Raw genomic sequence first — 57,671 nt, 5'->3', positions numbered from 1 at the left:
GAGATCCTGATACGTAAATGGCGGCGCGTCGAATCCGAATGATTGCTTATATGCGGTGACCGCCGAAGCCATACACTGTCGTGTATTTCCATCTCCATGAAGCATGCCCATGCCGAATTTAGCAAGCGCTCCTAAAAATGCCATTTCTTCAGTAACCATTTGGCCGGTACTCAAAAAGGCAACTGAATCTGTCCCATATTGCTGTTGGATGCCTTTGAATTTTCGCGTGAAGAGATTCAGGGCTGTGTCCCAATCGACCGGTTCCCAGTGATTGTGAGATTTTTTAATGAGAGGGCTAATGGCTCGGTCGGGAGATTTCAGCACAGACAATGCTTCCCAGCCTTTGGGACACGCCATCCCTAAATTGACGGGATATTCTGTGGTCGGAGTCACACAAACCCCTTCGCCGTCCTTCAGATGAATATTTAAATTACAACCTGTACCGCAAAACCCACAGACCATCTGAGTCATTGCATCAGGAGTGTTTTTTTCAGGAACTTTTCCTAGTCCAAATCCACCGGGAGAGAGCAATAACTCTCGCGTGAGGGGCCCTTCTTTTTGATGGATCAGATCACTGAGCCTTGATTGATTGATGATGGACATAAAATGAATTCCAGTAGGATTGTAAATGAACGCTTATCGTAATACTCCGGGCATTCGAGGAGCTGCCACCGCGGAGAAAAAAAGATATCTTTCCAATAATTCACCGAACAAACATGCAATAAATAATATGCTGACGGCTATGTAGAGATTTAAACTATGTTGCGGTTGTGTTTGCTGATTCAGTAAAAAGCAAGGCATCAAGATCCCTCCCAATAAACCACATGCAAAACGAGCGAGTGTCACATTTGACAATTGCCCACTCATCAATAATGCCGAACGCTTGAGTGGTGAGTTTTGCCGACGAATCAGATAACGAAATATCGAAGCTTCAAAACCAAGCTTGATGATTGATGTCAGAATCAATGCCTTGGAGAGAAGCGGCCCTGCTTGAGCGATCAATAGATTAGATTCTGGAGAGTCATCAGTCCAATTCACAATGAAAATCGTCAACCATGTCGAAGCAATTCCCAATAGAATCGTAGTGAGAGAAAACTTGATCGTGGTCGATTCAAAGCTCCAGAATTCACGTTTCGTAAATACATAGATCATAACCGAACAAAGGATTCCGACGATTCCAAATACACCAACTGATAGCCCTGTAAGCTGCTCCCAAGACTTTAGTTCTGGATAAGTTGAAGCTGAAATCCAAGTCAGAATCGCGTACAACATAGCCAGACCCGCGAAAACGCCAAAGGCAAGGATTTCTCGGCTTAACCAAGAGTGCTTTAATCCCAAAATACCTCTAAAAGCATAAAGTGGTCGTCCCAGGTGAAGTGTACTCGCTCCCAAAGCCAATAAACCAAACAACAACGCTTTTGTCGCATACAAGCGAGTCATAATATCAGTCTTTTCTCCACTGAAAAAATATTCCAGAGCAGATCCTGCAAGAAACGTGCCGACAGAAAGTTGAGTCAGTACCAGCATAATTACCAACGGTAGATGAGCATGCTGTGGGCTGATTGAATAATAATCTGCCGGTAATGTATTACGGGGAAACGGTTTTTTCGACTTGTAGGTTGTTGTGGGAATCGTAATCTGTGGATCAGGCGCCGCTGGTAGAAATTGGTTGACTTCCGAATCAGCGATGACTTGTTCCTGATTGACTACATTAATTGAAATCGCCTGATGAGGACACGCTTGCACGCAAGCGGGTGCTTCACCATCAGATAACCGCTGACTGCACATATCGCATTTCCGAACAATTCCTTTGTGGCTTTGGTATTTAGGAACATCGTAAGGACACGCTAATGTACAATACTGACAACCAAAACACTGGTCGTCCAGATGTTTCACAATTCCCGTCAGTGGATCTTTCTCATAAGCGTTTACCGGACAGGCATGCATACATGCCGGCTCCAGACAATGGTGACAAGCAGTGGTGACATGTTGATAAATCGGATCCTGATTCGACCCACCAATCAGTAAACCAACATCACGCCAGGTTTCGTTTTCATCAAGTCCATTGAGTGAATGGCAGGCTGTCACACACGCTTTACAGCCGGAACAGCGATCCAAATCCACCTCAAAAGCATATTGTTCCCCGGATTGTGGTAACGCTGAAGGAATCAGATCAGAATAGTATCTTGACTGAGCTGGTATTGCCTGAGCGTCATACTGTTTTGAGAATTGATCGATGGCAGTTAAAGATTGCTGTTCTTTCAAGAGAATCGTAATTAGATCTAATTCAGTACTACAGGCGGCATTACTTTGTAAATTCGACGAAGGATCATCAAAAGCGATTATTGGATTCTGGTTATCTCTACCGACGTCAAATGTCATATCTTTTATTGAGGCCTTCGTGTTTTATGAAATTGCTCGCTGTGAATTAATGTCTGTGGTACTCCAGCTTCCAAAAGTTGTTCTTCAAAATCCTGATTAAATCGGTTGGGACCACATAAAAAGAAACGAGACGCCAAAAGTTGAGAAACCTTTGATTGCATAAACTCAAAATTGAGATATCCACAATATCCCAACCAATGAGGAGCTGGTTGGGAAAGAGTCAAACAGTAATGGAAACCAGGCATTTGAGTGATTAGCTGTCGAGTTTCCTCATCAAAGATAATATCCTTATGGGTTCTGGCACCATAAAACAAGTAACAGAGTCTGTTTTGGTTTAGATCTTTTAAGTAACGCACAATACTCATCATCGGAGTGATTCCAATACCGGCACACAACAGCACAAGCGGTTCTCTATATTGCTCCTGGTCATAATAAAATCGTCCCAAAGGACCTTTTAACAATAGGCGGCATCCTGGACGAATCTGTTCAAAAAAATAATTTCCAACCTGTCCATGAGAATTGCGTTTAATTGTTAAGTCAATTTTTTCCGGCTGCAATGGTGATGAGCTTATTGAAAAGCTTCGCCAAACTTCGTTTCCATCAATGTTAAGGCAGACCTTGGCAAACATGCCTGGCTTATGAATCGGAAAAATCCCTTTGGAATTATCCAATCGAAAGGTCCGAACTTCATCTGCTTCCTGTACAACTTCAATTACTGACAGTGCTAAAAGTTGTTCGTCTTGTTTTTTTGAATTTTGTTGTTGAGATAATACCATTTGGTAACCTGTGCTTAGTGAGTGCCAGCACATTCTATTTGATTTAGTAATTCATCTAGTACTTTTTTCTCAGGGAGTTCCAAGTACACATTCTGCAACTCATCAACTCTTACTTTAAACACATTGACTGAATAATTCTGCTCACCACTCAAACAAGTCCCATTTTTCAGAGAAAATGTTTTTTTGTGTAAGGGACATGCCACTTTGGGAATGCCCTGAGTATCACCAATAATTCCGCGTGATAATACCATTGCCTGCTTATGTGGACACATTTGCTGGCAAGCATACCATTCACCACGACTGGTAAAATTAAACACTGCGATTTGTGAATTCCCATATCTTACAGTAGCACCACTATTCTCTGGGAAATCGCTTACAGTTCCTACATGGACCCACTCGCGTGGTTGTTCATCTAGTTGGGAATTATTATCTTCGACAGTTTTTTTCAACGGTTTGAGATCATCCATCGGAATAAAATCGGGAGCCCAGTCGACGGGGCGTTGCTGCCCACGTTGTGGAATCAATTCGATTGAGGGTTGGTGATCTTCGGTATTCACAAACTGGTTAAATAGTCTTCTTTTCTCAGGGTTATTAACGACTTCTTTCCATTCACAACGATAACTATCAACCAATGATTGCATCATGGCTTCGAGCTCTTCACAAATCCCCAATTTATCTTCGATGACAACTTCTTTTAAATAGTCAATTCCCCCTTCCAGTTTCTCCAGCCAGGCAGCAGTACGAGTTAGCTTATCCGCAGTCTGAATATAAAACATCAAAAATCGATCCAGATACTTAATACAAGTTTCTTCATCAAGATCTGATGCAAAAAGATCGGCATGTCGTGGTTTGGCACCGCCGTTCCCACAGATATAGAGATTATAACCATTTTCTGTCGCGATGAGCCCAAAATCTTTACTCTGTGCTTCCGCACATTCGCGAACACACCCCGAAACACCTCCTTTGATTTTGTGTGGAGCACGGACTCCGCGGTAGCGTTCTTCCAGTCGTATTGCGAATCCAACAGAGTCGCCCACTCCATAACGACACCAAGTTGTGCCAACACAGCTTTTGACAGTACGCAGCGCCTTACCATATGCGTGGCCGCTTTCAAATCCAGCGTCGATCAATTTTTCCCAGATCGCAGGCAGATCATGAACTTCCGCCCCGAATAAGTCAACGCGTTGTCCGCCGGTGATTTTCGTATAAAGGCCATATTCCTGAGCGACATTTCCCAGAACGATCAATTTGTCTGGAGTAATTTCGCCCCCGGGGACGCGAGGCACTACTGAATAGAGTCCACCGCGTTGCACATTCGCCAAAAAGCGGTCGTTCGTATCCTGTAAAAATGCATGGTCAACAACGTGCTCGTTCCATAAACTGGCAAGAATCGAGGCCACCGTCGGCTTACAGACTTCGCATCCCGCACCTGAACCACAGTCATCGAGAACTGCCTGAAATGTTTTGAGTTTTTTAATTTTAATAATATTGAGTAGTTCTGTTCGTGAAAATTCAAAATGCTCACACAGGTCATTGTTGACCGTAAGACCAGACGCTTCCATCTCTGCTTGAAATAGATCTGTCACCAGGGGCAAACATCCCCCACATCCACTCCCAGCTTTGGTACATGTTTTTACCTGATCTACTGAAGTCAGTTTTTCATCTTGAATTGCCGCGCAGATTTGCCCCTTTGTGACATTATTACAAGAACAGACCTGCCCTTCGTCTGGCATCTCTGCAATGCTACCTCCCGGAATGCCACTATTGGAGCCAACGACGAGTTCATGTGGGTTGCAAGGTAATACACCATCGGTCTTGGTCAGCATCGACAAATTGCCATAATCGGAAGCATCACCGATTAAGATGCCCCCCAAAAGTTTCGTCCCATCAGGATTAAAAACTAATTTTTTATAGACGCCTGCAAAAGGATCTTCAAATGTGAGGCTTTTCGTATATTTGGGATCGGCTTCATAATCACCAAAGCTGGCAACATCCACGCCCATCAACTTTAACTTAGTGGAAAGGTCGCTTCCCTCGAATTTTAGATCGATACTAGATAAGTGAGCTGCCGCCACCTCTGCCATTTGGTATCCAGGTGAAACGAGACCATACACCATTCCTGAATGTAAAGCGACTTCTCCTACAGCATATATGTCAGGATCTGAGGTCTGAAGAAAATCATTGACCAGGATTCCCCCTCGTTCTCCCACTTCGAGCCCACAGTCGCGCGCTAATTCATCGCGCGGACGAATGCCGGCTGAGACGATAATCATGTCAACATCCAACACTTCGCCATCCTGAAATCGAATCCCCGTCACTTTGGAATTTCCCAACACTTCATCAGTGGCTTTATTCAGATGGACCTGAACGCCCAACTCTTCAATTTTTTGGACTAGAATTTTTGAACCGGCGTCATCAATTTGTCGCGGCATTAAACGTGGAGCAAACTCCAATACATGTGTTTCCAGGCCCAAATCCAATGCTGCTTTTGCTGCTTCCAAGCCCAGGAGTCCACCTCCAATCACTGCTGCTCGCTTCGAATGTTTCGCGTAGTCTATGATCGCTTCCAAGTCGTTAATTGTACGATAAACAAAGACTCCTCGGTTTTTGATTCCAGGAACTTCTGGTACGAATGGATAGGACCCTGTTGCGATGATGACTTTATCATAAGGTATCTCAACACCCTTTTGGGAACGGACAATTTTAGTTTGTCGATCAATACTGACTGCCCGGTCTGCTAAATGGAGATCGATGTCATTTTCCGAATACCATTCTTGACGAGCCAGCATCAATTTTTCTGCATCATTATGAGCGAAAAATTGTGTTAATCCCACACGGTCATATGCAGCACGCGGTTCTTCACAGAATGTTACAATCTTAAATTGCTGTTGCTGGTCTTTCTCAACCAGTTGTTCACACAGCCGTAACCCCACCATACCGTTGCCAATGACAACCACATTCTTTTTTGGTTCAGAATTTCGTTGAATCACAGCGAATCCACCTTTTACTCAGAGCACTTCATTTGTTATTCGCAGAATCACATAAGCTTTTAATTACCTATGACTGTAGCAAGCTCTTTCTCTCCACTTCTGGCAGTCACTGCTAATTCATGAGCAAGTCGTACTTCTTCTTCGGTTTCTTCACTAAACCGCACAATGAAGGTTAAGAAGGAACAGCACGTCACAATCGCTCCAATAATAAACAAGGCAGTTGGCCAGGTAATTGCATGTGTTTTGAACAGAAAACCTGCTGCAACGGCCCCTGCATTTCCACCAGCTCCCACAATACCGGAAACGGCCCCCAACGCTTTGGGATTAATAAACGGAACCACAGAATAAGTGGCACCTTCGGACATTTGGACGAATAGGCTGAAGATAATGAGAGCGGGTAACGCCATCACAAGAATACTCATCTGTGAAAAGAGCATCAGGGCGATACCTTCGCAGAAAATCACAACAAATAACCACTTGACTCGTCCACTAAGCCCCCATTTTTCTCCAAACCGGTCACCAAATAGTCCCCCCAGAGTGCGGGCAAATATATTCATCAAACCAAACATACCAGCAAAAAGACCGGCCATTTTGATTGCATGTGCTGTTTCCATATCCTGGAAGTAATCAAAGTGGTCCAGAAAATAGAGTGCAGCGATATTGTTAATCGTAAGTTCAATTCCAAAGCAGGCACCGTAGATGACAAACAGAGCCCAAACTCGATGATCTTTACAGGCAGTCCAAAACTTTCCTTTGTTATTCGCTTTTTGAGGCAACTTCCCAGCAGCACGCAATTCTTTAAAATTTCCATCTGGTGCGTCTTGTGTCAAGAAGTAATAAGCAATACCCGTTAAAGCACAAATCAGACCAGCTACAAACATGGAAGCACGCCAACCTAAGGAATCACTGAATCCCAATACTCCGATAAACAGAGTGAATATGAGTGGCATCACAAGCTGTGTGACTCCCCCTCCCAGGTTTCCCCAGCCAGCAGAAGTTGCATTGGCAGTTCCGACACAATTCGGGGCAAACATAATTGAGGTGTGGTACTGAGTAATCACAAACGAAGCCCCAATCGCACCAATGGCAATTCGGAACATCAGAAAAGTGGTATAGTCGTGGGCAAATCCAATTCCCATCACAGGCAGAGAACCCAAAATCAAAAGCCATGTATAAGACAAACGCGGTCCAATTTGATCACAGAGCCAGCCGATAAAAAGCCGAGCGATGACAGTGATTGCAACAGATCCGATAATACACCAACCAACTTGCTCTTTTGTAAGCAGCATCTCTTCCCGAACCACCTTCATCAAGGGAGCAATACCAAACCAGGCGAAGAAGCAAAGAAAGAATGCAAACCAGGACATATGAAATGCGCGCATTTGCGGAGTCGAAAAATTGAACAGATTAATCCTGGTTGCTTTATTTTGAATTTCCATTTCCGTTGTGCTTTCCTTTTGCAGCTACTTTTGGAATTTTCAATCGTTTAACCATTGAGAAATATTGAACGAATCGATCAGAGATGAACGGCGCGCAAGGGTATCTCAATTCAAAGCAATAAAAGAATGAAAAGGCCTGCTATTGTTTGGCAAGTTTAAGGAGAGCGCCACACGAAGAACTTGCGATGATAGTTGATTCAGTCTGAGTTACTTTTGTAGATGTTCACTTTTATTTAATTTTTGTGACGGATTCTCTGTGAGCGCGGTAGAGATCATCCTGTTTCCACCTCAATAGATGCTAGACCCTATGAGATTTGATTTTATGAATGTTAAGGAAAGGCAAAGAATGTGCCAAAAAATAAGTCAACTAACCTAATAAAAGAAGTCTCACCCAAGCTGAAATGGAATAACGTCAAATTATAATAGAAAAACGTCTTTTTCTATTGGGCAAAAATATTAATCCTGCAGATGACATGAAGAATTTTATGCAAGAAATGAGCGAGTTGCCTAGAAAAGTAGCACATTTAGAAGGCAAATACCGCAGTCTGACTTATTGAAGCAAGCTGCGTTGCAAGACTTCTTTAGCCTGATCAAAATAAGGCTGCCATTCGATCTCTGGCTTGCCGTATTTCAAGCAGTCCCGGACTTTCTGTAATGTATTGAGAGCCATGTGTGGACAGCGATTGCAGGCGCAAGTTTCACCTGACGAAGAAATAATTCCTGGAACCGGAATATAAGTATGATGTGGTGCCGATTTTTCCAGTGGGTGAATCATGTTCGCTTCGGTGGCAATTAAAAAAGTGCCCGGTTCTTTAATAGACATCACGTATTGCCGCAGTTTTTCTGTCCCCCCAATGAAATCAGAGACTTCCAGAATCTTATGTGGACATTCCGGATGCGCCAGCACAAGGGAACCAGGATTGTTCTTTTTGGCACGCAATAGATCTTGCACGCTGAAGATTTCATGCACCATACAGGAACCTGGCCAGAGAATCATTTCCCGTCCCGTAACTTCCATTAAGTAACGTCCAAGATGTTGATCTGGTACGAATAAGATTTCTTTCCCTCGGGGTACACGGTCAATGATTTCACGTGCATTACCACTGGTGACAATCCAGTCACAGAGACTTTTTACTTTGGCGCTTGTGTTAATATAGGCAACTGTTTCGAAATCGCGGCCTTCTGCCCTCAGTTTTTTTTGAAATGCATCCAAGTCACCAAACTGACAGCTTTCGGCCAGAGAACAACCCGCATTAAGATCCGGCAAAAGTACTTTCTTTTCTGGGCTCAGAATTTTGGTCGATTCCGCCATGAAATGGACACCTGAGAAAACAATGGTCGAAGTTTTGACCGTCACAGCATCACGAGCCAGTTTCAGGCTATCGCCTGTAAAGTCAGCGATTTCCTGTATTTCACCGTCTATGTAAAAGTGTGCTAATAGTGTGGCATCTTTTTCTTTTTTGAGCTCTTCGATTTCATCCATCAGATCAAGGGGATCTTCATAGACTTCTTCACTCTTATCCATCATGGGCAATGACATCTGCTCATACCTTCAGTTAAGCAACCATTCAATTTTCTGTATCTGATTGACACGCTCGACAGGTCGTGTGTTCAATACCATTATTGAACTCATACTAGTGAATTTAAAGTACTTTATGTACAACTAATATGATTTGATTACATGACCACGATCCTGGATCATGTTTGTAATTCTATCTAACAATATGAAGGTTTAGAACTCTATGGCAGATCAATCGTTACGAATCCTGGTTTTTGGTGCTCATCCAGATGATTGCGATATCAAAGCGGGGGGAACTGCGTCTTTATATCAACAGGCAGGTCATACTGTGAAGTTTGTGAGTGTGACGAACGGAGAATCTGGGCATCAAAGACTTTCAGGGACCGAACTAGCCGAGATTCGTCGGGCTGAGGCTACAGCGGCCGGACAAGCGCTCGGACTAGAATATCAAGTCCTGGGAAATCGAGATGGCTATTTACAACCGACCATTGAAGCGCGTTTTGAAATCATTCGTCTGATTCGCCAATTTGATCCCGATCTAATTTTGACACATCGCCCGAATGATTATCATCCTGACCACCGTTATACATCACAGTTGGTTTGTGATGCTGCTTATATGGTAACAGTTCCGCCGATTGTTCCCGATGTCCCTGCGTTACGAAAAAACCCGGTGATTGCATATCTCTCAGATCATTTTACACGTCCCTACCCTTTCACTCCTACAGTTGTGGTCGATGTAGAGCCTGTGTGGGACAAGTTGATTGACGCGCTCGATTGCCATCGTTCCCAGTTTTATGACTGGTTGCCATATAATCATTTTCACGAACATGAAGTGCCCGCCGATCCATCAGAACGAAAAGCCTGGTTAAGTGGCAAAATACGAGAGCGAATCGAACCGTTGGCCGATCAGCATCGTGATTTAATCATCGAAACTTATGGCAAAAAACGTGGTCAGGAGATCCAACTCATCGAAGCATTCGAGCCGTGTGAATATGGATCTCCTTTAACACAGAAAAACGTCAAAACGTTGTTTCCATTTTTGCCTTAGGGATTAATTCATAGAATCGTGATTATGTGAAGCTATTCAAATAAACTGAATTCTCATTATTTTTTTTGATGAAGATCAAATGTAAATTCATTTTCGCCTTCAGTAACCACTGCTTCTAATCCCGATGTCAGCGGATTACTATACTTTTCCGGAATCAGAGATTTCCTTTGTGCACCAGCGGCATACTCTTCGACAGATGGATCGTTTTCAAAAGCTGTGATGACGACCGTATAGTTCCCAGGTAATACACCATCTCCCTCTTCAAAGGTTGATAACTGGACACGACCATTCTCATCAATCTGACCAATGGCAGGGCGATTCAAAGTTCCTTCACCTCTTGATTTTGACTGAAAAGTAACCGTCCCTTTTGACAACGGTTTTCCGTCAAGCGTGACGAGCCCCGAGACCAGAACTGTTTCAGGCTTTTCGTTTCCACCGCATCCCACCAACAGGACAGAAAGAAATGGCACTATGAAAAAAGAACACTTCAGTATTTGTAAGCGAGATCCTTGATGCTTCATGAAATGATATCTCTCCGCAAAATTCATAATAAATTTCCAGACATCTCACATACCCAGGTGTTTTGGTCAAAACTCACCTAGTGGTTGCTTATCATTTTTATCTCCCAGGTAGTTCCACGTTGCGTAATCAATGTTCTCACTAACAAACCGCACACTACCATCTGCCAGACACATATGAACTCCACCGACATGGTTGCTCATATAGCCCCCCATATGGGCATAGCAGGTATCGACTCGTGCATCTCTGGACTTGGGACAGGCTGTATAGGTTTTGAAATAGTTAGGAGGAGGATTCGTCGTGCCGATATGCATATGCGATGCAAAATACATATTGAATGAGCTATAGATTGGTAACACTTCTCCGATCAAAAATGTATTCGTCGTGCCATCAGTACAATCTTTGAATTTGTAAGAAATACGACCACCGTTAAACATTCCGGGAGCTTCAACACTTGCACGTGCTCCTCCGGTACTCTTGCAGTTGATATTAGGCGTTAGTGCTGGAATGGGGCAAATATTCATATGTAACGGCCCTGCACAGAGTTTATAATTGGCCCCAAGTGAGTTGCCCGCACCTGGTGTATAACCTGCCTCGCGTGAGTTTGGGTAAAGTCCACTCTCAGGATCGGAGGGGCACATCAAAACCCCTGTTTTCCAGTCGTTAAGTGCTGCCGGATTTGGCCCTTGGTGATTCGGCACTGAAAAGTCAATCTGATTATAAAGTGTCGAATGTTCGATAAACGGTAACAACGATTCGAGCCAGGTATGACAATGGGCAATTCCAGAAGATCCACTGCAATACGCAGCAGCCGGGAGAACACTGTGTGTCTCGTGATAATTGTGAAGCGCAATCCCCAGTTGTTTTAAATTGTTTTTACATTGAGATCTTCGAGCTGCTTCGCGTGCCTGTTGGACAGCTGGCAATAGCAGTGCGATTAAAATGGCTATGATGGCAATGACCACGAGTAATTCAATCAGCGTGAAACCACGTAAGTGCTTTCTCATCAATATATCTCCCAGGGAAAAGTAAATATAATTCCTAGGTAAAAACCAATAGACCCCTCAAAAAAAGAGAAATATCACCTAGATAAAAACAGGGATTAAATCGAAGGAAATTCCACTATTTGAGAATATACTCCCGCTTAGATTCTCCTTTGAGATGAAGAAATCCCCTCAAAATCTGGAATAATTATTAACTTTTGGTGAAATTCATCCATAAACCAGCTACTCAATAATGAGACTGAATATTTAAGGTTCTGCTCGCCTTTTTGCTCACTGGTACTAAAATAAGAAACCGACCGAAATGCTAAACGAGGATCGCTTTACTCTCTCCGGAACTCGCTTAGCTTTGTTTAAAAGTGGCAACTACCGTATGATTGAATGTGTCATTTCAATTTAGCTAATTTGAATTTCTAAAGAGAAAACCAATGCGACTTCTATGCATTTTCATTTGCATTTTTCAGACATTATTGAGTTGCTCACTTCCAATATCTGCGGAAGAATCTTCAGTCGATCGGGGATACCGGTTCTTAACGTCAAAAGCGTACTTACCACCTGATTTTGATCAAGCAGTCTTTGACGATCTCTGGAAAGTCTGGCCAGAGGAATTAAAAGAGAAAGCAGAAAAGGCATCACCCGCAGCACGCCGCAAGATGATCTATTCCTATTATGGAATCATGGAACGCCCTGATTCGAAGTCCGCTCCATTAGGCTATGTCGTGACTCCTCAACAAAAATGGGTGATGAACTGTTTTACTTGTCATGGAGGAAAAGTTGCTGGCTCTGTAATTCCCGGTGCGCCCAATAGCCACGTCGCATTACACACACTCACGGAAGATGTCAGCAAAGTGAAACTTCAGCAACTCAAGAAATTGAGCCATCTGGACATGGCTGCGCTGGGCATGCCATTGGGAACGACACATGGAACCACTAACTCGGTGATCTTTGGAGTCATTCTTGATTCACTCCGTGACCCTGAGATGAATTTTGACAAAAGCCGTTCGATTCCTCAATTATTACACCATGATATGGATCCCCCTGCCTGGTGGAATGTGAAACGAAAACAGAAAATTTACACCGATGCCTTCGTCACAAAAAATCATAGGGTATTGATGCAGTTCATTCTGGTGCCACAAAATAATGCAAGTGAAATTAAAAACTGGGAATCCGATTTTGCTGACATTCTAGCTTACATTGAGTCATTAGAGGCCCCCCACTATCGCTGGGACATCGACAAGCAACTTGCCCAACAAGGAAAGAAAATCTTTAATCATCACTGTGCGCGCTGCCATGGAACTTATGGCGACAACTCTACCTATCCAGAGAAAACGATACCAATTGCTGATTTGCAAACTGATTCGGCGCGATTGAATTCATTACCGGTTGCGTATCGTGCCGCTTTAAATCAGAGCTGGCTTTCCCGCTTCGGAAAAGATCCAGTTGTTGAAGCACCAGGAGGATATGTTGCGCCTCCACTGAATGGTGTTTGGGCTTCTGCCCCTTATTTTCACAATGGTTCGGTGCCAACTTTGTGGCATGTATTGCATCCTGAAGAACGTCCTCAAGTTTGGAAACGTACGGAAAATGGATATGACATCAACAAAGTTGGTTTAGAAATCAAATCGTTTCCAATGCTTCCAGAAAAGTTATCCAAAATGGAAAAACGGACCTATTTTGATACAACACAATTTGGGAAATCGGCGAGTGGACATTATTATCCGAACGATTTAGATCAGGCTGAAAAACAAGCAGTTTTGGAATATTTAAAAACGCTCTAAAATCTTTAAACTGCTTATCTGGATTAGAGATTATTCGATTCCAAAGATTTGTACCATGCCAAGAAACACCAGAAAGAGCGCAGCCATATAATAATAGATTCCGTAAGTGATTTTATCTCGTTGCAGCGTGATGCTTGTATCTGGCGGTGGGCTTTCGTTTGAAACGTATCCCGGGGTCCACACCTCACCATTTTCTTTACGATATTGCGAACGTGTTTTCCATAAATAAAAGCAAACAACGGCGATAAACAGGCTGGCAGATAAAGTTATCATGGGATGGACGGCCTGTGTTTCGTCACCTAATTTTGCCGCTTCTTCTGGTAGAGAGGTCGCAAGCTTCGCCATGGATACCGCAAACGCATTATTCAAAAAATGCACCAGAATGGGAGCCCAAAAGCTGCGCGTGACGTAGTAAACATAATGCATAAACATACCCAACGGTATGACAGCGACAATATGTGCCGGATGCGCATGAACCATTCCAAACATTATGGAAGTAATCAGAATTCCAGGGATTAATCCCCAACGTGCCAGAAGTCCATGGCCAATCGCACCCCGAAAAACCAACTCCTCGCCAATCGCAGGAAAAACAGCAATTACAATGACTAGTGCCCACAGTGGACTGTTTTCGGCCATCTGCTTTACCGCTTCCATCGTATTCATTTCATCGAACTGTTTTAACACTGGCCACTGATCAGCAAAGAGACTCCAAACATCAAAAGTGACCCGATAAAGTTCTCCTGAAATCAAAGAGAGTGGAAGAACTGTAATGAAAAACAATAAGCCAGTAGAAAAGGCAAATGGTTGCAAGTTTAATTTTGCAAAAGTACCTCTCCCCAAACGTAATCCGACTGCCGCCATGACAATCAAAACAAAGACACCTTGTTCGACTCCCGCTAACTCGAGAACATGATCTTCAAGAAACTGCTTAAATTGATTACTTATTTCCTGGGGCTTCGGTCCTACTTTTGATGTAGTAATCAGATAAACAAACACACCAACGATAAATACCAGACCACCTGCGAAATGCGCGCCAATGACACCGAACATCCAGCCAATTGATTCCAATAACCCGGGACCCGGCGGGTGTACTTTCACTGGCGTTTCCAGGTCAGGTGCAGCTTGGTCATCGGCCAGCCAGACGATTTGCTCTTCCTCATCATTGACAACCTGTTCAACGACTTCAGAAAAGTCTTGAGACTCTGGACTTTGATTATTGCTCTCAGGTACATTGTTCTGAGCCAAATTGGTTTTTTTCGATTCGGACTCATCGGCAGGTGTATTTTCAGAATCAGTCATAACGATATTCTGTTTCTGGCTAATAATGTCCTTACTGACGTGAAAGAACAACAAGACGTTTTGATGTAACTTATTTTTTTCAAATATTTTATGTCACGAAAACCATTTCGGATGGAACTTCAATGGCTTTGCTGCAGTCTATGTTTATATAGTCTCGGTTAAGAAGTGCGAACTCATGTTTTTTTCAGGAAATTCGGGATTCATTCCAAATAATCTGAACTTCCAAGCGAATCATAAAGAACAACACCCCCATCTCAAGGAAACCAGTTATCGCTTTTACCTCAAATTCAGGTATGATATTTAGCAGGGCCACATCAATGAACGACTCATTAATCACAGATGTTAACTGTTCCGAAGAGCAAATTATAGAAATGTCATCAGAACAAGACCTTGAAGAGGATACAAAAGAAAACCATTGCCAACTTCAATACTGCGCCAACTGTAACTCGAGTTTCTTCCAGGAGGGAGGGGAAAAATCTTGTCCTGTTTGTGGCGCACAGGTAGATGATATCTCTGCATCTGCCTTAGAAGAAACAATCGTTTTTGATAATTTGGATGCACGAGTTCCTGTCGTCCCCCCCTTTTCTTCTGAGGAAGCAGATCCTATTATTGGCACGGATTTACATGTCTATCAATGTCAATCGTTGATTGGGCGCGGTGGAATGGGGATGGTTTACCTGGCAACTCACCGTGATCTGGGAAGACAATGTGCATTGAAAATTTTGTTGCCACGCTTGGCTGAACGTGATCCAGATTATGTGGAGCGTTTCTTTCATGAAGGCCGCGCTGTTGCCACATTAAACCACCCGAACATTGTAACGGCACATGCGATTGGTGAAGCGCGCGGTTACCGGTTTCTCGAAATGGAATTGGTCGCTGGTAGAGCACTCAGTCATATCATCCGAGAAGATGGCCCACTTAATCCCTTACATGCAACTTCGTTAATCGCGCAGATTGCCTCTGGCCTGGGAACTGCGCATATGAAAGGGATTATTCATCAGGATCTGAAGTTAGAGAATATTCTCTTAACCAGTTCGGGAGTACCTAAAATTGCGGACTTCGGCCTGGCAAAACGAATTAATGCTGACGATCAATTATATTCACACGAATCCTTAGCAGGTACACCGAACTTCATGGCCCCCGAGTTATTTCAGGGATCTCCTGCCACGGCCACATCAGATATTTATTCGTTGGGAGTTTGTTTCTTTGTATTGTTAACAGGACAACTTCCTCATCGTGGGCAGGATTTCAATTCTCTCATTCAGGAAGTGACGTCCAAACCCACACCAAGTGTGCGCGAGTTGTGTCCTCACATTTCACTGGAGATTGCGGAATGTGTCTCTTTGATGCTGGATAAGAGTCCTGCCAACCGATTCCAAAATGGGTTCATGGCAGCACAGTTTCTGAATGCCGTTTTGGGGCAAGTGAAGAATATTGAAGCGATGCTTTTCGAAGCGTTTGGCAGAAATAAGAATGTCTCCTGGAAACGCAAAGGACTGCAATATATTCTGGAAGTCAAACAATCTGGTAAGCGGAAACAAACTGTGTTTATCGAACGTAGCGATCATCAGATGCATGAACGATTATTATTGATTTACAGCACTTGCTGCGATGCACAGCCTGAATATTATGAAGAAGCACTTCGACTGAATTCAGAGATTTCACATGGCGGAATCTCCATCCGCGAAGTAGATGGCAAGACAAAATTTGTGATGATCGATACATTCCCGCGTTCGACTGTTGATGCCGAGGACATTCGCAAAAGTGTCATGGCTGTCGCACAACATGCCGATGAAATCGAACAACAACTGACTGGACATGACTTGCATTAAAGCATAGTCCCTGAATCAAAACATACTCTACAATAGTTGTCGTTTGTAGCGTTTATGCTGATTAATCGACTGTGTGGTTCAGGTAAGGCTCAGATCATCACTTAAATTCGTGAGCCAATATGGATATGCCCTGAATTTGCCAGCGAAATCACTGAGATCTCAAATCAAGAGCTTGACCATCCATTCTCAGCACGGGTATAGTCAGATTATGTGGATGTCGCTAAAAGCTGTTGCACTATCTTGCAATTTCGGAAATATTCATTTGTACCGTTCATAATTTTCGACAAAGTCTCTGTTGGAGTTTCAGTGAATACGTCGATAAACTGGTACTCTCAAAAACAGCTCTCAATGTTGATTCGCCAGAAGCTCTGAGGTTCTTTATGCGTTATTCTCGTAACCAATCTGCTTTGATCTTTTTGATTTGTGGATGTTTGCATCTTTCATGGACTGATAATCAAGCCGTTGCTCAAAATTTGACTCGTGGCTTTACGATTAAAGCTGACATAGCAGCCACAGGTGAGGAACGGGCAGCTCAGAAATCGTTATGGGTACTTGATGCGACTTTCAAGCCGATGCGGATGGTTCGCATGGACTTGACGAACCCCAAAACCGGCAAGAAAGAGAAAACCTTAGTTTGGTACATTGTATACAAATGCGTCCTTCGTCCTATCGAACGACGTGACGATATAGACGAATTCACTCCTGAAAATGAAAAAGTTCCGCCTCCAGGGCCAGCTTTATTTGTTCCTGAAGTGACACTGATTACCAACGATAATGGCCAACAGAAAATCTACCCCAATCAGATTCTTCCTGAGGCAGAGAAAATCATTAATCAACGAGAACGACGCCAGTTTAAGAATGCTGTCGATATTATTGGCGAACTACCAGCTGAAACTCCCAAAAATGCAAAAGATGAAAATGCGATTTATGGTGTTTGTGTGTGGACCGGAATCGACCCAAATACAGATTACTTTACTTTGCTCTTTTCGGGACTCTCAAATGGCTATAAAAATGTAGAAGGACCTGACGGAAAAACGATTGCCCTACGAAAAGTCCTGGTACAGCAATATTGGCGACCTGGCGATGAATTTGGGCAACAGGAACAGGAATTTCGTCCGAAAGGGAATCCTTACTGGGTTTATCTGCCCGATGACCCTAAAACGGCAGCTACGATGAAAAAAGTGCTGAATCTGGAAGATCCTGATGCCCCCAAGCCTTAATTTTTACCAATCCATGTAAAAAAGCGAGATCTGAGCGTCAAATACGATTATCACTTGCAAGTTCTGGCCTAATTCGCCAATATACGGCCTTAAATAACACGTTTTTTACTGATACCCCCTAAATGCGGGTGAGTTTTGCGATCTGAGGATTAAAGAAATGGCTCATAAGAAAGGACAAGGTTCCAGCCGTAACGGGCGTGATTCAGAGGCACAACGCCGTGGAATCAAGAAGTTTGGCGGTGAGAGCGTCCTGGCAGGAAATATTATTGCCCGTCAATGTGGAACAAAATGGCATCCTGGTAAAAATGTCGGTATGGGGAGAGACTATACCATTTTTTCGCTGGTTGAGGGAAAAGTCTACTTCGACAAGGAAGGTCGACGAATTAACGTTGAACCTGCACTGAACTAAGCTTATTCACAATTTACATCAAGGCTCCCTGAATCATGCATTCAGGGAGCTTTTTTTTGTTACCGACTCGGGTGACTGGCCGTCAAAGTCACTGAGACTTTGGTAGGAGTTTGCTCTTTGCCTCTTAGAACAGTCACAGTCACCGTGTCTCCTGGCTTTTTACTTTCGATATAGTCAAGAAAATCAGACGCGGATTTGACCTGTTTTTGATCAACGGCAACAATTAAATCTGCGGCTCCGCGATCAACACGCTCAATCACAATCAAACCTCTTCTCTGTCGCAATATTTTGGGGCCACGTATCCCTGCTTTCTCAGCTGGGCCTCCGGGAGTTAACTTAGCTACGAGTAATCCCTGTTCTGTTTCGTAGACACGCTGGATTCCGATTTCTGGATGGATCATGTGGCCGTGTGTCAGTAACTGTGGAACCACACGCGCCACCAAATTCGAAGGAATTGCAAAACCGACACCTGAACTTTGGCCGGTCTTGCTGGCAATAGCAGTATTGATACCAATTAACTGGCCATGTGAATTGAGTAAGGGGCCTCCTGAATTACCGGGATTTACAGCAGCGTCAATCTGAATGATCGATTTAATTGTACGATTACCACGTAGTTTTAATGATCTGTTCAAACTTGAAATGATGCCACACGTCATCGTTCGTTCGAGACCAAAAGGATTGCCAATCGCAAAAACTCTTTGACCGACTTTTAATTGACTGGAATCTGTCATAACTACTGGACTCAAGACACTCGGATCTTCCTCAATTTTAATCACAGCAATATCATTAATCGCGTCAGCACCAACAAAAGTTGCCGGGTAAGACTTTCCATTAAACAACGTTACATTAACTTCTTGAGCGTCTTCGATGACATGATAATTCGTTAGAATATGCCCTGCATTATCAATGATCGCTCCAGAACCAGCACCTTCCGTATCATATTCAAGCAAGAAAAAACCATCTGTTTTTGTACTTTTCGTTGTGATGTGTGCCACACTTTTATTTAATTTTTCGTACACACTCACATTGACTTCTTCTTCGGGCGTCAACCCACGTGCATTAAAGACTTTCTGCTGGTCAGGTAATTTTGAATCTTTCACCACTGGTGGATTCGAACCTGACGGGCCTAATGGCGTAGGAGGTAAAATCCTCGGTCCCGTCAACTTAGGTGGTGGACCTTGTGCTTGTGAAAGTGAAATCCAACTACGAGATGGGGAATTCATTGATGTAACAATCAGACCACCCAGGATTGCAGAGAGAAAACAACCAAATATATATTTCATGTCAAACCTCTTATGAAGCGAAACTCTAAGTATATAGGTAAAACAAAGAGTTAAGGAATCTAACTGATGACATTCATTAGATAATGTGCATCAAAAGTTCTCAAAAATACCTGAAATCCGATTTGAACAAGATCATTATCCGATGCGAGAATACCTGATACTGTTGAGTCTATGCTATAGTGCTGAAATATCAGGAGATACATATCGTATTATCGCAAATCTTCAAAAAGGGTAAATAGCGAATCACATTTTTCAAATCTTAACTAAAGTCTACCCTTCAGGTTATCGGATACTGAAACCAAAGGTAATTTCAAAATCTAACTCGAACTTCAGAGGGAATTGATCAGTATGCGTCGGATTGCACTCTTAACGGCAGGTGGAGATACACCGGCTTTGAATGCGACAATTTTTGGAGCCGTCGAACGAGCAAATGAGCTACGCATTGAAGTAGTAGGAATTATCAAAGGATTTGGTGGGCTGCTAGATCCCAACGTACCTCACCTGCGACTTAATCCCTTGTACTCCACAATTCCAGAGCTTGATCCACGTTGTGGAGGTACAATATTAGGCTCCTCTCGTACTTACATTGATGAATCGCATTCAGACGAGTTGAAGCTCGTCAAAAAACGTTTAGATCAACTCGGCATCGAGGGTTTAATCTGTATTGGCGGTGATGGGACAATTAATGGGATGCAACCTGTTTCCCAATTTATGCCATGCGTGTTGGCTCCCAAGACCATCGACAATGATCTGGGTTTGAATTATCTGGACGAAACTAATGAGTGGGTTCGAGAAGTGAACCCGGAAACAAAAAAAGAGCACTTCCGAAAACTGCCTAGCAAACAAGACATTGAATTAGACGACATTGTGAATTTTGCCACTCCCGGTTATGCCACAGCAGTTTATGTCTGTGCTCAGGGGGTCCAACGCATCCGAACAACTGCCGAAAGTCATCGCCGCATCGCCATAGTCGAAGTAATGGGGCGAGAATCTGGTTATCTGGCACTGGGATCCGCCTATGGTCAACCCGATATCATTCTGATCCCGGAAGTCCCTCTGAATTACGAACGATTTGAACAACGGGTACGCGATTTGTACGATGTTCAAAAAAACGTGGTGATTGTCATCGGAGAAGGTTTACGAGATGAAAATGGAAAACGACTCGGTGATATTTCTCAAAGTGTAGACCCTGCGGGGAACGTGATTTTCAGTGGTGCTGCCGAAGTGTTGCAAAATATGCTGATCGATTCACTCGGCGATCACTACTTTGTCTCCAGAAGACGACATGAACTCGCAAAATCTGCTACCTTTACTCGAAAAATTGGGCACACCCAACGTGGTGGACGTCCCATCCTGTTTGATCGTTTTTATGCAACGCAATTGGGGGGTAAAGCGGTCGACCTGATCGTACAACGCCAAAATAATTATGTTGCAATCTTGCAGTGGAGTGAACAGAAAGGTTTTTATGTCAGTTCCATCAATGGAAATGCGTTGAGAGATTCTTGGCGGGGTATCCACCCCAGATTATTGCACTTAGGATTTTATGATGAGCATCGATTTCAGCCATCCAAGCTCGGAGTCGATTATCTTTCCAAAATCTTTACCGATGCCATTGGTTCAGATGATCTTGAGCAAATACGGGAGGACCTGTTTGATACTGGTCACTTAAAAACCAGATATCAAAGCAGCAATGTCAGAATTCACAAACACATTCGCTATTTGAATTCAAATTCAATCAACGAAGAACGGCCTGACGATCAATTTTAAGGCTCCTGTTGAGGCGATTCGAATGCGGCAGGCTCAATAACCGGTGGCTTCGTGTCTGAATCTTCTTTATTCGTGATTGTATATGCTGCCTGGACATTATGTTGTCGTAGCTTGCCTGGAACTGCCGCCATAGCTAATCGCAGTTCTTTCTTCATCGAAACCGACTGAGAGGCAAACTTATCAGTCATAATCGTAATATCATCAATCACAAGTCTGCCATACTGTTTTTTCATCATGACGATGGCTCCCTTGAAATTGTCGCCTAGCTGAATACGACAGTATTCCTCATTTTCATTACGATCGAGACTGGATAGTTCAGTCATAAGAAACTCTGGAATCTGGTAAGCAGTTTCAGGAACCTGGTCAACTTGTCTCCAAACCATTTCGTTAAAATCACGTGAGGAATTTCTTTGCAGTCTTCGAATATCCTGTTCATGTAAATAATACGCATAATTTTGCACTTGTATCATTACTTCCAGAGTCTCTTTCACAGAAGATGGTCTCCCCTTTAGGTCGAGTTGAATGTCATCGACTAAAAGATGCCCTAAATGCTCTCGTAAAATATAAGTCAGGGGGAGATTTCCTTGTCGCACGGCAACCGTCGTTACGGCACCATTGAATTTTGTATCCAGTATTTTGATATCGTCGCCAGTGATCTCTTTAATCGGCAGTTGCTGGACTAAATTCGGTTTTACCCTTTTCCAAACTCGTGCAGAAAAATCTGGTGTCGAACTAAATTCAAGAATTTTCATATCACGTTTATTAAGAGCATCACCAAACAACTTTGTGATAGCACGGGCTGAAAATAAAGATGTCAGATTGATCTGCTGATTATCCTGCTCATGAAACAGTGTGACTTCCTCTACCAGATACTTTTCAGGAATGTCGATTTCATCAGACTCAATTTTAATCAGGGACAAGCTGATCATTCTACCTGCAGCATGAGTCACAAAACTTGCCAGATTACTTTCAATTTTGAGTTCATAATCTGCAGCAGCATCAGCTGCCAGAGGTAACGGAGCTAATGTCAGGTCTCCAAAAGCCAGGCTGCCTCGATAAAATTGATCTGTCGCATATTTTTTCAAATCATCTTTATTGCCTTGCTGATAGGCATCCAGAAAATGACTTACAGCCAATAACATTTTCGCCTGTTTTTTGGCAGATTTCACATGCTTGCCGTCGATCTTTGATTCTACGGCAACATCTGTTGCCTTCCATTTGCCTTTCTCAAGTTGCATTGAGATCACCATCTGTCCCGATTTACGTGGTAACCTGACGATGGCGATATTTTTGTCTAACTGTGCATCAGGTTTCTTCTTCTTTTTCGACTTCTGAGGTTCGCCTGCAATGTTTTTAGAAAGCCTTGCCAGATATGCAGGATGTAGTTCTTCCAGAACCTCTTTAAATTTTGTATCCGTTGTACCGAGAATGTCGTCACGGTTTCCAGTTTCCCAGGCAGATACAAATTCGCGAACAGTGAGTAATAAATCCATCTGCTCAGACACTGATTTCATCACAGACAGATTTTTTTGTTTTTGCTTGACATAGATATCATCTACGACCCATTTGCCTGTTTTGGTGACTTGTTTTAGATCGTAGAGCAGTTTCTTTTTGTTTTCCCCAACTTCGACGACCACTTTTTTATGATTTTTCGAAACATCTTTGATATTAACGACCGTGGTTTCTCCTGTTGGAATTCGGAGTATTTTCAGATCATCAATCGAAGATTCATTTCGGAGGGCAACCTTAGAAAACTTCATTGTACTATGATGTTTCAGTTTTTTAAGATCATCATTTTCAATGGCGTTTGCAAATTGTTCAATAGCCTGCATTTCCACCATCGAAGCACAGCCTGTGAACAGTGCAAGAACCAACGCGCCGCATCCTAGCGAAAAACCGTTTTTTAACATCATGATCAGTCCAGGTAGGGATTCAGTTAGAGAGAGTGATGTGAGATTTGTCGTCTCAACATTTGCATTCCTATAATGGTCTTATTGACCAGAATTTAGTCTGCCACATTGAAACATTCATAAACACTTTGTTGAGAGTCAAAGCAATTTATGAGAGAGAGGATGTGTCTTTTGACATTTTTTTGGTTTTACGTCAAGAGTGTTCTTTGAAAATCTACTCTATTTCACAGTATCTCACTAAAAAAATTGCTCTTGGCTCATTTGCTGAAATAACTATAATCACATTCACTCGCCTAAGATATCATTTCACGATAGCCAACTTTCGGGCATTTCATCTCACACAATTCAAGATTCGTCAAATCTTCAGTACCAAATTTCTCTGGTATGAAATAGTGGGTATTCAGTGAAACATTACCTGTTTCTGACATTGGTCGTTTTTTTAACCCTATTACACAGCCCCATTTCTGTGCCTGCAGAACAGGATGGTCTGGTCAGTGTGAAACTCCGGGTCGAATGGGGGGAACAAACTCCTCGAAACTGGAATGCTCGATTTGATATCATCAATGGCCAAATCGATACCGCAAATTCACTCGGGGTCAGTGCAGATGAATCATCAGTCGTTTCACAAACCAAGCAGAAAGTATTGTATCAACCGAAAACCAACCGCGTTTTTAATAGTATTGAATTTCAAGTTCGCGGAGATAGATCAACACAACTGCAGGTTTTCATACAAGATCAAAACGATCCGCAAATTGTAATGAAACATCAGTTTGCCTTGAAAGAGATTCTGAAGCAGAAACAAATATTACCTATCAGCCAAACTAACGCTCAACTAATTATTCAACAGTCCCCCGGAGATGCTTTCGCTTTAAAAGTTAGTCATCCACACCTGGTATTTGAACCAAATGAAGTGATTGAGATTCAGGCATTTCCCAAGTTTCTCCAGACAACTGATGCAACAATGGGTTCCGAAATGCACTGGTCACTGTTTCGAGCTCGTACCAAGGAACTGATTGCATCCGGTTCCATTGCGATCATGCAGCAAAACCTGAACGCCTTATTAAGTGAGGGTTTCGCTTTTACAGTTACCGCGCCTACCGAAGGAGCCTATGATCTGGTAGTCGAAATGGATACGGGACACCAGGCATTCGCCCAGTTTGTGGTCATCTCCCCAAAAAAGAATAGTTCGTCAATTCAACCTCATGCTAATGAAACGTTACCATTAGTCGATGAACTTAATTTGAAAGGGATCCAAAATCATCATGATTTGATTGTGCGTCGTCCGCATAAGCGATTTGGAAAATCTCTCAAGTCACTGCTCAAGTCGATTCCAGGCTCAACTCCAACGACAGACTCGTCTCTCCCCTGGTCTGCTTACCATCTCAAAATCAGAAAAACTAACCAGCCACATAAACTTGTCTTAACTTATCCGATTAAACAGCAATCAAAACTAGGCTTTAGTATTCTTGAGCCTGATGCAGCCGGCCAGTTGGTTCCAGTAGGCGTTGATTCAGGAGTTTATCAATCGAATTCCACTTTGCATAATTCATTGCAGGGAAAATCAAACAATGCTCAATCAGAAGTTATATTTTGGCCTCGAGTCAATAATCCTATCATTCTATTGCACAGCCTGGGATCTGACGTACCTGCTGAGATTGCTCAAATAAAAGTTTATGAGCTACCACTTTCAGAAGGGGAAGTTTCCCCTGTTATTGATACTCAGGTAGAGAAGAAACGACTTGTTGGACCTTATCTACAAAAGCCTTTATTACCCGAAATCTTTGGGGCGACACAAGCCCTGGATGCAATGAGTAATCGAAGTTTGGATGACTGGCAGACATTTTATGAAGCGGGAAATCGACTCGCCGCTTATCTGACTCATCATCAGTTTAACAGTCTTCTCATGGCTGTTTCGGCAGATGGAAGTACAATCTATCCATCAAAATATTTAGATCCCACTCCCCGCTATGATTCCGGCGTGTATCACTCTACGGGACAAGATATCTACCGAAAAGACGTTTTAGAACTGCTATTTCGAATTTTTGACCGGGAACATCTCGCATTAATACCAGAATTACAGTTCTCTTCTATCATTCCGTCCCTGGAGAATCTAATCGCAAAAGAATCCGATAAAGCTGTGGGAATTGAACTGGTAAATCGATATGGCCAAACCTGGCGAAATTCCAAAGGTACGAACAGAGGACAGGCTCCCTATTACAATCCGTTAAATCCACAGGTACAAAATGAAATTGCCAAAATTTTTCGCGAGTTAGTCACTCGTTATAAAAATCATACATCCTTTCAAGGCGTAGCTGTTCAGCTGACTTTAAATGGCTACCTTCAGTTGCCAGGTTTAAAGTGGGGCTACGATGATAAAACAGTTTCGCAATTTGAAAAAGAGACCGGAGTTAAGATTCCTGAAACTCGGGATTCCCACAAATTTGAAAAACGCTATCAGTTTTTAACCACTTCTGCGCTTCCACAATGGACAAAATGGCGCTGCCAGAAAATAAAAGAGCTGCATCAACGTTTGGCTGGAATTCTTATAAAAGAACGACCAGATACTCGCATGATCTTTTCTACAAGAAAATTATTACCATCGCATAGTATAAATGGCGATGTTGTTTCCTTGTTAAATTCAGGAGCACAGTTTCACCCTGTTCTAATGGCAATGGGATTAGATTTTTCAGATTACCACCAGATCAGTAACTGTGTCGTTTTAAGGCCCAGTATCTTCTATACCAGCCAGCAAAAGTCATCGATAGCACACGTTATTAATAATCATCCAACTGTTGATGATTCCTTTAAAACTCAGATTAACGGTACTTTATTTTATCACTCTCCTGTTGAAGTACGGATTCCTGAATTTGATCAGATTTCTCCCTGGCAACCAGCGTTTACCTGGCTCGTCTCCCAAGTTTCATCATCAGACGCTACGAACCGCATTCGTTATGTGCACTCAATTGCCACATTGGATCCGTATGTTACTTTTGATGGAGGCTGGACAATTCCTTTCGGCCAAGAGCAATCGACTCGCTCCATTCGTACGCAGCTTCAAAAGTTACCGGCGAGGCCATTTCAAACAGTAGAATCAGTAGAACAACCAGTTGTGGCTCGTTTGTCACGTGGAAAAGATAAAACCTATTACTATCTTGTAAACGATTTCCCATATGCTTGTCAGGCAACGGTCGAACTCGCTGTACCATCCAGGGCAGCTATCATTCATCTAGAGAATGGTGAAATCGTAAACACAATCGAATCATTGCAGGGAACACAGAAATATTCGGTCTCTTTAGATGCATTTGACTTTCAAGCCTTTGAAATTCAAGATCCTCAGGTACAAATTGTATCTGTAGAATGCAAAGTTGATCAAAATGCATTAACTGATTTATATACGAAAATTGATAAAAAGAAAGATCATCTACGAAAGTTGCATCAGTCGATTGAAAAAACAACTGCAGTCGTCTTACATGCAGACTTTGAAGAAGGCGCTGCCCGCGACTACATTTTGGCAGGTTGGGAAGCAAAGAATCAAAAACGAAAATCCTGGACTTTAGATCGGAATGAGGCACATTCCGGTAAGGTATCATTGGTTCTGGATCAAATGCCGGGGAATAGCTCCCTGAAAACGAATGAAATTCCGTTAAATCAAAGCCGCTATCTAAACATGAGCGTCTGGTTAAAAACCGATGCGAAAGCAATGCAAGTCAGAATTGCTTTAGAAGCAGAACAGAATGAAAAGTTGAAAGTGCAATCGGCCATCGTCAGTGTTGATCACCAATGGCGAAAATATTTATTTCGAGTAAAAGACATTCCTACCAATCAAATCAAGAATGCGCATATCTTAATCGAAAAACTGGGGTCCGACAAATTATGGATCGATGATGTCAATTTACAGATTCATCAAATTTCCCCGGAAGACGATAGACAAATGACGAAACTTGTTTCCACCCTCTCTTTTGCTTGGAATTCTCAACGCTATCTAGACTGTTACCGTCTCTTAGAAAGCTATTGGGGACAATTTGGAAGTGAAATCGATTCCGCTCCAACTCCCTCTCGATCACTAAATACTCCGCCAGTAAAACATGCTGAACGCCAAAGAATTCGCAAGTTGATCCGTCGTTAAGTAATTGAAAATGACTACCTTTCTACTAAGAGTCTCGAAACAAAAAACACCGTATCTTATTTTCCTGATGAGACTTACGAAATTCGCCCTGATTTCGTAACCGCAGAGTGATATAATGTATCTTGATATCATTCTGGTCTTCCACACTGGCGTTATTCCACTCTCTTGCAGGAAGGTTCTCAAATGGCAGCTCGAAAATCAATCTCCAAATCAAAATCGGACAGCAATCAATCCCGTTCTTTAAATAAGCTACCCACTAAACGCGCTTCTGGAAAAAATAATGGAAAAGTACACACGATTGGCAGTTATCTGATTCAGCGTTTAGAGGACTATGGCCTGAGCGACCTCTTCGGAATTCCTGGTGACTTCGTGTTACAATTTTATGGAATGCTTGAAGAGAGTCCCATTCGAGTCATCGGAACGACACGGGAAGACAATGCCGGTTATGCAGCCGATGGCTACGCGCGAGTCAATGGTCTCGGCGCTGTTTGTGTAACATATTGCGTTGGTGGATTGAGTTTGTGTAACTCCATCGCAGGAGCGTATGCAGAGAAATCTCCAGTAATTGTTATCAGTGGTGCGCCAGGTATGTCAGAACGAGAAACAGACCCTCTGCTACATCACCGGGTTAAAGATTTCCATACACAACGGGATGTCTTTGAAAAAATTACTGTCGCAACGGCATTACTTGATGACCCGATCACTGCCTTCCAGGAAATCGATCGCTGCCTCGAAGCCTGTGTGAAATATAAAAGACCCGTTTATCTGGAGTTACCACGAGATTGTGTTCACAAGGAAGCCGTGATTCCACATATTCCAAACGATAAACAACCAACAAGTAACAAACACGCTTTACGTGAATCGCTTGTCGAAGCAGCGGAATTGATTCAGGCGGCAAAAAAACCGGTCATCATTGCGGGAGTAGAGGTCCATCGCTTTGGATTACGTGAAGAAGTCCTGAAATTTGCGGAAAAGCACAAAATACCGATGTGTGCCACCATTTTGGGTAAGTCGGTTGTCAGTGAATCTCACCCACTTTATTTAGGCGTGTATGAAGGCGCAATGGGTCGAAATGAAGTACAACGCTATGTTGAAGACAGCGACTGTGTCATACTTCTTGGTACATTTATGACAGACATTAACCTGGGTATTTATACTGCGCATCTGGATCCAGGAAAGTGTATTTATGCAACGAGTGAAAAGCTCCGTATCAGCTACCATCATTTTCATGATGTAATCTTTTCTGACTTTGTTCATGAACTGGGAAAACAGAAAATGAAGGTCGTTGTCCGGAAAATTCCAGAGAAGGTTCGTCCGCATGCGGTAGACTATGTTGTTAAGCCTACAAAGCTCGTAACTACAAAACATCTGTTTGAAAGTATCAATCAGATTTTAAGCGATGAAACTGTCGTTGTGACCGATGTGGGAGATTGCCTGTTTGGGGCCGTTGATTTAATGATCAGCACACATACGAAATTCCTTAGCCCTGCGTATTATACTTCGATGGGCTTTGCGATCCCGGCTTCCCTTGGAGCTCAAGTGGCTAACCAGGATCTGCGGCCGATCGTTCTAGTGGGTGATGGTGCGTTTCAGATGACATGTCTTGAACTGTCGACAGCACTCAAGCTGGGATTCAATCCAATTGTGATTGTCTTAAATAATAAAGGCTATACAACAGAACGCTTCTTGCAAGAAGGCCCCTTTAATGATATTCCGGACTGGAAATACCATAATATTACTGATCTTATTGGCGGAGGCTGGGGTTTTGAAGTCAGCACAGAAGGCGATCTAGAAAAAGCAATCAAAGCTGCGCTAGCAAATAAAGACAGTCTGAGTGTGATCAATGTGCATCTTGAGCCAACCGATGTCAGTCCCGCGTTGACTCGTTTGGCAGATAAAATGTCAAAAAGCCTTTAATGCTATCGTTGCCTGCGATTGGTACACAAAAATAGCCGGGCGAGAGTCCCGTGCTCAACGTCCGGCTAATTTCCTTTCGCTTGCCGTTCTTATAATCCAGCACATAAGAACGGCAATAAATAATGCGAAAGGGTCCCCCCTGTTTTGATCGAGGATAATCAAATCTTTCGAGCAGAAAATCACAGCCCAAATCCAGGCTGCGTACTATCTAATCAATTCTGCTTGAGGTGATTACTGATCTTCCTGCATCTTCTTCTCTAGTTTGTATTGCTCAAGAACTTCACGCTGGTTGTAAAGCTGCTCTTCAGGGCCAGCAGGATAGAACTGCACATCATCACGTAAGTAGTAAGCAGAAGGCAAGGTCTGACCACCGATGCTGGACTGGCAGCCAGTGCTAGTGATTCCGATTAATGCTAAACCTAGAATTCCTGCACTTGACCAATTTTTAATCTGGCGAATCACCATGATTTTCCTCGGATTGAAAAAGTTGTCGAATGGCACCTGTTGGGAAGACGTGTAAACAGGGTAAGACAGGAGCCGGGAATACCTTGGGATCAGTTTGATTATTAACTAAGTCCAGCCACTTCAGGGAGAAGCAACATTCAAGGTCACACATAAGTACAAAGCATGTACTAACTTTATCGACACATAAAATCGGAATCTTCGATATATTTTGCCTAATCCGACAATATTTTGTGTAAAGGAAGTCACAAGAGCATAGATATGGCGGTTTAAGACGATTTGAATGCTCGCTGCAGCTCATCCAGGGAGATTTTTCCTTCAGCGACTAAGCGAATCCCTTCTTTTTGGAAGGTCGGCATTTCTTGTTTTTTAGCCAACGCTTTGATCTTAGCCGGTTCTGCCCCACTGATGATTAGCTGTTTCATTTCGTCGTTCATGACGATCATTTCCAGCATTAGAGTGCGTCCAAAGTAACCAACACCGTCACACTTTTCGCATGGTTCGATTTCGTTACCGTCTTCATCAACGGTTTGACGGGGTGGTCGATAGAGCATTTTTGTCGATTTCGGGAGCCCCATTTTTGCAATCAATTTTGGGTTTGGTCGGAATGCTTCCTTGCATTGATCGCAGAGCGTGCGGATCAGTTTATGTCCTACCACACAACGTAGCGCATTGACTCCCTTCTCTACACCTCCAGCCAGTTTACAAAACTTTACCAAACCCGAAATTGCATCCTTCGCCGAAATTTCCGCAATCATCGCGATTTCGTTTACCACATTGAGCATACTGCTCACATATGCTTCATCCGTAACCGGTTTCAAATAGATCACATCCGCTTCCATACGGATGATTCTTCTTAGCTCATCATCGAAAGTGTCATCGTCTTTTTTATCCGGAACCGTAATATGACTTAATTCGCGGTGCTCAGGGTCCGCTAAAGCGAAAATTGTATATTGATACGCATCCACAGATCGTACAACACCAAACGTGGTTGTTGTTGTACCTGAATTAGGTGGGCCACTGACAAGAATGACTCCACTGCGGCCCTTCGCCAACTCCCGAATACGTTCCTTATTTTCTTCAGAAATACCGATATCATCAGGACGATCTAAAGGCTCATTCACTTTGATCGCTTTAATCGAAAGTCGCTCGCCCCCCGATTGACCAGGAGCAGTCGATACTCGCAGTTGATAAGGGACTTCTTCCAGCTCTGCTAATACACCACCCGATTGCGGTCGCTTCCGTTCCTGGATATTCAAACCTGAAAGCAGCTTGATAATCTGAATGACAGCCAGACCTTGTTGTTTTGAGAGTTTTGGTCCCGGACTCGCGACCCCGTCTATATAAAACAAAACCTGATATCGCTCACCTTTTGGTTCAAAACGAATGAATTCTGCACGGAGAGCAAGAGCATCAGTAACGATATTTTTTGCAGGCATGAGACCGGCTTTCACCAGTCTCGCATTTTCTTTCAGGTTCGCTGGTTGACCATTTAATGCGCCTTGAAAGGAAACCGGCTCAATTTCTTCTTCGAATTCTTCCTCGTCATCCCGGGATTTTCCAAAACCAAATATCACTAGCGATACCTCTTACCAAACAGGTTATGTGTGAAACTTGAACTCTATTTCTGTGAACATACTCGACCAGCAACCACTTGTTATGTACTCACTCTTCTCAACGATACCTTGCTGATAGGATCCCAGGCACGCATTAAAGCAGCCCATAATCTCCCAATGTCTTTTCCAAGACTTTAATCGATGCCTTATCGAGTTGAGTCATCGGAAGACGAACCTCTCCATTGTCCCTACCCAGCAATTGCATAGCAGCTTTGATGGGAATCGGATTTGTAGCCAGCCCCAGCAAATTTCTGCAGAGTGTAAAAAGCTTGAAGTGCCATTCTCTGGCTAGTTGTAAATCCCCGGCGTTAAATGCATTTAACATATTTTTCACATCACCGGGAACAATATTTCCGACAACCGACACAACTCCTTTTCCACCTAAAGCCATCAGTGGTAATGTCAGACTATCATCACCGGACAGGACCGATAAGTCACAAGCGGAAAGAATGTGAGACGCCTGATCCATTGAGCCAGTCGATTCTTTGACTGCAACAATATTGGGTATTTCTGCCAAACGAATAATGGTTTCAGGCTCAATATTCTTGGCAGTTCTTCCTGGAATATTGTAAATCACAATTGGAATTTCAACCGACTCAGCAATTGTCTGATAATGCTGGAAGAATCCTTCCTGAGTCGGTTTATTGTAATAGGGAGCCACGTGTAACCCCCCATCGGCACCAGCTTGTTCGGCATACTTCGTCAGTTCGACTGCTTCCTTCGTACTATTCGAACCCGTCCCTGCCATAACTTTGATGCGGCCAGCAGCATGTTGGCAAACAATGGAAATGACTTGTTTGTGCTCTTCATGTGAAAGAGTTGGTGATTCACCAGTAGTTCCAACGGGACACAAGGTATCGGTCCCTTGCTCAATGTGGTAATCAACCAGAGTCCGCAGTGCAGCTTCGTCGATTTCTCCATTTTTGAAGGGAGTAATCATTGCCACTGAAAGACCTGCGAACAGGTCACTTTGATTTGCCATGCTTTTAATACCTTAAAACAAATTCTACCAACCAGCTATATTCAACAAAAATCTTTGTGTTCTATGTGCTGCATTTATAACCGACACTTGAAACTAAGTTCGATGCTCCCAGTCGACATTCGACAACGATGCTAATGCTAACTGCAGGGCATGAGTTCCGTCACGGCCATGTCCTTGTGCCTGAACTGCCAGATAAAGTTGATGCCCTAAGGCTAAGCCGGGAAGACTTAAATTCATCGCCTTTGCTTCCGCCAGAGCAATTCCCATATCTTTGATGAAATGTTCGACGAAAAAACCGGGATCAAAATTGTTATCCATGATACGAGGGCCCAGATTTGAGAGTGACCAACTGCCTGCAGCACCGCTACCGACTGATTCCAAAACAGTAGGCAAGTCAAGTCCCGCTTTATACCCATAAAGCAGTGCTTCGCAGACGCCAATCATATTAGTGGCAATCAGAATCTGATTGACCATTTTTGTATGTTGCCCCGATCCCGGGCCTCCCTGATAAACAATAGTCTTGCCCATCGCATTCCAGCAAGGTTGTAGTGCATCCACAACTTGTTGGTCGCCACCAATCATGATTGATAACGTGCCATTTTTCGCTCCAATATCTCCACCAGAAACAGGAGCGTCTACACTATAAACACCTTTTGATTGTGCAGCTTCTGCAATTTCCATTGCAAGCGAAGGATCGCTTGTTGTCATATCAACTAAAATTTTATCAGCTGTTGCTCCTGCCAAAGCCCCCTGCTCTCCTAACAGTACTTCTCTAACGTCTGCAGGAAACCCAACAATTGAGAAAATCACATCCGACGCCTCAGCAACAGCCTTCGGCGAGTCTGCCCAACTCGCTCCTTTTTTTAGTAATGACTCCGCCTTTACTTTACTGCGGTTATAGACAGTAGCTGAAAAGCCGGCATCCATGAGATGTCCAACCATACTGGCCCCCATCACCCCGGTTCCAATCCAGCCGATTTTTGTTTTACCTGGTTGAATTGCTGGTATCGTCATATCACTCAATCCCTCTAGTTATCAATTCAATAATGCCAATATGCAAGCAGTCAATACATGAGTCTCTTAATGGAAATCGTAAAGAAATGATTGCCATATCACAAGTTAGCACAATCATTCTCTTTGGAAGTATATCGAGCAATGACTCAGAAGTCATACGACTGGTTCATTTTTTGGTCACAATCATCACAGGTTCGTGCTTTTGTTGATTGAAATAAGGACTAGCACCAAAAGGCACTTGCGAATCCGAACCGAACTGGAGAAAATCGGAAATCACTCTGAGGACCGCCCCTTTAAATAAATAGAAATCAGTTGACTAATTTTCAGATGAAGAAGCGAGTCCAAATGAATTTAAAATCGATAATCGTAATGGCCTTATTCGTTTTAACCAGTGGCATATATGACACGAATTCTGTTTACGCACAAGGAGTTGCTTATCCTTGCGGTCCTGATGGTGCTCCACTTTTACGATTCTTAACACCACAAGGATTTATGGGAGCAGATTTTCGGGGAAGCTGCGCTCAGCATGATGCGTGTTATCAAATTCCAGGTATCAGTCGGCGTTACTGTGATTTACAACTTCGTCAGCAATTATACCATCGCTGCAATTATTCCCGGTTCCCACTGGGTTGTCGTATGGTAGCAAATACGATGTATCTACAGGTCCGACTTTTTGGGAGAAGGACGTTCTTAAACTCACAGTACCAATCCCCTTATCCTGTTTACTATGGCTATTGATTCTTTTTAAATTTCCTCACTGCACTTATTTCTGTTTTCTGGGACGAGTTCGTCCTTCTTACGTTGTGATTGGTTTTTAGATGACTGAACCCCAGGCGTATCTTAATGGCGCCTTCATACCGTTTTCAGAAGCAAAGTTGGCTGTGACCGATCTGGGCATTGTTTACGGTGCCGCAGTAACAGAGATGATACGTACATTCGCGCATCAGTTATTTATGCTCGACGAACACCTGGATCGATTGTATTCCGCGCTTGAATATGCCTGCATCGAACCTGTCCCACAAAAATCAGAACTCAGGCAGGTCTGTGAAACAGTGATTGAGCATAATGCAAGACTGCTCCCTCCAGAACATGATCTGGGTTTGACGGTCTTTATCACCGCTGGCCATAACCTGCCTTATCTCGGGTTATCTGAATTAGAAATGTGTCGCACTCCAACAGTTTGTGTTCACTCATTTCCTTTGGCTTTTGAGCTTTGGAACCAAAAATACAATACGGGCCAATATTTGCTAAAAGCGGAAGGACAACAGCTCAATAACAGTATCTTTGACCCTCGTATTAAATCTCGGAGCCGCATTCATCTTTATCGAGCCGACAAACTCGTCCGCAAAGAAAATCCGCAAGCGAGCGCCTTACTCTTTGATCAATCTGGATTTGCGGCCGAAACAACAATCGGTAATTTTTATCTTGTCAAAGACAACATCATTAAAACTCCCCGTCCGGAACATGTACTGGGGGGAATCAGCCAGACTATGGTAGCCCAATTGGCAAAACAGCTTGGACTTTGCTATGAAGAGACAGATATTTCCTCAAATGCGATTATCGATGCGGATGAAGCATTGACGTCTTCAACCGCTTATTGTCTGATGCCAGTAACCCATTTTAACTCTCAGCCGATTTCTGATGGCAGGCCCGGACCCGTTTTTCAAAAGTTGTTGTCTGCCTGGAGTCAGATTGTGGGAGTAGATATTGTAGAGCAGGCAACACAAGTCGGTGAAGCGCGACGAAAGTCGATTTCAGAACAACATTAAACCGGAGTGAATTCTACTCGCTCTGACAGTTTTGACAGTAAATCAGGAACCTTCAACGTGTCACATTATCGGGAATTTTTTAAACAGTTTCGAACTACTTTTGAAACGACCGGTGCCATAGCTCCCAGTAGCCGTTTTTTAGGTTCGAATATGTCTGGACCGATGAAGCAGCATCAGGGGCCCAAGAAAGTTTTGGAAATTGGACCAGGTACCGGTGCGGTCACCAGACAAATCGTCAAGCAGATTCAACCAGGAGATCAACTTGATCTTGTGGAATTGAATGACAAGTTTGTGGAAATTTTAAATCAGCGTTTTGATTCGGAAGTGGCCTTCCAGGAGATCAAACATCTCACATCCATCCATAACTGTCCTCTGCAGGAATATGGAGCAGGAGAAGAATACGATTTTATCATCTCTGGATTACCACTCAATAATTTCCCAACAACTCTCGTCGATGAAATCTTCGAGGCTTATTTTCGCTTGCTTAAGCCAGGGGGAGTACTTTCCTACTTCGAATACATGTATGTTCGCCCTGTACGAAAAGTCGTTTCTCGGGGTGAAGAAAATCAGCGAATTCGAAACATAGATGAAATCATGAGCAACTACACACGCCAGTTCCGAATTCGAACGAACTGGGTTTGGTTTAATCTGCCCCCTGCCTGGGTTCAGCATCTACAAAAAGAAAAAGGCAGTGCTGCATTAGTAGAGCAAACTGCCTCACAAGGTTTAGAGCCTTAAAATTTCAAGAGTCTTTGTTCTTGTTTTTACTCTGAGGGCGATCTTGTGCCGGACGACGAGGACGGTCCATACGATTACCTCCCATCATTTCTCTTAGATCCAAACTTCCATCTTTATTGTGGTCCAGTTTCTCAAAGAGCATTTTCATTTGACTGAGTTCATCTTTGCTCAATTTACCATCCCGATTTGTATCTAAAATTTTGACAAATGCCGGACCAGGACGTTGTCCTGCAGAATCAGTGCGACGACGATTTGTCTCCTGATCTCGCTTTCCTGGACGTTTCATTTCCTGTTTGTCTTTATTATTAGAACGCCCCTGAGGTCGGCGATCTGGTCGGAATTTTGCCAGTGCTTCTGAAAATTCTTTTCTAGAAAATGATCCATCGGCATCTTTACCCGATTGCTCAAGCATATGCCGCAGGAAGCGTTTACCACGTTCAGAGGCTTCGTCGACCGTTAATTTACCGTCTTTGTTCGAGTCCATTCTTTGAAAGATCCGCTCTGACATTTCTGAAGAAATTTTCCGCTGATTACCCTCTTTTTTGTCACCTTCTCCCCGACCTCTGAACTTGGCGCCAAGATTTTTGAGTTCGTCTAATGAAATCTCCTCTTTATTCAGACGTTGAAACAGTGGTTCCAGACGTTTTTTTAAAGGTTCAGGTATTTCGTCTTTCGTAATTTTCTTATCCCCATTGCGATCTAATCGGCTCATAAAAGCTTGAAAATCACGTGGTCCCCGATTCCGATTTGAACCAGTTTCCGTGGGAAATTTCTGTTTTTCTTTATTGAGACCAGACTCAAATTCTGCTTTTGTCAATTTGCCATCTTGATTCTGATCGCCAAGTCGAATGAGATGATCAAAGAATCGTTCCTTTTCCTTAGGTACTTCATCAGCATTTACAATTCCATCAGAATTTTTATCGAGTTGCTGAAAGACATTCTTGCCAGTCGATTCGTCCTGCTCTGGCGCTGCGAATAAACCATTACCTGCGATGCAGAAAATTGCCAACAAAGTCAATGATTTGTAAAAATGTTGCATAACAGCCCCTTTCATGGAAGTGCTGTAATTAAGGAAAGATTTGGAATCAGAACCACTTACTGGCCTATTTAACACGGCAGATCCCAAAAAGTATTGGTTTATTCGATAAAATATGAATATGTACAAAAAAACCCGGTGAGGTCTCTCACCGGGTTAAAAAATTCAAAGACGATCTTGATGACTCTATCGGGATGATTTTTTCACAGTAAATGTGGACGTCAAAAACCCCTGATCATCGGGAACGGTATACCCCCCCGAAATGGGTAAATACTTCTGAATCACTTCAAATGAAGGCATCTTTTCTAAATCAACACCTTCGATATCCACTGCACTCCGATTCTTTAACAACATCTCATAAAGAGCATGAATTTGAGCATCTGAGTTTTGGTAGGTGATGATCGAGGTTTTTTCAGGAAAGGTTTCTGAAATTCGTTTGTAGTCAGCACTATTAAGGAGAGAGCCAACTCCGCGGTCTTTTCGCAAAACTCTTTCAATCTGCTTGACATCATTGGCGACGAAAAGCTGGTTTTCTGCAATACAGAAAGCGGCGTCCGTGGGAGTGTTCAAGACTGCCCCAGGGATTTCATATAAAGTAGTCCCTTGAAATTCTCTGGCCTGACCTGGGAAATCGTCACGAGCAGTCAGAGAAGAAATGATCTTCTGGAACGCATCAGAATTCTTCAATCCAAGTGCAACAGTGAACTGTCCGGACAGTTTGGTCAGATCAATTTGCTCTCCATCAATAATCTCTGTCGCTACCTGAACTCGACCACTCAAGTTATCGACAATATCTTTTTTGATGTGGATTTTGGGACCATCAGGTTTGTCTGCCAATTGATCAACGATCGCCGCCAAAGCACCAGGGCGTCCCTGAAACCCGTCAAACAACGTCTCAATCGAATCGTAGGCACTTTCGATCCCCCAATTGATTGAATAATACGATGAGACCTTATCGGAAACCCATTCGGGTGGTTGCTGAGCGACAGCCGGACATTTAAACATCGAAATAATTCCCGATGTCGGTAATTCAACAAATGTAAATGTTCTGCTAATCGAATCAAAATCTTCCGTGGCAAGATAACTCGTTCCGCCAACTGCTTTAAGGTTGGTGATTCCCAAGGCAGGTAGAAAGCCCTGCACCATGGCAACCTGTGGATTTGCTCGGCTGGCAATTCCTAAAACGGTTTGCAGTGTGCCGATTGGATTCATGTACCACTGCATGACGGCGGGAGCGCCAGGCTCAGAGCATTTTTGTTGAATGTATTGATACTCTTTTTTGTTGGCAAGCGAATCCTGATTTTGACCATCCCACATTGACAAAACTGATTCCAGAATTTTGTCATCATTGGAGACAACAAGAGTTTTCTCTTTGAGAAAGTATGCAAACTTCTTTGCTAAGGGAACTTTAACAGGGCCTGCATCCGCACCATCATCTCCGAATGAATAGACGGTAATTTTCGTCCCTTCAGCACTATTGATTGAACGTTGAGCGCCTTGTTTATCCAGCGCATCTGCTGTCTTAGTCAAAATCTTTTCGAGTATTTCACCACTTTCTCCATAGTCCATGAAAGCAACGCCACCTAATTTGCCATCACTGGTTTTGACGAAAGCAAGTGAAATTTCCCGACTGGGAATCCCCATGACTTGATCGAGACTCAAATCTGTTTCTTCTTCAAATTTTTGTGAGTACTTTTCAATCAGTTTCACCAGATCTTTTTTCATATCGGCGAACGCTTCATCGTGAGTAATTTGCCCCATAGAGCTTTTACTCCATTGCTCCCCAAATTGTTCAACGTCGGGAACCGAAAAATACAGAAGTGTATCGGCGGGAATTCGCTGAGCAGCCGAGATTCTGTCTTGTGCAATACCGACTTGACCAGTCAGCAGTAAAATTGCCTGTATCAGCATTAAAGTGCATAACAAAAATGGCTTTCTCATTGTAGCCTTCATTCTTTCTCTATCAGGGGACAGGGGATTTTAAAAGTACCTCACGCTCGGTTTGTAGATTCAAACACAGATTGAACTCTAGCAAACAGAATCGCGCAACGATCATTTGAACTGTCTATTTGTAGCATTTCTGCCTTTCGTAGCAACCCCAACCGACTGATCATTGTGTGAGTAATAATAAATTGATCCGATGAGGTACTGGTACACTACTGGGTACCAGAAAAATGGTGAAATGGTTACAACTTTTTCGAATTACTTTTGAAAATTCATATTTTTTCTACGAGGCGCATTGAAGTAGTGGTGCCCTGTATTGGGACTGGATTTATCGAACGCAAATGCGTCTCGGTTATCGAGAAAGTGCTTTACATAAGTAATGGGAATAGCAAAACCCAGCCCTTCTCCCAAAATTAATTTCATATTCGTGACTCCGATCACTTCACCTCGGGAGTTGAATAATGGTCCACCGCTGTTACCGGGATTGATCTGTGTCGTAGTTTGTATATAAACAATGCCTTCCATGTTTCGATTTCTGGTACTGACAATTCCTCGCGAAACAGAACGCTCGAGTCCTAAAGGATTACCGATGGCAAAGACTTCATCGCCTTCACGTTGTTGATCATTTTCTGCTAAATAAACAGTCCGAAATGACATATCTTTTTGTAGAGGAATCCGCAACAAAGCCAAGTCAAAAAAGGGATTCAACGCCAGGATCTCAACATCTTTAATCTGTCGACGCTGAAATTCGCCACTTTTGGTACGATGAAAAATGGTAGCTGCAATACGCGTTTCCTTTTCAACAACGTGATAATTCGTAACACAGTAACCACGGTCATTGATGATAAACCCTGAACCAAGCCCACTGGGAGTTTGAATGAGCGTGACTGCCTCCCCGTAGAGACGGGCGAGTTCTTTGATGCTTTTGACGGGAAGTTCGGCAACAGAATAGATTTTATTTTTATTTTTTTTTACGGGGGTTTTGCCTTTGGTAGCGACTTCTTCTTTTGTCCGAGAGCGAATCTGATTGACGGGAATTCGCAGAACTTCAATTCCAATATCAACAAGTAAATGATTGTTGCTCTGCTTGAGAACGTCCCCTTGAATTTTATGCCCGCTTACCAGTTCGATCCAATCGGCGCGCGTACTGCTGGATAGACACAGAAAACACAGTAGCAGACTAGCTCTGACACCTAAATCGCACCAATAACGTCTCATGCCCTTAAATCCCTCCCCTGGCAACTTCTCATAGTTAATGCTTTTGAGACTGAAATTCTATTCTTTGTATTCACTATGGCATTGTGTACAAGCTTTATAAACTTGAGTTAAACCTTGATCAAACTCTTCATAATTGTCGCTTTTTGCAGCTGCTACCATTTTCAAACAAGCATCCGACATCGGATTCGCATAGCCTAAAAAGCCTTCATCATCGACATATCCATATCCCTCAGTTGTTATCACTTTCGCTATCGCAGCCAGCAAATGTGCTTCGTTGATTACTTTTTCTTTTTCCGCTTTCAGAGCATCGGCGCTGCCTACATTGGATTTTAACCATTTGGAAGCAATATCAGCACGTTTCATTAAGTCGCCCATGGAAGCAACATCGGAGAGCGGTATTTTGTCTTCGGATTTGGGAACGTCTGCTGGTAAACTCCCATTTAGAATGACAATCATCTGTTCATAAGGAATTTGAACCTTACGAAACGATTTCGCTCCTCGCATCAATGGTTCGGCTGTGAAAGCGGCGGATAAATCGCGAAGATATTTTGCATTTTTTTTCCAACCAATGTCTTCAGGATGTTCTGTAACAATCCCCGCCAGAGCAGCTAAAGTAGCTGTAAATGTAGGAAGTTCCAGATAGCTGGTATTATAGGTTCCCACAGATTGCATGTTTCTGGTTAAACGATTCCGTATCTCTTTGACCTGTGCTTCAACCACAGGCATTGGAATGATTGTTTTCCAATCGACCCCGCCAGTGGGAGACGGTTCTTGAGTCTCAGTTGTTTTCGTTGCATTCGGTGATGTACTCGCAGCAGTAGAATTAGCAACACTGGTCCCTGGTAAGGCAACCGGTGTGACTGATTTACTATTTGCGGCAACCGCGAGGGGATTATCAAACCAGACATCGTAAGGGATGCCATCAATCATCTTACGGTCATCTTTTACTTTTTTCTCAGATGTTTTTGCCGGCTGCTTTTTTGCATTTTGCGCGACTTGTGTATTTGGTGTTGCGTTAGATGACTGTGATGAGGGTTGGGGAGCAGGCGCTGTTGGAGTCCCCCCCCCACATCCCGTTAATACGACAGCAAACAGACAGGTACAAACCGATTTGATTGGCTGTAAGATAGATTTCCTATCTAACCGGTTTTCCAGCATTTTCATGGAAGTCTCCCTCAAGTCCTTGAAATTAAACCAATTAGATTATGTGTGATCCAAGCCTCGGTTGCAACTGCAGCTTGCCCTGATTGTTCAATTCCTTCTCTTGAACTGTTTCCCCAAATCGGTTACGGATGTGCCAGTAATTCACGAAACCCATGTGTCGAAACGAATCAATACGTTTGAACATTTTAATACAATTTACTTTGGTTGCATATACTGTGTAAAAATATTCCGATCGGGCAATACAGGCCTATTTGGATGTTTGCATAAAAAAAGAGGCAACTAGCCTTGTCAACTCAAAGTTCACTTATTATTTGTGACCATTATCAGCCATGTAACTGATACCGGTTTTTCATCTGCTCTGCTGAAAATTCTGTCACTGATATTTTCTGTAGGGTATAATTTGGTGGTGGACAACCGAGAGACCTCCTTGACTGTTCGACTGCTTAACTGATCGCTTCTGGAGAATGCCAACAAGCAAGTGGTTAAGGAAACACTAAAAATTGATTTTTATCAATCAGCTGCCTTAATGGAGTTCACCATGGTAGCAAAAGGAGTACACAGAGATGACTAAGATCGTTTGTTTCACGTTAGGCATTATTGCTGTCTCAGTGACAGCTGCTCAGGCCGAAGGTCCTGCATTTAAATTAGGGCAAGGAATTTTTCTGAGCCAAACCACTGCAGCCCCTCCTGCTTCGACAGTTGCACCTGAACCGATGCCAGAGTTAATGCCACAACCGTATGAACAACATGTTGCTTCAGAAGAGATTCGGCTGTTTGAAAATGTTCGTTACCGTCGACCTCGCAACATTGCCCCTTGTTCAAACCCTAAATTAGTAACCATTGTCGATCCTTGTGCCCCCAGACGCAGTTGTTGTGAGCCAGGATGTGTTGCTGTAGAAATCTGTGCCCCGGGATGTGCTTGCGAGTGTGTCCGTTGCAGCAAAGATGGACGCCGCAAAGTTTTTGACTATGGTAAATACAGTGTGGTTGTTGAATCACACCGAGGAAAAGTTGTCGTCACCTATCGTAGCTAATTACAACTTTGATAGCTTCATCACAATTGAAAAAGCCAGAAACAGTTTTTGTTTCTGGCTTTTTTTGTATATACGAGGGCAACAAGACCCGAAAAGAGACAGCGACTTGAATTCTGCCTTTGAGATTTTGCAGATCCAAATTCTCACGCGTATTCTGCAAGAAGTTTCGTCAAATAAATAATGGCAAACACAGCACACCAGGCTAAGACAAAGCCACCCAGATCCTGAAAGGTCGGTCTGGGAATTTCGATGTCTTTTGAATTGGGGAATAGTTTTTTCCCCATTGGTTCAGGTTCTTCTGGAAGTGTGCACGGTGATGGCACGACCTCACCCAGCTTCACGGGAGTATGCATCAACTGATAGAAATGGTCGAGTTTTTCCTGAGATTGCCGTTTCGTCAGTAAACTGACAATAATACCGCTGAGAATGGCAACCCCCATAAATGATACCATTTGCCATACATCACGCATCACAATTTGCTCTTTCACAGTTTTAAACATACTTTCAGGAAACAGACCTGTTTGATGAATTAAGTCAGCCCTAAAGGCGACGGCGATCCAAACGAGAATCCCAGTTAATGTGGAAACCCAGACAGAAATGACATTCCAACGTCTCCAGACAATGCCAAACCAGAGGCTGATGCCGATACAGGCGGGCGTTTTTACAATCACTTTCAAGGCTGCGATGATGTCGGTAAACGTGGTTTGCAAAATAAGTGCTAAGATCACAATGATTAATCCAGACAAACGTCCTACCCAGAGGTAATGACGCTGGGAACGGTTTTTCACAATGCATTTGCGATAGATATTTTCCGTAAATAAACCACTAGAAATAATCATTTGTGCGTCACTGGTGCTCATGACTGCCGCTAACAGAGAAGCAAGCAAGAGCCCAATCAAGCCTGGTGCAATGCGGGGCAGAATATCATGCGCAGCCATTCCAAAGAGTTTGTCAGCAAAGTTGCGGTCATGCTTGTCGATTCTTGCTTTTTCCTCATCGGGAAGCTGATTGTATTCCGGGCTGGCCCGCATCACCAACGATTGATAAATCGCTTGATCGGCAGGATCATCAGACGTTTTCAGCGGACTGTTATCACCCATGTACCAGACAATGCAGGCAAGGCCGGTAAACGTCCAGGCAACGGTGCAAAATCGCTTGAGAAAGTTTCCAACAGTAAATCCGAAACGGCCTTCATATTCCGTTTTTCCTGCACCACAGACTCCCATAATGTGAGGTTGAATTACGATACCTGCGAGCGCTGTCACGGACAACATGAATACATAAAAGGGAGTAATGGGCTCACTCCCCAACGTGGCAGCAACTTGAGGGCTGGCGACCAAATCGAGCATCCCCTGCTTGAGATCGGCCTGTTTATGTAATTCGCCAAAACCGCCAATTTGATAAAAGACGAACGGTAAAAGCAAAAATGAGAACACAATCGTCAGAATACCCTGAATGAAGTCGGTGATAATGGCGGCACCTAATCCCCCTGCCATTCCATAAATCACAAACATGACTGTTACTGCCAGGATCGCATATTCATAACCCTGCAGTCTCCGCTCTGTAATCTTGAATATTTTTTCCTTTGCATCCCATTCGGCTGCAGGAACCATGATGTCGGCTTTGACAGCGATACGGTCTAATTCGTTTCCAGTCAAAGCATCGACCATTTTACCTGTGCCAAATAAACCACCGGCAATAAACGTAATTGAAATCGCAATGCCATAGAAAGAATACATCACAGCGGTGGGACCATTAAAGCGGGTCTCGAAGAAATCAGCGGTAGTCAGCGCCCGCATCCGCCGCATGATAGGAGCGACAATCCAATAAAAGGGAGTTGCCCATAACCAGAGAAACTGCCACCAGATACCAGCCAGTCCTGCGCGCCATGTTCCCGCTACGACACTGATGGCCTGTTCGCTGCTTGTACCGGAACCAAAGGCAAAAAACATCATGAACACTTTGCCAAACCGACGGCCTCCCATGAAGAAGTCCGCCATATCTTTCACTTTTTTGACCGACCAGATACCAATGGCAAGAATGACGACGAAATAAAGCGCCAGTACAATCCAGTCAGCTGGATGGAGTCCTAACCAGATATTTTTCTGAGCAGCGAGTATCATGTGCTGATCCTCTCATTGACCAATGTTGAATGATTATGAATTCAAAATTAGACTACCGAGGATTTTCTAAATATGCAAACCTACTGATGCAAGAGTCCCTTACCTGATCATTTCAATCTCTTTGGAGTTTTCTTAATCTAACTTGTGTGCAAAAATTTGTTGTTGCACTCAAAGCGAGAAAATAGCTTATGCCAATCAAACCTTTCCTGATTCATGACTTTGATTTGAAAGGGAAACGTGCAACCGTGCTTGGTTTAGGGCGGTTTGGAGGGGGAATTGCAGCCGTTGAGTACCTTTCCCGATTGGGTGTTTGTATCAGTGTCATTGATAGCCAAAATGAAGAGACTCTCTCTGAATCACTAAAACAACTCAGCTTGTATCCCGACATCACATATGAATTGGGAAGTTCATCAACCGAATTACCTGCGACAGATTTATTGGTCCTGAATCCTGCGATCCCCCCTGCTCACCCACTCGTCAAATATGCGCAAGAACAATGTATCCCAGTAACCAGTGAAATCGAACTTTTTTGGCAATTGAACCGTGGTAGAGTCATTGGAGTTACTGGCAGTAATGGAAAATCGACTACAGCAGCAATGATCTATTCGATTCTGGAGGCGAACGGAACTCGCTGCTGGTTAGGCGGAAATATTGGCGTGAGCCTGTTACCTGTTGTTGATCAGATCCAACCGGAAGACTGGGTTGTATTAGAGCTCAGTAGTTTTCAACTGGATGCACTGAATCGTATTCAAGCCAGTCCGCATGTGGGAGTTGTGACCAATTTTAGTCCGAATCATCTGGACTGGCATCAAACCCTGGAACACTATCGACAATCGAAACAAACCATCTTGTGTTGGCAAACAGAACATGATTTTGCTGTCCTTAATGCCGATGATTCAGATTTACAGAGTTGGAAAAGACATGGGAACATTTCCACATTTGGAGCCATACCACATCTGCAGCCGGATGTGTTGATGGATAATGATTCCTTTATGATTTCCGATCCCAAAAGGGAATTTCAGGTAGAACTCAAAGTGCCAGGCAGGCATAATCGCATGAACGCGGCTGCAGCAATTTCCGCTTGCTGTTGCGTACAGATTAATGAAGCAGCGATACAAACAGGCTTAGAAGCATTTCAAGGTTTACCTCATCGATTGCAATTCGTCGGTGAATTCCAGAACCGGCGTTTTTATAACGATTCACTGGCTACGACACCCGAATCTGCTATTTGTGCAATCAATGCGTTTTCTCAAGTCCCTGTTATTTTATTGGCGGGTGGGTCTGACAAAAAAGTGGATCTGACAGAGTTTGCAAAAACAATTCTCAAGACAAAAGCGACAGCCCTGATGGGAGAAACAGGATCGACATTAGATCTTCTCCTAGAAAATCTCAAGCCCGCTGAGAGTCAAGTTGCTTCGGCATTGATTTCTCACCCTCACAAATCATTTCAAGAGGCATTTGATTGGGCTTTTCAACACTCTGAACCAGGTGATGTGATTTTACTTTCACCGGGCTGTGCAAGTTATGACTGGTTTTCCAGCTTTGTAGAGCGAGGTGAGCGATTTTCCGAGTTGGTTCAATTCCTCTCCGACCGAAAATAAATATCAGCCCAGTAAAGAGATTTTATGGGATTCGCCTTCGATTTCCCTGACGTATTGTGGCACTGCATAGCCGGGAAGTCGCCTTCGTAATTCACAAATCAGTTCACGGCCCTGCTCCTCCGCAACTTCAAAGTGTGCTACTCCGCTGACACGGTCTAATTGATGCAAATAATAAGGCATGACTCCCAGATTAATCAGGCTTTCAGAAAGCTTTAAAAGTGTATCAACCGAGTCATTAACGCCTTTCAACAAGACAGACTGGTTCAAAACCGGGATCCCTGTCTGTAATAGCTGACGGATCGCAATTTCGACATCCTCTGCAAGTTCATTTGGATGGTTAGCGTGTATGACCATCCAGACAGTCGTTCCGTTTTCCGTAAGACGTTGAAACAAGTCCAATAAACCGGAATGAATTCGATCTGGAAGCACAACTGGCAAGCGGCTATGAATTCGTAGTCGCTTAACGTGAGGAATCTCAGTGATTCGCTCGCATAGTTCCTGTAAACGGACATCAGTCAGTAATAACGGATCGCCTCCGCTCAGAATCACTTCTTGAATTGATGAATCAGATAATAGTGATTTCCAGGCGGGCTCCCAATCAGCTAAGGTGCGAGGTTCCTCTCCATAGGGATAGTGCCTGCGAAAACAATAGCGGCAATGAATGGCACAGGCACCGCTTACCATCAGGAGTGCTCTCCCCTGATATTTATGTAACATTCCAGGAGTACTACGGACATTCAAATCGCCAACTGGATCGGTAGTGAAACCGGGAACTGTTTGGGTCTCAATTTCCAAAGGCAGAACTTGTTTCAGTAACGGGTCTGCTGGATTTCCATGCTCAATCCGGTTCAAATAACTAATGGGAACCATCAATGGAAACAATTGAACAGATCGTAACGCGGGTTGCAGTAGACTGCTCGGTAAATTTAACCGAGCTATCAGTTCCTCGGGATCGCGGATTGCCTGAGCGAGCGATTTTTGCCAGGTCGTTTCTGCAATGCTGGGTGACATAAATTGATCCATTCCCAATAGATATAGCTGATTGATTTCAGTCGTCTGACTGTCTGAGACCCTGACTGAATCACAAAAATTCTTTTTCTACTCGTAAAATCAAGAGAATCTGCGGCAGGAATTGAGTAACAATTCGACCTCTCTCCGTTTTCAATAGTTGAAAGATATGTTATTCTTTCGCCCTTGGATACATTACACAAACGTATTTTTGTACAACACATTCAATGTCAGAGAAATTCAGCAATGCCACAAATCAGTACAGGCGATTTTCGTAAAGGTATTAAGGTAATCGTCGACGGTGATCCTTATGAAATGATTGAGGTCAACTTTGTCAAGCCGGGCAAAGGTCAGGCCTTATACCGTACGAAACTGAGAAATTTGCTCAAAGGTACCATACTTGATCGCACTTATAAAAGTGGGGGCGAAAGCCTGGAACAGGCTGATATCCGCAAGGGAGATGGTCAATACCTTTATAAAGATGCAACCGGTCTGCACTTTATGGACAATGAATCATTTGAACAATATTCGATTGATGAATCAGTATGCGGAAATGCTGCAGAATACCTGCTGGATGGAGCAATTTGCGGCCTCTTATTCTGGAATGATCAGTTGATCGGTATGGATCCACCACAACAGGTGATTGTTGAAGTCACCTACACTGAGCCAGCCGCCAAAGGAAACACAGCTACAAACGTCACAAAACCAGCCACCATCGAAACCGGCGCTACAGTGAACGTGCCTGCGTTTATTAATGTTGGTGAAAAAATTAAGGTAGAAACCGCCACAGGCTCCTACGTGGAACGTGTTCGCGAATAGTCATTTGCAAATCGCTTGGCTTTGAAATGAATTAATGCAAAAATGCCAGTTCATTTGCTTCTTTTTCGAATGAATCAGCAGAAAATACGTGTTTTTTATGATTCTTTTGAGTAGGTTTCATGAATCTGGCTCAAATGATATTGAATTATCTTCAAGTGTTGCAAAAATACAAAATGAACCTCGTTTCAGCTTGTATTCGATAAGTTCAAGGGAGTTTTCAACAGTAAGTTATTACTGAAATCACGATAATTGTGCCACCATGGATCTCAGGGAGGATTGACATGGATGTCTGGAATCTGGTCTTGTATGTCGTTGCTTCACTTTTAGCTCTGAAGTCTCTGGCATCATTAATGACGCATCACAAGAAAGTGGTCGCCCACCAATTGGCTCTTGAGTATACACAAGAATTATCCCAAAATGGGAAAAAAGTATCTCAAAGTGATTCGCCAGATCAAGAAGTAAAACCGAATCCTTCAGATCAAAAAGCACCAGCAGCTTAGTCACTTATGATTTCAGGATAATCTGATGCGGGCTGATTGTTTTACATTCTGCTCGCAGTTTTTTTGTTTATAGAGAGTAATTGAATCCATTAATGTCTCACGTTGATCAAACCAATGACCATGCAGCAGAGCCCCTCCCTGTTAGCGATACTGCAGTTGATTCAGAAATCCTGACTGGCCATAACCACAAACTTTACATAGAAACTGTGGGCTGTCAGATGAATATGCTCGACAGTGAGCTGGTTGTGGCAGACCTTCGAAAACGTGGATATGAACTGACAAAAGACGTTAAGGAAGCAGAAACCATCCTCTTTAACACATGTAGTGTCAGAGAGCATGCTGAGCATAAGATTTATAGCTCATTAGGTAGACTTCGATATGGAGCTCGAAAAAATCCGAAAAAAGTAATCGGAGTGATGGGCTGTATGGCGCAGAAAGATCAGAAACTGATTTTTCAAAAAGCGCCCCAGGTTGATTTCGTTGTTGGAACCGGTCAGCTTGCTCAAGTATCAAGTTTAATTGATAAAGCACGAATTCATCATAGTCAGAATCAACGCAGCCGCGAACTCGCTGTAGGCCTAGGACGCAAAGACGGAAAACATTCGGAAATCACAAACAGCTTCCAAAGCTATGATCCATTGCGTGATCCCGAAATGCGACCTTCACCATTCCAGGCATTTGTGCGGATCATGATTGGCTGCGACAAGTTTTGTTCGTATTGTGTCGTTCCTTCGACAAGAGGTCCCGAACAAAGTCGCTCGCCAAGAGAGATTGCTTCTGAAGTCAGAGTGCTGGCTGATCAGGGGGTCAAAGAAGTCACTCTTTTGGGGCAAACTGTCAACAGCTACAAACACACTCAGGATGGCAAACTCTTTCGCTTGTCTGATTTGCTATCTCTTATTCATGATATTGAAGGAATCGATCGTATCAAGTTCGTTACCAGCTATCCTAAAGATATGACGAACGATCTGCTGGAAGCGATTCGAGATCTCCCCAAGGCGACTCGTTATTTGCACGTTCCTTTGCAACATGGTTGCAATGACGTTTTGAAATATATGAAGCGCGGCTATACCGTTGAAGATTATCGCGATATGATGCAACGGATTAATGAGATTCTGCCTGGCTGCTCTGTCTCGAGTGATTTTATTGTGGGACATCCCGGCGAAACAGAAGAATCACATCAGAAAAGCCTGGAATCAATTCGTGAATTTCGGTTTAAAAACAGTTTCATCTTCAAATATAGCGAACGCCCCGGCACAAAAGCAGCCGAACGATTTTCAGATGATATTCCAGATGAAGTCAAGAAGCGTCGTAACAATGAAATGCTGAAATTACAAAATGAAATCAGCGAAGAAGACAATGCGGAATTCATCGGCAGGCAAGTGGAAGTCCTCGTTGAAGGACCAAGTAAGTCCGCACAAAAAGTGACTGAAAATTCAAATGAATCGCTGGCTGAACAGTTAATGGGACGTTCCAACTGTGATCGAATTGTTGTCTTTGATGGGAATCCGCGTCTGGCAGGATCTTTAGCCCAGGTTGAAGTCTTTGATGTCACACCCACCACGCTTATTGGTTCGATTGTCACCAAAGAATATCAGCACAATCCAAGCTCATCACTTCCGATTCTCCAATAGTGTAGTTTATCAGAATCCGTTGTGAGATTAGAGAATGCCGCGTAACGCACTTTCTAACTTGGCATATTGAAACTGATACCCGGCATCCCGCAACCGTTGTGGCGTCACTCGAGCACTACTTAGTATTAATTCCTGTCCCATTTCGCCTAACAGGGCTTTAATTCCCCAGGCAGGGACTGGCAAGGCAGTCGGTCGCGACAGAACAGTCCCCAGTGTTTTAGTGAATTCCAGATTAGTGACTTCATCGGGAGCCACAAAATTGACAGGACCTTCTATTTCCTTATTTTGCAAACAGAACTGAATTGCTTTAATCACATCTGGCAAAGCGATCCAACTCCAATATTGTGATCCGGCCCCCACCTTTCCTCCTGCTCCCAATTTGAATGGCGTTAGCATTTTTGCTAACGCACCTTCCCGTTTATCTAGAATCATCCCCAATCGCATATTGATGACACGAATTCCCGCACTTGCAGCAGGTTGCGTGGCATGTTCCCAGGCATCACAGACATCTGCTAAAAATCCCTGACCTCTTTCGCTGGATTCATCGAGCCGTTCATCACTGCGATTTCCGTAAAATCCAATTGCAGAGGCGCATAAAAACGTGGAAGGAGGAGTCTCGAGAGAGGCCATCGTATTTGCCAGTAGCTTAGTTGATTGCACACGGCTATTAAAGATCGCTTGTTTTACATCGGCTGTCCAACGCTTATCAGCAATATTGACTCCCCCAAGGTGGATGACAGCATCAACTCCCGAAAAAACTTCCGGCGACAGGACATCCTGATTGGGTTGCCAGATGGCTGTTTTGCCTGATGTATCAGAAGACTTTTCACGAATCAACCGTACAACTTCATTGGCTGAATCCGCTTCCAGCTCCCGACATAATTCTGTTCCAACGAGTCCTGAACTGCCTGCGATCAATAGTTTCATCTGTGTATCTTTTCCATAAAGAGAATGTACGCTACTATGAATTGAAACATGTCATGGAATTCTTAACAACTCCTAGCACCATATTTCTCTAGATAGTATCAATGGCAAACTAATGGATCGTTCACAAATCCGCAATATGCTGTTACAGACATTCGACGATTATAAGATGACTCGTAGCGAACGCACTGCGTTAAATCAAATTTTTTCTCATGTTAAACTGACGGACCAGAGCTTATCCCTGATCCGCGTCGAAGCATTTCAGATCTTTAGAGAGTATAGACCAGCAAGTTCTTCTGACAATGACTGTTTAAATTGGTTAGAAGAAGTTATGAAAATTTTGTCGAATGCTGGTAAAAAAGAATCCTCTCTGAGTTCAGAGGCATTATTCAGCCCTGGAGATGATTGTTCCCATCGAATTTGCAGATTGATTTCTTCTGCCCGTAAGCAGATTGATATCTGTGTTTTCACAATTACTGACGACCGCGTAACAACCGCAATCAAAGATGCGCATCAACGTGGAGTCCAAATTCGTGTTATTTCTGATAATGATAAATCGTTCGACCTCGGTTCTGACATAGAACATCTTTCTGAGTCAGGTATCCCCGTCAGGATTGATAAAACGAAATTTCATATGCATCATAAATTTGCCTTATTTGATTCCCAATTGATACTGACCGGTAGTTATAATTGGACTCGAAGTGCTTCAATAAATAATTCTGAAAATTTGATTATTACGAATGACCCTGATTTGCTGATTCGGTTTGAATCAGAATTTGAAAAGTTATGGACTGATTTCGCAACATAAGAAGCAGCTAACTACGTTCTATGAAACAGAAAGAATCTCATCTGATGCGAGTGCCCCATTCTTTGCAAGCGTTTTTTTTCCTACTACTCATTCTATTCTGGAGTGCGAGCGCAGCAGACGCGAACACAAAACCAGCATCGCCCAATGTACTTGTCATTCTAGTCGATGACCTGGGATATGGGGACCTGAGCAGTTATGGAGCCTCAGACTTAAAGTCGCCTCATATCGACAAACTCATTGCGCGTGGTATGAAATTTACAAACTTTTACGCGAATTGCCCGGTTTGCTCCCCCACAAGAGCTGCTTTATTAACGGGTCACTATCAGGATCTGGTTGGAGTTCCTGGCGTCATTCGCACTCATCCGGAAAATAGCTGGGGATATTTTCTTCCATCAGCTTCAACTTTGGCAAATGTCTTCCAACAAGCCGGGTATCACACGGGAATCATTGGGAAATGGCATCTGGGATTAGAATCACCGAATACGCCAAATGAACGTGGATTTGATACGTTTCGCGGTTTCCTGGGAGACATGATGGACGACTATTATCTCCATCGCAGACACAATGTAAATTACATGCGTTTCAATCAGCAAACAATCACTCCCAAAGGGCATGCAACCGATTTATTTACTGATTGGACTTGTGAGTTTTTGGAACAACAGGCAAAGACAACAGAACCGTTTTTTCTCTACCTGGCCTATAATGCCCCCCATACTCCCATTCAACCTCCCGATGAATGGATTGAAAAGGTGACACGGCGTGAAGCAGGCATTACCGCTAAACGAGCAAAGCTCGTCGCTTTGATTGAGCATTTGGACGCTGGTATTGGCAAAGTAATTCAAACCTTGGATCAAACGGGACTCAGCGAAAATACAATCATTGTTTTCACTTCTGATAATGGAGGCCAGGTAAACGTCGGTGCCAATAATGGTAATTTACGGGACGGGAAGCAAAGTGTTTACGAAGGAGGGCTCAAAGTTCCTGCCGGAATCGTCTGGAAAAATCGAATTGCACCACACTCGCAAAATGATTTTATGGCAATGAGTATGGACTTATTTCCCACACTCTGTGAAGCGGCTGGGATCACAGTTCCCGCCAATTTGGATGCCGTCAGCTTTTTACCCACTCTGGAAGGGAAGTCGCAACCCCCTTTACGAAAGCACTGGTTTTTCCGTAGACGCGAAGGGGGTAATCGATATGGTGGAAAAACAATCGAAGCAATTCGTAGCGGTGATTGGAAATTGCTGCAAAATAGCCCCTTTGCTCCTCTGGAACTTTACAACTTGAAAACGGATCCTCTTGAGACAAAAGACCTCGCACATAAAAATCGTAAAAAGTTTAACGAGCTGTCGGCTTTATTAAGGGCCGAAATTCAACGTTATGGAAGCGTTCCCTGGCAGAAGCCTTTAAATTCTGCTGCAAAATAAGTTAGTAGACAATTTACAGCGGTGGTATTCCCACTTACTTATAAACCACGCTCCCACGCAGATTTGATTTGAGATCTTCAATTGTCTGTGGCTTTACAGCTGTTCCATAGAGAAAGATTTTTTTTAGCTTGGGAAAACGTGTCAACTTACTCACTTCTTCATCGCTAACCCGAGTATAAGCAAGTTCCAGTGATTTTAGATTTGGTAAATTTGTAATCAAGGTCAAGCCTTTATCATTCAATCGCGTTCCATGCAAATTAAGTGACTCCAAATTTGGCAAATCAGATAGTTTTTTCATATCAATGTTTTTAATTTTTGCATTGGTAAGATCAATTTCTCGTATCGAAAAATCTTCTTCTGGAATCTTAGCAGTAGAATCGATGGGCAGATCACTGGAAACTCGAATTACTTTACCTCCCGATTGCAGTACATATTCTGTCACAGGCCGGCTATTTGGATCCTGTGCTTTTCCACACCCTGTAACTGTTAAGTAGACAAGAGCTAAGCAAACTAGCATTGGGAGTCTTAACTTAACCCCATTAATGACAAATTTCAGCATAAGATCCAGGTTCTTGAAGTGATATTAATTCTGACAGGAAATTACTGGCAGTCGATATTTGAAACGACCTATAATAATAGATAACTCATATATCATAATCGGTTGAATCAGCTCTGTGAAGTACTCTTAAAAATCTCTCCTCTTCTTTTACAAAGTCTACTCATTTATGATGACATCATCTGACGCTGTAAACTCTCTCTCTGAAAAAATACACCCCGCCTGTCTTGATCATGAGCTGTTGTTGAAAGACTGCCAAATTCAAAATGTCAGAAGATCTGGACCGGGAGGGCAGCATCGTAACAAAGTCGAAACGGGAGTGGTCATTAAACATCACCCAACAAAGATACTGGGTGAAGCCTCTGAAAAACGCCAACAAGGTCGGAACCGTTCGGTTGCGTTATTTCGATTGCGTATCAATTTGGCTCTTCAACACCGTATACATGAGATTCCAAAATCAGCAAGCAATCTCTGGCAACGGAGAATTTATAACGGGACAATCAAAGCCAATTCTGAACATGATGACTTCCCCGCGTTGCTAGCTGAGGCAATGGATACGCTTGCCTATTATCAGTTTGACCTCAAACAAGCCAGCGAATATTTAAAATGTTCAGCATCACAACTAATTAAATTTCTCAAAAAAGAACCACGCGCGTTTGCCCTCCTCAATCAAAAACGAAACGATTTAGGACTACACGCTTTGAAGTAAATTGGAATTGGCGAACGCAATTAAGATTGTATCTTCAAGCAAAGGATTTTTCCTTCCATTTTTATCCATAGATCTTTCTGTATTTCCTGATAAAATAAAAGCGTCATGGAACGACGACTCCCTCCTGAATCATTCACGACTTTAAGTGTTGCTGGCTGCCAGTAATCAATTCAAAAATATGAAACGTATCTTAATTAAATTTTGGAGTAATCGCGTTGAGTGCCGCCAAGGACTCATTTTGATGCTCATTGGCATATTTATTTTTATATATACATTTCAAGCCCCGCGCACACTGGGACGATTCCACCATAATCTCCCGTTAATCCTGCGTCTTGCCAGTGGAGGCCTCTTTCTCTGGGGACTTCACCATGTACTGCTGATTGTTTTCCCGACGTTAAAACGATTCCAGGTCAAACGCATTGGACGCAACCGCGTTTCACTTCCGCGAGATGGTATGGTTTACCTTATGATGATGATGGTCCTCTTTGTCGGCTCGGTGCTGTCTCGAGAAAATATGTTGATGCTTGTGTTTGCGATGATGACCGGCCCGTTCGTTTTAAATGGCTGGATCACATTCAGTATGTTAAAAAAAATTCAACTCAAGCGGATCATTCCCAAACGGGTGATGGTGGGTGAGTCTTTTACAGCAGAAATTACTCTGAAAAACAGTAAACGCCTCATTGCAGCTTACCTGATGGAAGTAAACGATTACTTTACAAACCAAGATGATCAACTGGAAGCTTCTGTTGTCTTTCGTAGAGTGGGCCCAAGACAGCAGTTATCAGCTCACTATTATGCCAAGTTGATGCGTCGAGGAGTATACGAATTTGGTCCATTACAAGTTTCCACACGGTATCCTCTGGGGTTGGTTAAACGTGGTGCTGTATTTTCAGAATATAGCGAAATCATCGTTCATCCCCAAATCGGAAGATTAAGTTCGCATTGGACTGATGACTTTTTCTCTATTGCAGAAATGGCTCAACAAAACCGAAATCGACGTGGTGTGTTCGATGATGAATTTAACCATATTCGTGAGTATCGGACTGGCGACAGCCAGCGCGCCATTCACTGGCGAAGTTCTGCTCGTCAGGGAGAATTGATGGTTCAGGAATATCAGCAGAATCGAAACTATGATTTGATCATAGGGCTGGACTTGTATTTACCTTCCTCTGCAGATCAGAATCAGCAAGAACGGGTAGAATGGGCAGTCAGCTTTGTCGGAACACTTTGCCGAGAGCATTTAAAGAACAGCCGCGACACCAAGCTGACTCTGATTTCACAGGGAAAGTCACTGGATGTTTTGGAAGTCGGCATCGGTTCGATGGGACTAGAATACTTGCTGGACTTTCTGGCAACATTACAACCAGGAAGTTCAAAGCCTGAAATGAAATTTGGAGCGTCAATCGCACAAGCGCATTCTCAGCGTTCGAGAACAGTTTTAGTGACAACAAGAGAAGAAAACGGTTTGAATAAAGAGGACCATTTACAATCCATTTTTGAAGAGCAAGGGATTGAGATCAACGGACAGCCTATAACGATTGAAGCGGCACCTGAAATCCTCTCGCGCTGGTTGGTTCTGGAAGCAAAATAAATTGACGTTAAAATTAATTCTGGTGGATAGTAAACCGTGAACTTAACACTCACATTTCAACTCAGCATTTATCTGCTCATTTCCTTATCCAGCATCATGTTTATGTTGGCAGAAGGTGGCGCTTTTCCCCAGCTGGTAACAATCCCCCTGGGTTTACTCACGCTGTTCTTCACAGATCGCTGGTCTAAGTTTAGCTTGAGTCCTCTGTGGGCAAATGTTCTGGGGCTCTTTGCTTTTCTGTTTGTGTGTGCCGAGTTTTTTTCAGATATTGAAGGCCGCTTGCTTTCCGGTGCTCACTTTTTAGTCTATCTGACCTGGATCATCCTACTGCAAAAAAAAGGAGACACTCAATACTGGTGGCTCTGCGCGTTAGGATTTCTGCAAATTGCGGTCGGTTCGGTTCTGACGGAATCGGGATATTATGGAATCCTGCTGGTTATTTATTTGTTTTTATCAATCTGGACACTCTCCATTTTTTCGCTTTACCGTACCCGAAACACATTTCTGCAACAGAATTCTCCCGAGGTGATACCCAGATTAGCAGTTGAGAGCAACACAGCTTCCCCTTTCCAACAGACAAGTCAGGTCCGCAGTGGAGTACAGTTTGATCAAAGTCGTCAATGGCTCACTGGCAAATTTTTCTGGGCCACAGCAGGTTGCTCAATCAGCGCATTATTGATCTCAATGTGTTTCTTTTTGTTGATTCCAAGATTATGGGTGAATCGTTCATTCTTTAATAACGAAACGATCGAAGCAGATACCCAACCTTTAGTTGGATTTACTGAAAAAGTACAGTTGGGTGAAATGGGTGAAATTCTAGAAAGTTCAGAACGGGTTTTAGAGCTTTCGATTTATGACAATGAATCTGACGAACCGGTCACAATTTCAGAGTTTGTCGAGAAATTTGGATTGGATGAACCTCTTTTTCGAGGTGCAGTTCTTTCTAACTATAAAAATGGTGGTTGGAGTAAAGTCAGAAGACGATCAAACTGGAGACTCTTAAATTCCTCAGAACTTGACGATCAATCCCTCTACCGTCAAGAAATCACCCTGGAACCGATCGGGACGAACGTTTTATTTATTATGTACCCATGCTTGGGCATGGACATGCTGAGCAATACGGAAAATCTCTTGGATATAGAAACGATGGAAGTTCGCCAATCAGAACCACCGAATCGTAATGAAAATACCAAATACAATGTACTGACAGCCAAAAAACCAGGCGACAATCTTGAACTGGATCAGTTAGATGACCCACGGATGTATCTACAACTACCCAAAAAAGATATACGGAAATTGATTCAGTTCACCAAAGAGTTAATGGCTTCTCACCCGGAATTGAAATCAGATCGCGAGAAAGCCAAATTTATTGAATCGTACTTACGGGATTCAGGAAATTTCAGCTACACACTCAATATGTCAATCGCTGATCCAACGATTGACCCCGTAGAAGATTTTCTGTTTAACCGAAAATCGGGACATTGTGAATATTATGCGTCTGCATTGGCATTGATGCTGAGAGCGATCAAAATTCCAGCACGGGTGATTAGTGGCTTCAAAGGTGGTGAAGAAAAAATGCTCTCAAATCGCTTAGAGATTCAGCAACGCTTTGCTCATTCCTGGGTGGAAGCGTTCCTGGATAATCACTGGGAAACGCTGGACGCAACTCCTGCTTTACAGCGTGCCACAATCGTTGCTCAGAATGCGACCTCATTTAGTAGTTGGAAAGGTATGACAAAAATTTTGTCTGAGTTCTGGTCGGACTATGTCATTGGAGTT

44 protein-coding genes (2 of these 44 only partly in view) are annotated in these 57,671 nt (G+C 43.2%); 21 read left to right on the top strand and 23 right to left on the bottom strand.

Annotation, left to right across the window (positions count from 1 at the left end; translation table 11 throughout):
• The 6 genes from V202x_RS21980 to nadA all read right to left on the bottom strand — a co-directional run.
• Positions 1–603, bottom strand: partial view of a molybdopterin oxidoreductase family protein gene (locus tag V202x_RS21980; protein ID WP_145178991.1) — the start only. Its footprint begins 1,605 nt before the window's first position; 603 of the gene's 2,208 nt are visible here — the first part of the coding sequence; its start codon is at positions 601–603; the stop codon falls past the left edge of the window.
• A 33-nt stretch (positions 604–636) separates the two neighbouring features.
• Entirely contained in the window at positions 637–2,382 is a 1,746-nt protein-coding gene (locus tag V202x_RS21975) for a DmsC/YnfH family molybdoenzyme membrane anchor subunit (protein WP_145178990.1), read from the bottom strand.
• 5 nt (positions 2,383–2,387) lie between these two features.
• Positions 2,388–3,158, bottom strand: a complete 771-nt coding sequence (locus V202x_RS21970) for a ferredoxin reductase (protein ID WP_197993038.1) — start codon at positions 3,156–3,158, stop codon at positions 2,388–2,390.
• 14 nt (positions 3,159–3,172) lie between these two features.
• Positions 3,173–6,148 carry a nitrite reductase large subunit NirB gene (nirB, locus tag V202x_RS21965; protein ID WP_145178986.1) on the bottom strand — a complete coding sequence of 992 codons (2,976 nt, stop codon included), beginning with the start codon at positions 6,146–6,148 and terminating at the stop codon, positions 3,173–3,175.
• Between the two features lie 59 nt (positions 6,149–6,207).
• Positions 6,208–7,587, bottom strand: coding sequence for an MFS transporter (locus tag V202x_RS21960; protein ID WP_145178984.1), 1,380 nt, complete (start codon positions 7,585–7,587; stop codon positions 6,208–6,210).
• A 550-nt stretch (positions 7,588–8,137) separates the two neighbouring features.
• Entirely contained in the window at positions 8,138–9,127 is a 990-nt protein-coding gene (gene nadA, locus V202x_RS21955; RefSeq protein ID WP_145178983.1) for a quinolinate synthase NadA, read from the bottom strand.
• Between the two features lie 202 nt (positions 9,128–9,329).
• Here nadA and V202x_RS21950 point away from each other — a divergent pair, with 202 nt between their 5' ends.
• Positions 9,330–10,154, top strand: coding sequence for a PIG-L deacetylase family protein (locus V202x_RS21950; RefSeq protein WP_145178981.1), 825 nt, complete (start codon positions 9,330–9,332; stop codon positions 10,152–10,154).
• A 56-nt stretch (positions 10,155–10,210) separates the two neighbouring features.
• On the opposite strand, the gene V202x_RS21945 is transcribed toward V202x_RS21950, so the two are convergent.
• A complete protein-coding gene (locus V202x_RS21945; protein WP_145178980.1) occupies positions 10,211–10,624 on the bottom strand; it encodes a carboxypeptidase regulatory-like domain-containing protein in 414 nt (137 codons plus the stop codon).
• A gap of 117 nt (positions 10,625–10,741) precedes the next feature.
• The gene (locus tag V202x_RS21940) at positions 10,742–11,680 is read right to left on the bottom strand and encodes a DUF1559 domain-containing protein (protein WP_145178979.1); all 939 of its coding nucleotides are present in this window, start codon (positions 11,678–11,680) and stop codon (positions 10,742–10,744) included.
• Positions 11,681–12,102: 422 nt separating this feature from the next.
• On the opposite strand from V202x_RS21940, the gene V202x_RS21935 reads away from it, so the two are divergent.
• Entirely contained in the window at positions 12,103–13,452 is a 1,350-nt protein-coding gene (locus V202x_RS21935) for a c-type cytochrome (protein ID WP_145178977.1), read from the top strand.
• A gap of 30 nt (positions 13,453–13,482) precedes the next feature.
• On the opposite strand, the gene V202x_RS21930 is transcribed toward V202x_RS21935, so the two are convergent.
• Positions 13,483–14,751, bottom strand: coding sequence for a CPBP family intramembrane glutamic endopeptidase (locus V202x_RS21930; RefSeq protein WP_145178975.1), 1,269 nt, complete (start codon positions 14,749–14,751; stop codon positions 13,483–13,485).
• A gap of 317 nt (positions 14,752–15,068) precedes the next feature.
• On the opposite strand from V202x_RS21930, the gene V202x_RS21925 reads away from it, so the two are divergent.
• From V202x_RS21925 to rpmA, 3 genes are all read left to right on the top strand, one after another.
• Complete coding sequence (locus V202x_RS21925) at positions 15,069–16,583, top strand: serine/threonine protein kinase (protein WP_197993037.1); 1,515 nt, start codon at positions 15,069–15,071, stop codon at positions 16,581–16,583.
• Between the two features lie 380 nt (positions 16,584–16,963).
• Positions 16,964–17,803 carry a hypothetical protein gene (locus V202x_RS21920; protein ID WP_145178973.1) on the top strand — a complete coding sequence of 280 codons (840 nt, stop codon included), beginning with the start codon at positions 16,964–16,966 and terminating at the stop codon, positions 17,801–17,803.
• Between the two features lie 157 nt (positions 17,804–17,960).
• Positions 17,961–18,212 (top strand): 50S ribosomal protein L27, encoded by a 252-nt coding sequence (rpmA, locus tag V202x_RS21915; protein WP_144985837.1) that lies wholly within the window; start codon positions 17,961–17,963, stop codon positions 18,210–18,212.
• A gap of 59 nt (positions 18,213–18,271) precedes the next feature.
• Here the strand turns inward: rpmA and V202x_RS21910 are convergent, their stop codons facing one another.
• Complete coding sequence (locus V202x_RS21910; RefSeq protein WP_232098627.1) at positions 18,272–19,495, bottom strand: S1C family serine protease; 1,224 nt, start codon at positions 19,493–19,495, stop codon at positions 18,272–18,274.
• Positions 19,496–19,843: 348 nt separating this feature from the next.
• On the opposite strand from V202x_RS21910, the gene V202x_RS21905 reads away from it, so the two are divergent.
• Positions 19,844–21,262 carry a 6-phosphofructokinase gene (locus V202x_RS21905; protein ID WP_145178972.1) on the top strand — a complete coding sequence of 473 codons (1,419 nt, stop codon included), beginning with the start codon at positions 19,844–19,846 and terminating at the stop codon, positions 21,260–21,262.
• On the opposite strand, the gene V202x_RS21900 is transcribed toward V202x_RS21905, so the two are convergent.
• A complete protein-coding gene (locus tag V202x_RS21900; RefSeq protein ID WP_145178971.1) occupies positions 21,259–23,175 on the bottom strand; it encodes a hypothetical protein in 1,917 nt (638 codons plus the stop codon). The two genes, V202x_RS21905 and V202x_RS21900, sit on opposite strands and share 4 nt — an antisense overlap.
• A 400-nt stretch (positions 23,176–23,575) precedes the next feature.
• On the opposite strand from V202x_RS21900, the gene V202x_RS21895 reads away from it, so the two are divergent.
• Positions 23,576–27,298: a family 10 glycosylhydrolase gene (locus V202x_RS21895; RefSeq protein ID WP_145178970.1), complete on the top strand. Its 3,723-nt coding sequence runs from the start codon at positions 23,576–23,578 to the stop codon at positions 27,296–27,298.
• A 183-nt stretch (positions 27,299–27,481) separates the two neighbouring features.
• Positions 27,482–29,215, top strand: coding sequence for an alpha-keto acid decarboxylase family protein (locus V202x_RS21890; protein WP_145178969.1), 1,734 nt, complete (start codon positions 27,482–27,484; stop codon positions 29,213–29,215).
• Between the two features lie 231 nt (positions 29,216–29,446).
• Here the strand turns inward: V202x_RS21890 and V202x_RS21885 are convergent, their stop codons facing one another.
• The 4 genes from V202x_RS21885 to V202x_RS21870 form a co-directional block, all read right to left on the bottom strand.
• Positions 29,447–29,680, bottom strand: coding sequence for a hypothetical protein (locus tag V202x_RS21885; RefSeq protein WP_144985832.1), 234 nt, complete (start codon positions 29,678–29,680; stop codon positions 29,447–29,449).
• Positions 29,681–29,946: 266 nt separating this feature from the next.
• A complete protein-coding gene (locus V202x_RS21880; protein WP_145178968.1) occupies positions 29,947–31,254 on the bottom strand; it encodes an ATPase, T2SS/T4P/T4SS family in 1,308 nt (435 codons plus the stop codon).
• A gap of 133 nt (positions 31,255–31,387) precedes the next feature.
• Complete coding sequence (dapA, locus tag V202x_RS21875) at positions 31,388–32,275, bottom strand: 4-hydroxy-tetrahydrodipicolinate synthase (protein ID WP_145178967.1); 888 nt, start codon at positions 32,273–32,275, stop codon at positions 31,388–31,390.
• Between the two features lie 93 nt (positions 32,276–32,368).
• On the bottom strand, positions 32,369–33,289 hold the full coding sequence (locus V202x_RS21870) for an NAD(P)-dependent oxidoreductase (RefSeq protein WP_145178966.1): 921 nt from the start codon (positions 33,287–33,289) through the stop codon (positions 32,369–32,371).
• Positions 33,290–33,634: 345 nt separating this feature from the next.
• Between V202x_RS21870 and V202x_RS21865 the strand changes: the two genes are divergently transcribed.
• From V202x_RS21865 to V202x_RS21855, 3 genes are all read left to right on the top strand, one after another.
• The gene (locus V202x_RS21865) at positions 33,635–34,027 is read left to right on the top strand and encodes a hypothetical protein (protein ID WP_145178965.1); all 393 of its coding nucleotides are present in this window, start codon (positions 33,635–33,637) and stop codon (positions 34,025–34,027) included.
• A gap of 80 nt (positions 34,028–34,107) precedes the next feature.
• Positions 34,108–35,058 (top strand): aminotransferase class IV, encoded by a 951-nt coding sequence (locus V202x_RS21860; RefSeq protein ID WP_145178964.1) that lies wholly within the window; start codon positions 34,108–34,110, stop codon positions 35,056–35,058.
• 57 nt (positions 35,059–35,115) lie between these two features.
• Positions 35,116–35,796 carry a class I SAM-dependent methyltransferase gene (locus V202x_RS21855; protein ID WP_145178963.1) on the top strand — a complete coding sequence of 227 codons (681 nt, stop codon included), beginning with the start codon at positions 35,116–35,118 and terminating at the stop codon, positions 35,794–35,796.
• Between the two features lie 4 nt (positions 35,797–35,800).
• Here the strand turns inward: V202x_RS21855 and V202x_RS21850 are convergent, their stop codons facing one another.
• From V202x_RS21850 to V202x_RS21835, 4 genes are all read right to left on the bottom strand, one after another.
• Positions 35,801–36,835, bottom strand: a complete 1,035-nt coding sequence (locus V202x_RS21850) for an EF-hand domain-containing protein (RefSeq protein ID WP_197993036.1) — start codon at positions 36,833–36,835, stop codon at positions 35,801–35,803.
• Between the two features lie 183 nt (positions 36,836–37,018).
• Positions 37,019–38,773, bottom strand: coding sequence for a hypothetical protein (locus tag V202x_RS21845; protein ID WP_145178961.1), 1,755 nt, complete (start codon positions 38,771–38,773; stop codon positions 37,019–37,021).
• A 261-nt stretch (positions 38,774–39,034) separates the two neighbouring features.
• Positions 39,035–39,994 (bottom strand): S1C family serine protease, encoded by a 960-nt coding sequence (locus V202x_RS21840; protein ID WP_145178960.1) that lies wholly within the window; start codon positions 39,992–39,994, stop codon positions 39,035–39,037.
• A 57-nt stretch (positions 39,995–40,051) separates the two neighbouring features.
• On the bottom strand, positions 40,052–41,158 hold the full coding sequence (locus V202x_RS21835) for a cytochrome c (protein WP_145178959.1): 1,107 nt from the start codon (positions 41,156–41,158) through the stop codon (positions 40,052–40,054).
• Positions 41,159–41,721: 563 nt separating this feature from the next.
• On the opposite strand from V202x_RS21835, the gene V202x_RS21830 reads away from it, so the two are divergent.
• Positions 41,722–42,192, top strand: coding sequence for a hypothetical protein (locus V202x_RS21830; RefSeq protein ID WP_144985818.1), 471 nt, complete (start codon positions 41,722–41,724; stop codon positions 42,190–42,192).
• A gap of 143 nt (positions 42,193–42,335) precedes the next feature.
• On the opposite strand, the gene V202x_RS21825 is transcribed toward V202x_RS21830, so the two are convergent.
• Positions 42,336–44,315: a sodium:solute symporter gene (locus V202x_RS21825; RefSeq protein ID WP_145178958.1), complete on the bottom strand. Its 1,980-nt coding sequence runs from the start codon at positions 44,313–44,315 to the stop codon at positions 42,336–42,338.
• Between the two features lie 188 nt (positions 44,316–44,503).
• Between V202x_RS21825 and murD the strand changes: the two genes are divergently transcribed.
• Positions 44,504–45,916, top strand: a complete 1,413-nt coding sequence (gene murD, locus V202x_RS21820; protein WP_145178957.1) for a UDP-N-acetylmuramoyl-L-alanine--D-glutamate ligase — start codon at positions 44,504–44,506, stop codon at positions 45,914–45,916.
• A gap of 3 nt (positions 45,917–45,919) precedes the next feature.
• Here the strand turns inward: murD and epmB are convergent, their stop codons facing one another.
• Positions 45,920–46,927, bottom strand: a complete 1,008-nt coding sequence (gene epmB / locus V202x_RS21815) for an EF-P beta-lysylation protein EpmB (RefSeq protein ID WP_145178956.1) — start codon at positions 46,925–46,927, stop codon at positions 45,920–45,922.
• 243 nt (positions 46,928–47,170) lie between these two features.
• Between epmB and efp the strand changes: the two genes are divergently transcribed.
• From efp to miaB, 3 genes are all read left to right on the top strand, one after another.
• A complete protein-coding gene (gene efp, locus V202x_RS21810; RefSeq protein WP_144985814.1) occupies positions 47,171–47,743 on the top strand; it encodes an elongation factor P in 573 nt (190 codons plus the stop codon).
• 281 nt (positions 47,744–48,024) lie between these two features.
• Positions 48,025–48,243 (top strand): hypothetical protein, encoded by a 219-nt coding sequence (locus V202x_RS21805; RefSeq protein WP_144985813.1) that lies wholly within the window; start codon positions 48,025–48,027, stop codon positions 48,241–48,243.
• 92 nt (positions 48,244–48,335) lie between these two features.
• Positions 48,336–49,877 (top strand): tRNA (N6-isopentenyl adenosine(37)-C2)-methylthiotransferase MiaB, encoded by a 1,542-nt coding sequence (miaB, locus tag V202x_RS21800; protein WP_145178955.1) that lies wholly within the window; start codon positions 48,336–48,338, stop codon positions 49,875–49,877.
• Between the two features lie 27 nt (positions 49,878–49,904).
• Here miaB and V202x_RS21795 read toward each other — a convergent pair whose 3' ends face one another.
• Complete coding sequence (locus V202x_RS21795; RefSeq protein ID WP_145178954.1) at positions 49,905–50,804, bottom strand: TIGR01777 family oxidoreductase; 900 nt, start codon at positions 50,802–50,804, stop codon at positions 49,905–49,907.
• Positions 50,805–50,916: 112 nt separating this feature from the next.
• On the opposite strand from V202x_RS21795, the gene V202x_RS21790 reads away from it, so the two are divergent.
• On the top strand, positions 50,917–51,609 hold the full coding sequence (locus V202x_RS21790; RefSeq protein ID WP_145178953.1) for a phospholipase D-like domain-containing protein: 693 nt from the start codon (positions 50,917–50,919) through the stop codon (positions 51,607–51,609).
• A 44-nt stretch (positions 51,610–51,653) separates the two neighbouring features.
• Positions 51,654–53,036: a sulfatase-like hydrolase/transferase gene (locus V202x_RS21785; protein ID WP_145180729.1), complete on the top strand. Its 1,383-nt coding sequence runs from the start codon at positions 51,654–51,656 to the stop codon at positions 53,034–53,036.
• 34 nt (positions 53,037–53,070) lie between these two features.
• On the opposite strand, the gene V202x_RS21780 is transcribed toward V202x_RS21785, so the two are convergent.
• On the bottom strand, positions 53,071–53,595 hold the full coding sequence (locus V202x_RS21780) for a leucine-rich repeat domain-containing protein (RefSeq protein ID WP_145178952.1): 525 nt from the start codon (positions 53,593–53,595) through the stop codon (positions 53,071–53,073).
• Between the two features lie 166 nt (positions 53,596–53,761).
• Here V202x_RS21780 and V202x_RS21775 point away from each other — a divergent pair, with 166 nt between their 5' ends.
• The 3 genes from V202x_RS21775 to V202x_RS21765 all read left to right on the top strand — a co-directional run.
• The gene (locus tag V202x_RS21775) at positions 53,762–54,301 is read left to right on the top strand and encodes a peptide chain release factor family protein (protein ID WP_145178951.1); all 540 of its coding nucleotides are present in this window, start codon (positions 53,762–53,764) and stop codon (positions 54,299–54,301) included.
• A gap of 241 nt (positions 54,302–54,542) precedes the next feature.
• Complete coding sequence (locus V202x_RS21770; protein WP_197993035.1) at positions 54,543–55,892, top strand: DUF58 domain-containing protein; 1,350 nt, start codon at positions 54,543–54,545, stop codon at positions 55,890–55,892.
• Positions 55,893–55,928: 36 nt separating this feature from the next.
• On the top strand, positions 55,929–57,671 hold the 5' portion of the coding sequence (locus V202x_RS21765; protein WP_145178949.1) for a DUF3488 and DUF4129 domain-containing transglutaminase family protein. The gene runs 570 nt beyond the window's last position; only the first 1,743 of its 2,313 coding nucleotides appear in the window; the start codon lies at positions 55,929–55,931; the stop codon falls past the right edge of the window.

The sequence above is a fragment of the Gimesia aquarii genome (assembly GCF_007748175.1).
GTDB lineage: Bacteria > Planctomycetota > Planctomycetia > Planctomycetales > Planctomycetaceae > Gimesia > Gimesia aquarii_A.
This window is presented reverse-complemented; position numbering and strand designations above follow the sequence as displayed.

Excerpts from the sequence above, each read along its gene's own strand:
- V202x_RS21910 (WP_232098627.1), bottom strand. The coding sequence starts at position 19,495 with ATGAAATATATATTTGGTTGTTTTCTCTCTGCAATCCTGGGTGGTCTG.
- V202x_RS21925 (WP_197993037.1), top strand. The coding sequence starts at position 15,069 with ATGAACGACTCATTAATCACAGATGTTAACTGTTCCGAAGAGCAAATT.
- efp (WP_144985814.1), top strand. The coding sequence starts at position 47,171 with ATGCCACAAATCAGTACAGGCGATTTTCGTAAAGGTATTAAGGTAATC.
- rpmA (WP_144985837.1), top strand. The coding sequence starts at position 17,961 with ATGGCTCATAAGAAAGGACAAGGTTCCAGCCGTAACGGGCGTGATTCA.
- murD (WP_145178957.1), top strand. The coding sequence starts at position 44,504 with ATGCCAATCAAACCTTTCCTGATTCATGACTTTGATTTGAAAGGGAAA.
- dapA (WP_145178967.1), bottom strand. The coding sequence starts at position 32,275 with ATGGCAAATCAAAGTGACCTGTTCGCAGGTCTTTCAGTGGCAATGATT.
- V202x_RS21950 (WP_145178981.1), top strand. The coding sequence starts at position 9,330 with ATGGCAGATCAATCGTTACGAATCCTGGTTTTTGGTGCTCATCCAGAT.
- nadA (WP_145178983.1), bottom strand. The coding sequence starts at position 9,127 with ATGTCATTGCCCATGATGGATAAGAGTGAAGAAGTCTATGAAGATCCC.
- V202x_RS21865 (WP_145178965.1), top strand. The coding sequence starts at position 33,635 with ATGAATTTAAAATCGATAATCGTAATGGCCTTATTCGTTTTAACCAGT.
- V202x_RS21795 (WP_145178954.1), bottom strand. The coding sequence starts at position 50,804 with ATGAAACTATTGATCGCAGGCAGTTCAGGACTCGTTGGAACAGAATTA.
- V202x_RS21780 (WP_145178952.1), bottom strand. The coding sequence starts at position 53,595 with ATGCTGAAATTTGTCATTAATGGGGTTAAGTTAAGACTCCCAATGCTA.
- V202x_RS21840 (WP_145178960.1), bottom strand. The coding sequence starts at position 39,994 with ATGAGACGTTATTGGTGCGATTTAGGTGTCAGAGCTAGTCTGCTACTG.
- V202x_RS21870 (WP_145178966.1), bottom strand. The coding sequence starts at position 33,289 with ATGACGATACCAGCAATTCAACCAGGTAAAACAAAAATCGGCTGGATT.
- miaB (WP_145178955.1), top strand. The coding sequence starts at position 48,336 with ATGTCTCACGTTGATCAAACCAATGACCATGCAGCAGAGCCCCTCCCT.
- V202x_RS21770 (WP_197993035.1), top strand. The coding sequence starts at position 54,543 with ATGCTCATTGGCATATTTATTTTTATATATACATTTCAAGCCCCGCGC.
- V202x_RS21790 (WP_145178953.1), top strand. The coding sequence starts at position 50,917 with ATGGATCGTTCACAAATCCGCAATATGCTGTTACAGACATTCGACGAT.
- V202x_RS21860 (WP_145178964.1), top strand. The coding sequence starts at position 34,108 with ATGACTGAACCCCAGGCGTATCTTAATGGCGCCTTCATACCGTTTTCA.
- V202x_RS21890 (WP_145178969.1), top strand. The coding sequence starts at position 27,482 with ATGGCAGCTCGAAAATCAATCTCCAAATCAAAATCGGACAGCAATCAA.
- V202x_RS21835 (WP_145178959.1), bottom strand. The coding sequence starts at position 41,158 with ATGAAAATGCTGGAAAACCGGTTAGATAGGAAATCTATCTTACAGCCA.
- epmB (WP_145178956.1), bottom strand. The coding sequence starts at position 46,927 with ATGTCACCCAGCATTGCAGAAACGACCTGGCAAAAATCGCTCGCTCAG.
- V202x_RS21805 (WP_144985813.1), top strand. The coding sequence starts at position 48,025 with ATGGATGTCTGGAATCTGGTCTTGTATGTCGTTGCTTCACTTTTAGCT.
- V202x_RS21845 (WP_145178961.1), bottom strand. The coding sequence starts at position 38,773 with ATGAGAAAGCCATTTTTGTTATGCACTTTAATGCTGATACAGGCAATT.
- V202x_RS21940 (WP_145178979.1), bottom strand. The coding sequence starts at position 11,680 with ATGAGAAAGCACTTACGTGGTTTCACGCTGATTGAATTACTCGTGGTC.
- V202x_RS21785 (WP_145180729.1), top strand. The coding sequence starts at position 51,654 with ATGCGAGTGCCCCATTCTTTGCAAGCGTTTTTTTTCCTACTACTCATT.
- V202x_RS21885 (WP_144985832.1), bottom strand. The coding sequence starts at position 29,680 with ATGGTGATTCGCCAGATTAAAAATTGGTCAAGTGCAGGAATTCTAGGT.
- V202x_RS21970 (WP_197993038.1), bottom strand. The coding sequence starts at position 3,158 with ATGGTATTATCTCAACAACAAAATTCAAAAAAACAAGACGAACAACTT.
- V202x_RS21850 (WP_197993036.1), bottom strand. The coding sequence starts at position 36,835 with ATGCAACATTTTTACAAATCATTGACTTTGTTGGCAATTTTCTGCATC.
- V202x_RS21830 (WP_144985818.1), top strand. The coding sequence starts at position 41,722 with ATGACTAAGATCGTTTGTTTCACGTTAGGCATTATTGCTGTCTCAGTG.
- V202x_RS21900 (WP_145178971.1), bottom strand. The coding sequence starts at position 23,175 with ATGATGTTAAAAAACGGTTTTTCGCTAGGATGCGGCGCGTTGGTTCTT.
- V202x_RS21975 (WP_145178990.1), bottom strand. The coding sequence starts at position 2,382 with ATGACATTTGACGTCGGTAGAGATAACCAGAATCCAATAATCGCTTTT.
- V202x_RS21930 (WP_145178975.1), bottom strand. The coding sequence starts at position 14,751 with ATGACTGATTCTGAAAATACACCTGCCGATGAGTCCGAATCGAAAAAA.
- V202x_RS21825 (WP_145178958.1), bottom strand. The coding sequence starts at position 44,315 with ATGATACTCGCTGCTCAGAAAAATATCTGGTTAGGACTCCATCCAGCT.
- V202x_RS21905 (WP_145178972.1), top strand. The coding sequence starts at position 19,844 with ATGCGTCGGATTGCACTCTTAACGGCAGGTGGAGATACACCGGCTTTG.
- V202x_RS21775 (WP_145178951.1), top strand. The coding sequence starts at position 53,762 with ATGATGACATCATCTGACGCTGTAAACTCTCTCTCTGAAAAAATACAC.
- V202x_RS21935 (WP_145178977.1), top strand. The coding sequence starts at position 12,103 with ATGCGACTTCTATGCATTTTCATTTGCATTTTTCAGACATTATTGAGT.
- V202x_RS21960 (WP_145178984.1), bottom strand. The coding sequence starts at position 7,587 with ATGGAAATTCAAAATAAAGCAACCAGGATTAATCTGTTCAATTTTTCG.
- V202x_RS21920 (WP_145178973.1), top strand. The coding sequence starts at position 16,964 with ATGCGTTATTCTCGTAACCAATCTGCTTTGATCTTTTTGATTTGTGGA.